This window comes from Paenibacillus sp. CMAA1364, assembly GCF_054373195.1.
On sequence record NZ_JBITNB010000001.1, the window covers coordinates 230,687 to 288,357 of the forward strand.

Genomic DNA, 57,671 nt, shown 5'->3' on the forward strand with positions numbered 1-57,671 from the left:
TAATCGTCATCTTTATTCGTTTCTATCATTAAAGTATCCCTCCCCATTTAATTCAAATAGACAAGAAAAAGCCGTGAACATACGTCACGACCTTCCTTTACATCACATACAAATGTTCTATGGATTTTGGAGAAATCTTATTTAATTCCGTCTTTAAGCGCCTTTCCTGGTTTGAATGCAGGAATTTTGCTTGCAGCGATTTCGATTTCTTCACCTGTTTGTGGGTTACGACCCTTACGTGCAGAACGCTCACGCACTTCAAAGTTACCGAATCCTACTAGTTGCACTTTATCGCCACTTTGTAGAGCTACGGAAATCGCCTCAAATACAGCATCTACTGCCTTTGTAGCATCCTTCTTAGTCAATTCTGAAATTTCAGCTACTTGGGAAATCAATTCTGATTTATTCATTTCTATTCACCTCCCCAGCAAGAAATGAGATCGAGTATTACTCTTTGTTTCCGTTTTGTCGCAAAATATACTTTACAATAGATATATAGAGGTACATTATTGCTCTAGTTAATCACACACGATGAACACGGAACAAATTTATACTAATACAGCGAACCCATAATATCAAGCGTTTAGAAAGATTTCGAAGTAATAATATGCATGATAACGACGTAAATTGTCACCTTTACATACACTTGAGAAGACATTCATATACAAGTTATATATATTTATTGATAATAATGGACATTCACCATCCTGTATTATTATCCATTTACTTTTTACAGGAAAATACCCATCCCATCTCACTTTATCTTAAATCTGTCCTTTATACTACGCACTAATTAGCTTGTAATTATATAACCGCATCATTAATCATTATGTAGTTTACTAACACCTTACTGAATATATATACATTCAGCTAAATGATAAGAAAGACAGAAAGGGCCATATGCAGAGTTTCATTCCTGCACATAGCCCCTCTATTTTCATACCTTTATTTATGGTTATAAAATAATAGCAATTAGTCCACCTGAACCCTCATTTATAATTCTTCCTAATGTTTCTTGAAGTTTATAACGGGCATTATCTGGCATCATTGCGATCTTCCCTTGTATCCCTTCGCGAACAATGGAATGCAAAGATCTACCGAAGATGTCTGAATCCCATATCTTAATCGGATCATTCTCGAAGTCTTGGATGAGGTAGCGAACAAGTTCTTCACTTTGCTTCTCTGTTCCAATAATTGGCGAGAATTCAGATTCCACATCCACACGAATCATATGAATAGATGGTGCAGTCGCTTTTAAACGAACACCAAATCGTGATCCTTGTCTAATTAATTCAGGCTCATCTAACGACATTTCCGCTAATGAAGGTGCAGCAATTCCATACCCTGTCGTCTTCACCATTTCTAAAGCTTCTGCAAAACGATCATATTCACGTTTGGCATGAGAGAATTCCTGCATCAGTTGTAGTAAATGATCTTTCCCTCGTATTTCGACTCCAACCACTTCCATGAGGATCTGATCATACATTTCATCTGGTGCATATAAATCAATCTCTGCAACGCCTTGCCCCATATTCATCCCACTTAGAGCTGCTCTATCAATAAATTCATAGTCCATGAATTGAGATACGACACGATCTACATCGCGTAAGCGACGAATATCTTTCACAGTATCTCGCACGGAATTCTCGTAATTATTACGTAACCAATGCTTATCATTTAACACCATAACCCAGCTCGGAAGATTCACATTCACTTCATGAACAGGGAATTCATACAGCACCTCACGAAGTACACCCGTTACATCATCCTCTGTCATTGTTGCTGCACTTAAAGCTATAACAGGAATATCATACTTCTCGGCTAGTTCACTTCGTAATTGAAGTGCCTCTTCACCACGAGGTTTAGTAGAGTTAATCACAAGAACGAAGGGCTTCCCAACCTCTTTTAATTCCGCGATCACTCGTTCTTCTGCTTCCACGTACGAACTTCTTTCGATCTCAGCAATTGAACCGTCCGTTGTAACAACTACACCTAATGTAGAGTGCTCCTGAATCACTTTTCTAGTTCCGATCTCAGCAGCTTCCTGGAATGGGATTGGCTCTTCGAACCAAGGCGTTGAGATCATGCGTGGACCGTTCTCATCTTCATACCCTTTAGCACCTTCAACTGCATATCCCACACAATCTACAAGTCTTACATTAACATCCAAACCCTCTGTTACATTAATTCGCACAGCATTGTTTGGGACAAATTTTGGTTCAGTTGTCATAATTGTTTTACCCGCTGCACTTTGCGGAAGTTCGTCTATAGCCCGAACTCGCTCGGCTTCGCTGGACATGTTCGGAAGCACAATGATTTCCATAAATCTTTTGATGAATGTTGATTTACCTGTGCGAACCGCACCGACAACCCCCAGGTATATATCACCACCTGTTCGCTCGGCAATGTCCTTAAAAATATCTACCTTTTCCAAGAGAGATCCCCTCCTCATATTACTCCGAAGGAAAAATGCTCTATGAGCATCCACTTCGTGTTCCATCTTCAGGACTCTACTTATGTAACAGAAGAGCCGCCATGTTCATGTCGTTCATAGTTCGCCACTAACTGTAACCCCATATAGATCATCAACCATGCGGCGTTACTCATTCGGGCATTTGGACTAGTATCATATTATGTACCTTAACAAAACAATATGACCTATATTTCATAAATAAGGACAACTCTCTTCACACTAATTTCTCTATCCCACTCAGATATATGCTTTGCTTAAACACTTTATGACGTTTACTTACGATGTATGTTCATAAAAAAAAGACTCGTCATGTAGACGAATCTTCTGTAGCTATTCCATACTTGCTTGTGGAGAACCATCCACCCAAGAATACTTAAGTGATTTAACAGGAACAAAGTAGGAGCTGCTCACAAGGTATTCTCTTAGATCCTCATTCCCTTGGGGTTTATGTTCACTCATATCAATAGCTTGCATAATATCAAATGTATAATCGACGTATACCTGACCCTCTTTATCGATTACAAATCCCATTTCCTTATTGGAATACACACTGTTGATTTTGGTACTTGCAATGCCAACTTTCATTAGGTCTACGTTGTGTATTTCTGGAGCAATCTCTTCTGCTAACGGAAGCTCATTCGCATGAATTCTAGCATACTGATCTACGGCTCTCTGCACATCGTTTACTTTCTGAACAGTCATTAAATCCATTACTTTCACAGTCGGATCCGTCTCTTCATTAATAATAAGGAAATAAGCATTTCCCCCTTTTTCAAATGCAGTGTTAGGGATTTCATCCATATAACCAGAATCCTTCAACTTCACTAAATCCACTCTAAACTTCTCATATTTAGGTGTACCTTGATCCGCATTAATAATGGGTAATATTTCAAATTCCTTCTGGTAATCATCCACAGCAGACTGTATTCTTTTCACACTCTCATGATAGGATGGTTGACTTGAAGTCTCCTGTGTTGGCGATAGACAGCCTGTAGTCACCCATACGAGCATCATAAGTACACATGTTATTTTGAATACTGAGATTGGTTGATATCTAATCCTATTCATCTTCTTTCTTCCCCCCTAGCTTCTTCCATAGAACTTCGAATTTACCATAATGTATCGGAATCATTCTGCTTTGCAGCTTCAAGTTGTTTGCGAATTGCGGCTTTCAGCCGATCTTCTGGTACTTGTACGACAACAGGTAGTTGAATCAATGCCTGACAAGATAGACGCATCCCTTGATTGCTTAATGACCCTAATTTACGGAGTTCTACATCTCCTATGGGTGAGAGAGAATAGGCATCTTCAACAGACACAATTATTTTGCACATCAAACAACCTGCCTTGCCACCACATCGAGTTGGAATATGAATTCCTGCCTTCCGAGCAGCATTTAACACACTCATACCCTGTCTTACTTTAATGGATTTCCCCATCGGTTCAAACCTGATTTCAGGATCCACAGCGATCACCTTTCTATTCTTTTGTATCCTTCTGTAGACATATAAGATAGCACTGTTGGAGCTCCCAATAATGTAGCTATCAATTCAATCTGAGCATCAGATAAATTATTCTTACTTATTAATTGCTCTAGTAGCGGAATATGATTCCTTAATTCGTCTCTCATGGTTGTAGCAATAGCTTCATATCGATCTGCACGTTGTCTAAGCACATTAAAGATCAGTTCATGACTGAGTGGTGTTAAGCTAAGCCTTACACCTTCTAATTCAATCTCAGGTGCACCTCTTCGTAGCATATCTTCCACTTCAACCTTATATTGAAAGCTATTCGATGCGATCATGAAGTTACCAACAAGTTCAATCTGCGCTTTATTTATGGAATAATGACTAAGCGTGGATGTATATAACCCACTGGTATTCAATATTTGTTCATCTACACCCCATTGAGATAGCGCTTCGTGTAGAATTACCACCGAATCAGCATCTGCAAATAAATCGATATCTCTAGGAGAACAGGGGATTACTACACCTTGCAAGGTCAAACTACAACTCCCACCTAATAGCCATGGTTTGTTTTTTGAATGCAAGCATTTCGCTGTCTTTTTTAAGGCGATTTTCAAGTCCAATGTGAGATGATTCAATGCTGTCACTTCCTTTTTATAAGAAACTTGCGATATAGCACTTTTAGAAATAAGTCTTATTACGTGCAGATATTAGCCCCTCATTCTTTACAATAGCTTGGCAAGCTAATCGATAGCCCTCATCGAATTCTTCAGGATCAAGACGCTGATGCTCCGCCTTCGTAGGTTCCTCCAAATATTCTGAACCTTCCTCAATGAAACAACGACATCGCGCGCAAGTTCCCCGTGTACATATATGTTGCCAGTCGACACCATTGGTAATCGCATGCTTAAGAAGTGTCTCTCCGACATGTAACTCCACGTTCTTTACTACAGTTCTTCCCGCAAGCTTCAAAGACAAAGCCATATATAGTTCACCCATTCTGATAAATGATAACTACTTATTATTTCTAGCTTAACGATACCAACCCACCCAGAAATCCAACAATCATTAATACAAACGCAATCACAGATAATAACATTCTGATGAACCCTTTTGTCTTACTGCGAGCATATGTAATTAAAAATACGGAACAGCCCATAATTAAAATTGCAATAAGGGATATCCACATTTTTGTCATTGCATCCATATTGTAATATCTCCAATCCATTATCCATTTTATTTACGCTATTATATCATGAATTTTGTCTTATTTCGTATAATCATAAGAAAAACACTGCGAAGTCAATGACCACACAGTGTTTGATTCCTAAAGTAACACAATATACATCAATCGTAAAGAGACTATTTCTTGATCATCATTTTCATCAAGGATTCCATACTTTGAGTACTCATACCACTTTTCTTCACAGCACTGATAATGTCCTTAATTGTACTTTCGCTTACAGGTACATTGGCCATGGCAGAGACTTGTTTGATTAACTGTCGTAATTGCACTTCATTCTGCATCGTTGACGGCTTAACAGTGCTAGCAAGTTTCTTTACTTCATTCTCACTAATATGTTTGCCCGTCTTTTTATTAATCGCATTTAACGCATCTTTGGGTATATTGTTACTCAAATGTGATCCCTCCTAGTTCCATTTTCACAGTATTATATGAAAATAGATCTTCAAAGGTGATTATCACTTAGGTATGCCATTGCTCCCAAGTTTCCTGACGCATGCGCTCCATTTCCGTTTTTGGGTCACGACCCATCAACGTCTCTACTGCAACTCTAGCATCCAATCCTTCGAATAGGACTTGATAAATCTGATCGGTTATAGGCATCTGAACACCATGCTTAATGGATAGTTTGTGAGCAGCCTGTGTTGTACGAATCCCCTCGACAACCATCCCCATCGAGGCTAATACTTCATCCAGATTATTGCCTTTACCAATTAGTGATCCAGCTCTCCAATTCCGACTATGCTGACTAGTGGCCGTAACGACAAGATCACCAATACCAGCAAGGCCAGAGAAGGTCAGTGGATTGGCACCCAGTTCTACCCCAATCCGAGCAATTTCAGCAAGACCCCGGGTCAACAGAGCTGCTTTTGCATTATCTCCAAATCCTAGTCCATCTGACATACCCGCGCCTAAGGCAATAATATTCTTAAGTGCCCCAGACAGTTCAACGCCAATGACATCTCGATTCGTATATACTCGGAAATAGGAATTCATGAACAAATCCTGTGCTGCTTCAGCTTTAGCTTTGTTCATTGAAGCGACAACCACTGTCGTTGGACATTGATTAATCACTTCTTCTGCATGACTTGGGCCTGACAATACAACAATATCAGCTTCATCACATGCAAGCTCCTCAGCAATCACGCATGACATGCGTTTGAGGGTCTCTGATTCGAAACCTTTGGTCGCATGAATAACTAGCATGTCCTTCTTCCAATACTTCTTCAGTTCTGATGATACTTCTCTCATCGCTGAGGATGGTGCAACGATTACGATAGCTGTGGAATTCTCCACAGCATCCTTCATACTCGTTGTAGCCGTAATATTAGGGGCTAATATAATATCCGGTAAATACTTATGATTCGTGTGTAACTCATTCAATTCATGAACTTGTGATACGTTATGGCTCCATAGAACAACATCTAAGTCATTTGCAGCAAGTACGCTTGCAAGCGAAGTTCCCCAACTTCCTGCAACAAGAACAGTCACCTTATTAGACAACACGCCCTCCTCCTTTACTTGTTGATCCTGACCCTAGCTTATTCTCACGATGCTGAACAATTTTCACAATATTACTTCGATGACGAAAGAACACAAATATGGTAATAACGATACTACACCAGAATGTCGGTAAAGGATATCCACCTATAATGATCAGACATATAGGCGTAAGAGCTACAAATAGTAATGATCCAAGGGAAACGTATCTTGTGATCACAATCGAGAGGATAGCAATGCTTCCTGCAATCAGAGCTGGTAAGAAACTTAATGTCGCCATAACACCAATCGTTGTCGCGACACCTTTGCCCCCACGAAAATTGAAATAAACAGGCCAGTTATGTCCAATGATAGCAAGGATACCACATAGAGCAGGAATCCATGCTTCACCAGCACCTAACCATCTACCCATCCAAACAGCGGCAATTCCTTTCATTACATCCAGCAATAGAACCAGTATAGCTGGTCCTTTTCCCAGAATACGCAGCGTATTCGTAGCCCCGGCATTCCCACTTCCATATTGACGAATATCAATTCCTTTAAGTATCTTAGCCAGGAGCATGCTAAAGCTGACAGACCCCAATAGATAGCTTAACAGGAGTGCAATTATTGGCATTAACACTATCTGGTCACCTAACTTTCATCAGACTTACGCCGAGTAAATATCCGGATCGGCGTCCCTTCAAAATTAAATGCTCCACGAATTTTGTTTTCTAAATATCGTTCATAAGAGAAATGCATTAAATCAGGATCATTTGCAAAGATAACAAACGTTGGTGGCTTCGTAGCAACCTGTGTAGCATAGTTGATACGTAATCTACGACCTTTGTCTGTTGGTGGTGCATTGGAAGCTACTGCATCTGATACAACATCATTTAAGATATGTGTCTGTACACGTAGGGAATGCTGTTGTGCAACATGTTGAACAACAGGTAATAACTTCTGAAGACGTTGCTTGGTCTTCGCGGATAAGAATACAACTGGAGCATAGGTCATAAATAAGAAATGATCTCTGATCTTCGTCTCAAATGTCTTCATCGTTTTATCGTCTTTTTCAACAGCATCATATTTATTTACGACAAATACCGAAGCTTTACCCGCCTCATAAGCATAACCTGCAATATGTTTGTCTTGTTCGATGATGCCTTCTTCAATATTGATAACGACTAGAACCACATCTGCTCTTTCAATCGCTTTCATAGCTCTCATCACACTATATTTCTCAGTATTCTCATATACCTTTCCACGCTTGCGCATGCCCGCGGTATCGATAATCACATATCGCTGTCCATCGCGCTCAAACGGTGTATCAATGGCATCTCTAGTCGTACCAGGAACATCACTTACAATAACGCGCTCCTCACCTAGAATCGCATTTACTAACGAGGATTTCCCTACGTTCGGGCGACCAATCAAGGCTACTTTGATCACATCATCATCATATTCTTCTTCCACAAGTTCTGGCAGATTATTTACGATAGCATCTAACAGATCTCCCATACCCGTACCATGACTTCCTGAGATACCAATAGGATCACCGAATCCAAGACTATAGAACTCATAGGTGTCTTCTATTTTTTTAAGATTATCAACTTTATTAATCGCTAATACAATAGGTTTGCCAGATCTGAATAGGATCTGAGCAACTTCTTCATCCGCAAGGGTGATCCCCGTCTTCGCATCACACATAAATACGATAACATCTGCTTCTTCAATCGCAAGCTCAGCTTGCATACGGATCGATTTCAGCATCATATCATCACCATCTAAGTCGATACCTCCAGTGTCAATTACACTGAACCCTTTACCATTCCAATCTGAAACACCATATATTCTATCACGTGTAATCCCTGGCTTATCTTCTACAATAGCCATACGATCTCCTATTAGTCTGTTAAATATCGTTGATTTACCTACGTTAGGTCTGCCTACGATTGCAACTACAGGTCTTGCCATTATTAACTCCTCCTATCACTCATTACGATTATTATCATAGCAAAAAACACTAAACTTGGCGAACGTCCATATAAAATGAATACCTTTTAATTGCATATGACGGATTGTCAAGACCTTATACGCTGGGTTTGACAATCCGTCATATGTAATCATATAAAAAATATCGGCGAACCCGCGGGGGTTCGCCGATTACAGAAAGGATAAGATCTAAATCACTTGAATTTATCGAGCTTATCTCCGAACAAATCTCCAAGTGTAAAGCTAAGACCTTCGTTTGATAGAGATACGTTAGGGTTATTAAATTCAACCTTTGGCTCTCTTGAAGTTCTTGGAGATCTTGGTCTTTCAGTTCTCGCTTCTTGAGCGGGAGCTTCTTCTGTTTCTTTAATACTCAAGCTAACACGCTTCTCAGATGGATTCAATTCAAGAATTTTCACTTGAACTTGTTGTCCTTCTTCTAAGACTTCTTGAGGTGTTCCGATATGGTTATGAGAAATTTGGGAAATATGCACCAAACCTTCCACACCTGGAGTCAATTCAACAAATGCCCCGAATGCAACTAGACGTTTAACTTCACCCGTTACAATATCGCCAGCATTGAATTGGCTTGCAGCATTCTCCCAAGGTCCTGGTTGAGCAGCCTTAATACTTAGGCTAATCTTCCCTTTCTCGGAATCAACTTTAAGAACTTTAACTGTAACTTTCTCACCTTCAGAAATAACATCAGAAGGCTTCTCAACGCGGCTCCATGCAATTTCGGATACGTGAACAAGACCATCAACGCCACCGATATCAACAAATGCACCAAATTGAGTAAGACGTTGTACAGTACCTTCGATCAATTGGCCTTCTTTAAGATCAGCCATGATCTTAAGCTTGTTACCTTCAAATTCAGCATCAAGCACATCTTTTTGTGAAAGAATCACTTTGTTGTTTTCACGATCAAGTTCTTTAACTTTCACACGTAGTGTACGGCCTTTGTAATCGCTGAAGTCTTCAACGAAATGGCGTTCTACCATAGAAGCAGGAATGAATCCACGTGCTCCTACATCAACTACAAGACCACCTTTTACAACATCAGACACCACTACTTCAATAACTTCTTGACTTGCGAAATGCTTTTCTAATTCTTCCCATCCATTTTCTGTATCAATTGCACGCTTGGAAAGAAGCATCATTTCTTTGTTGTCATCAATGCTGACAACTTTACATTCAACTTCTTGACCAATAGCTACGGCATCAGAAGCATTATCCAATTGTACAGATGATAATTCACGAACAGGAATTACGCCGTCATATTTATATCCAATGCTAACATACGCTTGGTTATCTTCTAGTTTGACGATCGTACCTTTTACAGTGTCTCCTTTTTTCACGGATACTCCTGTGTCTAATTCCTCTTGGTTTGATACTTCTACTACTTCGTTCTTAGTTTCCTCCGACATATCAATGCCCTCCTCAGTTCAAAATCCCATTTATTTAAACCTGCTAAGCAGTGTTCAAAACAATTATATTGTAGTATCTTTCCATAAAACTTCATTGTTCATGCATTATAACTAACTTATTGTAGGTAAGCCTGTCTTTTGCATTTCATAAATGCGTGACATAATAGCTTCCGTTGCAGCCTCTAGTTGATCCCCTGAAGAAGTCTCTCCCATGAAACTAGATAAATCTACAGGTGCACCGTATACAACTTTCATTTTACGGAAAAGCTTGTATTTGCCAAAGATTGCGACAGGAATGACGGTTGCGCCGCTACGAAAAGCGAAACTTGCAGCACCCTTCTTTGCAATGCCCGTTGTTGAGTTCCGAGTGCCTTCAGGGAAGATTCCCATCATTTCACCCTGCTTCAATATGTTGATGGACATACGAATGGCTTCTTTACTAACACCACCACGTTTAACGGGGAAAGCACCTAGTTGATGTAACAAGGATCCAAACACAGGTACATCGAATAATTCTGCTTTGGCCATATATTTAACTTGTCGTCTCAGCTTAATTCCGACCGTTATAGGATCCAGCATACTGATATGATTAGAACACAGTAGTACTCCACCATGGACAGGAACATTTTCCTTACCCACTGCTTCTAGTCGATATAGAAATGCGAATATGATTCGCAATAATCCCCTACACAAGACGTAAATCATGTTCATCTCTCTCCATCCTTGTGACTTCTGCATAAAGAAACGATTCTTTTCACAACTTGATCAATATTCATCTCTGATGAATCTAGAAGTATCGCATCCTCTGCACGACGCAAAGGAGAGATTTCTCTTTGTTCATCCAATGTATCACGGTTAGAGATATCTATTTCAAGTTGTTCCAATGAAGTTCGATCTGCATCGTTCATTTCATTAAATCGACGAAGAGCTCGTTGTGTAACGCTAGCCGTTAAGAACACTTTAACTTCAGCATTAGGTAGCACGGTAGTACCGATATCACGACCATCCATGACGACGCCCTTATTCAAAGCCATCTCCCTTTGAAGATGTACTAAATGCGAACGTACCCCTTCAAGTTGAGCATATTGCGATACAAGTGCATTGACTTGGGATGAACGAATGTAATTCGTCACATCTTCTCCATTGACCCATACCTTTTGCCCGTCCATATCCGGCTTCAGTTCAATTTCCATTTGATTCACATATTCAAGCACTTTATTTGGCGAATCATGTCCTATGGAGAACTTAGTCATGTACCATGTTACAGCTCTGTACATCGCACCCGTGTCTACATAAATGTAGGACAGGTGATTAGCCACCAGACGTGCAACTGTACTCTTACCTGCACCTGCAGGCCCATCAATGGCAATGTTAATTCTGTCTATCACTTCGGAATTCTGACTACCCAAAGGAGTATTCCCTCCCATACCTTCAACTCATAAACTCAATAAAAAAGCAGGCATTGCCTGCAACGAATAAATTATATCACATATAGCTCTTCGTTGCAAAATAGAACTTCAATTAATCATTGTACCACTTTTTCACATTTATTTCTGATAACGGTAAGCCGTCCAACCGATACACCGAAGAGACGTGTGTTCGAAGTGAAGGAATATGCACAACTATTTGATAGCCGATCATGAAACTAACTAGAAGCAAGAACATATATTTGACCATTTTACTGCATGATTTGAAAAACACATTAAATAATTTCACATAGTCCGAAGTGTCATCATGTTCATCTGTCATCGTAGGATCTCCAATATCGTTTTACGTTATTGTTCCAAAAAAATGACAAAACATCCATGTCACTATCGATCTCTGAAATCCATCTGTCTTTCGAAACAATAACGAATAAGTTTTTGACGTTCCGAATTAAAGATCTCCGTAAATTTAAGCATAATGATACACCGATTAAATTCATTGTTCTTGATACGAACAATTTCAGCTTTGAATGGAATATGTTCAATAGACCCATTCTTAAAGTGCGTCAGTACCCAGCAGGATAACATTTCTCCTTCATTTAGGTTCAACTTTGATTCAACACAGAATGACAAGCCCCCACCACTAACATCTTCCGTTTTGGCGATAAATCTTGTTCCATCTTCTTTTTGAATAGCGATCTCAAGATTTCCACTAACACGGAAATACGTACGTCGTTGAACCTTTGAGATTTCATCTGATTTAGGTTTCTGCAATCTTACCATTCGAATAATATCTTCTTTAAAACCAAGCACGTATGTATTGAAATAATGCTTAATTCCACCGTCAGTCATATAATATGCAGATAATTCATCTCCAAGAAATAACCTTTTTAATTTCCCATTGTCTTCCTCCATCGGAATCTCAATCAGAAATGATTCTTCTTCGATATCTGTTATTCTCGACTTATAACCTACTCCGACCATTTTGTCATCTGACGAACTAACATTCATATATATAAGTTCATTTACCTTTAAAGACAACTTAGCTCACCACCATCATTTAATCTGTATATAACCTTTATTATAACACGGATATTTGCATAGAAAAATGACATTCGATCAATGTTTCACATTCGAATGTCATTTTCTTCTTTATAAACGCTATTTAATTGGTGTTTTAACCGTCACAACACTCTCTTCTGTTCCGTTCTCAGCATTAATATACACACGATAAGTCGCCCCATTCACTTCTCCACCGAATTCATAACACAATACTTCAACAGAACCTTCTCCCACAATCAAAGATTTCCGACTATAATTATCTTTGAATTCAGGATTCAACATTTTCTTTGCCTCATCTAATGTTAACTTAGGCTTAGGGATGATTCGACCATCATGATGTTCAACGACGAACTCACTGGCTTGAAGCCCGATCACATCGCCATGATCAAGCCCTATTCGAATCGTTATTTTCTCAGGATATATTAGAACATCATCCTGTTTGTGTACATAAGTGAAAGTCCCCATATTCCCATACTCATCTGCCATAATAGGCACCATATCTGGATATCCCTTTTTAGAGAGGAAACTATTCGCTTTCTCAACGGTCTGTTTCATGTCTACTTTTTTATCTCCTACTTTACGACTGTCAACATAGGATATAAGCAAACCGCCCTTACGTGTGAAATCCATGGAGATTGCGCTCGACTTTTTAGTCTTACCTTTCACCTTTGCTGTAAAGGAAGCCCATTCTGTACCCTTTCCATTCTCTATTACTTCAATATCTGATTCATTAGATACACCAGCGAACTTGGCTGCTTTACGACGAATATCCGCCTCTGTCACCGGAATACCATCAAGTTTCTTTATCGTACGTTTGTCATTTAAAGCTGTAACTGTAGGACCCCAATCGAGTTCCGGATATTCCCCTACCGTTTTGTCCACCGTTCTGAACCCATCGATTATACTGTTATCTTCAGCCTTATCTTCATTCGCTATAGCTGTTTCAACATCCATCCAACGTAACCGATTACCGATTACTTTCTCTTGAACTTCTAGTAAATCCTTTGAGATTTGTCCTGAGTCCTTATATAACACCTTTAATGTGTTAAATTCTTTCTCACTCAATGGCTCCTTATTCAAATCGCGCAAAGATGTCTCATAAGCGAATCTTGAAATTTTGGATAGGAACTCTTCTGTTTTATTGAATGGAAGTAAGGTCAGTGGTAACTGATTAATCTCACTCTGAGCTTGACTCGTCATTCGCCACACATTAATTAATCCTTTACGGTGCATGGACATGGACGTTGAATTGACCGCTAGAGTGCTTCCCAACTCTCCATGAAGTCGATCCATATGAAAACTCAAATCATGAAAAGCTCTTTGATATTGATTCTCCGCCTTGATTAATATCATATTTTTTTCTTGATTCTCTTGATAACCCCATACCATAGCTCCAATCAACAGTATCGTCATGACAGGAAATAACACGCCACTTAATCGCTTATACATAATGTTCTCCAGTCTCCTTTCTTATAACTCTTGTTGTATAGTGTGACAAGAAGATTGAAGTCTTATGCATGATTAATTCGTCTTTCATGACAGAATATTAGATTGCGGCTTAGATACGACTACTCCATTGAATTGTCTAGAGTTATCTTATTGAATCGAGATCTAATCACATCCATGATATTAAGCCATCTGTTCTTCCATATCGAAATGGTGTTGATTATCACACAGACATCTTTTAAAACCCGTTTCAATTTGGCCCTGTACTTTACGTCCACTCAGAATATAGTATTCTCCACACTCTTGGCATACAATCTTTACCTTTACGCGCAAAAAAAAGACACCTCCTCTTCTAAAAGATTACGACGTATCCTAAACAACATTAGTGAACTAAACTATTGTTATTTGGTCTTGGTCGTACTCATTTCATCAGATCAAGTGTGTCCAATTTATTCATGTATTAACCTCTTCTTCTCTCTTACGAAAACGAAAAGGAGAACTATTGTTAGCTCGAATGACTTTGTCCATACCTCCATACCATAATATCGCCATTAGTGGAACGATAAACCAAATCCAATAATCGGTTATGGTAGTTAAAATAAGATCATAGGCACCATGAAAGACCCATGGTATGAAGAGAGAATAAGCTAAATATCTACGTTTGTGGTGTTTTGCCCGAAATCGAGCTAATCCGAAATAATAACCCATGATCACTCCAAATAATGCATGACCAGATACTGGCAGTAACGCTCTAACAAACATAGTTCCGATAGATGCTTGACTATACCAGGCATACATGATGTTCTCAACCGTGGCGAAGCCTAGTGAAATGGTTACTGCATAGACAATGCCATCGTAGGGTTCATCAAATTCAACATGGTTATAAATGATAAAATAAAGAACAAGCCATTTCAACAATTCTTCAACACCTGAAGATATGAAAAAAGATTGGATAACAGGATGATTCCCTAAGCCTATGGTCAATCCTCTTTGTATAATCATGACTGGAATAACAATAAATAATCCCAGTATGAATATACGTATAATCAAATGAATCGGTTCAGCATCATATTTGTCTTTGAGATAGAAGAACGTCAGCAAAGCTAAACCTGGCGCCACTGCAGACGCAATAACTGAAAACAATAGCACCGTTTCTCCTCCATCTTAAGCTACCTATGATTTGATGTTATGTTTGGCGAGTAAAATGGTAACAAATCACTTCTATAGCTTTCTCAGCAATAATTAGCTTGCCGTACTCGTCTAAGACAGCTTCCGTAGTCGAAACGGATTCACCAAATTCCGCTAATACGGCAATCAATGATGGAATCTTATCTTCGTCTAAATCACTAGGATCTAAATATAACACCCATTTATCATTATAGTTATACAGCTTACCCGCCTCTGTAATATTCGTACGAAGAACGTGAGCTGCTTCAATTAATACTTCGATATCATTAAAAGAGTACACGATAGTGTCACTTTCTTCGAGTGTCACTTCCATCTCATATACATCATCTGCCATATCATCTTCTGTGCGATTCATATATTGATGATGATCGTATTTCCCGCGAGTGACGATAACTACCATACCTTGAGCAGGTAAAGCGAACACTTCAACAGCCAAAGGCCCTGTAGCATCAAAACCTACCTCGTTATATGCCTGATCCATCATATCCGTGAATAGTTCATGCACCTTTGGTATTTCTTGCCACATGTCTTCCTTTTGAATGCCACGCTCACTGAGATCATCAAACGTTAGGAAAATCCGTATCTTATCTGGACTTAAACGTTCTATTTTCATGATAGGACCCTCCTTTACAAGCAATGAGATACTACAAAATATGATCTCACGTTCTAATTGTGCTGAAAAATAGTACTTATGTAAGTATCGTATCATTTTCTTTTCATAAATGCACGTAATAAAATATATACGAAATGGTAACCATACATCATCATATATTTATACACTTATCGCAAAAAAAAGAATCATTTAATAAAGACAATTTCTGCCTATTAAATGATTCGAAATTCAGGCCATCTTTTTTTATATACCTGGTATAATGGTATTCGTCTCTTTCAGAATCATATCCACTTCATTCTTTACATCTGGGTTTTCTTTTATGAAGTCTTTAATCATCTTCATATTGGATTCCTTCGAATAGGTCTGTGCCTGGACACCTGACGTATCAGCGGTTTGGTACGCTGTAGTATGATTGGAGCTCGCCGTGGGACGTTCACTATCACGGTCGCCACCCATATTCATACCCATCATTGTGAAATCCATCATTTTCTCTTTTGCCATATCAGCCATTTGACCCATGGAACCATTCGGAGAATTCTTGGTTAACATATTCGTTGCTGCTGCACCGATAACAATGCCCGTTAAAAGTGAAGAGATTTTCACCCGCATTACCTCCTTATGTGATAGAATCAACGCTAGTATTAGCAAAAAACCAACGACTCATACGGTAAAAAAAAGGAAAGAGAGATGCTACCATGAAAAAACAAATGATGACGCTTTTTCTTATCAGCACATTTTTACTTAGTGCATGTTCGAATGCAAATGATGAAGTAACCCAGACACAACCTAATCAAGATCTGCCTTCTAACGCTGAACAAAATCAACAAGACCCACAAATCTCAGACGTAAAAGAGGAAGAAGTCCCTTCAGTAGTCGAAAAGGAACCTGAAGTACAAGAAGAGCCAACAATTGAACTGACCTATCATATGAATAAAAATTATGATATTGTTCCAAATAATGATGAAACACCAAAAAAAGTCGTATTGCTTACCTTTGATGACGGTCCAAAAGATGAAAAGATGATCAATAGCCTTATTGATACACTGGACAAGCATAATGCCAAAGCTATATTCTTCGTGAATGGCTATCGTGTCAAAGAAAACCCGGATTTGCTCAAATTAATACACGACCGCAAACAATTGATTGGAAATCATAGTTGGGATCATATCGCATTAAATAAAGAACCTGAAGCAGAAGTGAAAAGACAAATTGAGGATGTTCAAAACGCAGTTAAGGATATCACTGGAGAAGCACCCTCCTTCTTCCGACCACCCTTTGGGGCTGGTGGCGATGTTGGCAAGAAAGTTGCAAGTGACAACGGCTTATTGTATATGACTTGGTCTAATGGATCATTAGATTGGGAAATGAAGTCAACCGATAAGAATCATACAGCTACGATCATTAAGAATATTACCGACCAACTACATGCGGGCAGTAACATTCTAATGCATGAATTACCTTGGACTGTAGAGGCATTGGAATCTTTATTAACTGAACTTGAATCAAGAGGTTATTCATACGTTGATCCACGCAGTATTGAGTTACAAATGCGTTAATCAATCTTCATTTCGTGCAACAAATAGGGTGTCCCATAAGCCATCACATTGGCTAGGGACACCCTATTTAATTACATCGCAATTTCATCAAATTCATCTCAGCAGGACATCGTAGCCGCAATGGAACATGCCGGTATCCAAATCCTCGACTAATAAAAACTTGTGCATTCTTCACTTGGGAATGAGGCTGATCACGTTGATATAATCCACTAGAGAAACCACGATAGCCTTTATCTAAATGTATAGAACCGATGAAAGGGACAACGATCTGTCCACCATGAGTATGTCCTGCCAGGGTAAGATCGACAGGTTGAATAGCGTACCGATTATACCATGCTGGGTCATGCACTAGCACAATGCGACATTGATTCACTTCATTGCGAGCAAGCTTCGGTAACGCTGGGTATGTTCTCTTTAGATTTTGAGGGTAATCTAGGCCTGTTAACCAGATATATGATCCACCCTTTTCCAATTTAACATTACTATTTAGTAGTAATATAACTCCCAGCTTCTTCAAAATACTATCAAGGCCACGGACGTCTGCTTTATAATCATGGTTACCATGCACGGCATACACAGGAGCTATCTGACTTAATATCCTAATGTTATTCTCAACACGAGATAGAGGAACATCCTTCTCCATCATATCTCCGCCTAGTAAAACCCAATCTACTTGTCCTTTTAAATCCAACAATACATCTTCAGGTAGTTCCCTGCGATGAATATCCGTAATGAATAATATGACACTTTCATGTAATGCTTGTGGAAGTCTTTTAAGTTCGATATCTATGATGTTAATCTGATTGCTAAATGCTTCTTTATACATGCGGTACAGTAGCAATAACCCCATCACAAGGATACAACTTGATATCGAAATAAAAGCTGTCATTTCCACATCTCCTTCATAGGTGGTGCACCTTCTAAACCCCACAATACTAATGCAACAGTTAATACGACAAACAGAAATATGAGCGTATTCTGAAAAATTCTACTAATCTTCACATTACTCGAATGATACGTATCTAATCGTGAAGGAACGATATCACTCTCAGATACGATTGGCTCTTCCAGTTGGGTCTCACTCATAACATCACTATTGAATTTGTTTGTTGTAGTACCTAAATAATGCCATAATTGTTTCCAATGCTTCTTCTCTGACTTTTCCTCGTTGCGACGTTTCCTTTGTGTTTCTACCCTACTTAATCTTGTGCTCATTGTTCCCTCCGAAAGCGTATGAATAATCCTGATATAAGATCAATTAGAAAATGACAAAGTATAGGTGCCCATAACGTGCCAGTTTGGATATAAATAAACCCTAAACCATAACTACTAAGAAAGACCCATCCCGTAGGCATCCAATGTTTTAAATAACGAATATGGATCAGCGCAAAAATAATACTTGTCCAATAGGGCCCAATCGCATGCTGTATTGCCCCACGAAATAACAACTCTTCACAAATAGCAACAATAGCAGAAATACAGACAATATGCCAAATAGGACGGCTACCAAATAACATCTCATTAATACCGCCATCATCCATTGTTGAATCAGGCATTATTTTGGACAGAAAAAAGTCAATTATAAGCATACTTCCAGCCAATCCAAATCCCCATGCCATAATATTGACAATATCTTGGTGTGAAAAAAGATCAAATAGATTTCTCTTCTGAAAAAATAGCCACAAGATGCCGATAACTAAAGTAAGGACTTGAGTAAAATAAAGATTGATTAGCAATAAACGATCTGTTAATTGATCTGGGGATATCCTTTTGATTTTTATATTTGATATTTTGAATTTTATTTTCTTCATTTGTGTCCTACCTGTCTCATATGATGTCTTATTTATTATAAAAAGGAGAGTTTGATGATGAAAAAACGTTCTTCTCATGTCGAATTATATTTCAGTCTAACATTTATTTTGGTGCTTATCTTAATATCCGCAGCTTTTCTATCTGGTGTGAAATTGGGAGCTAGTAAAATAGAATCTCAGTATGAACAACAGAAACTTGCGCCTTCTTCCCCCGAATTCACTGATTCCTATCAACAACAAGATCTAGTTACATTCTATCATACCGTATTTTTACCTTATAGAGAATTTAAAAGCGCATGGGTTCTCAACACCGACAAAATTAGTCTTACAGAAGACAAAGCAACGATCAACAAAATACTAAAACAACTTCGAACACTTGCAGATGAAAAATACAGTGCTATTACAAAAACAACCATGTATTCTTCTTCACCTTTGCTTCAAGAAGCACAAACTGATTTCTTGAAAAGTGTGCGATTGTTGGGAAATGCAGTAGACAGTGCGTCCCTATCTCCTAGTATACATAATGGTGAAATGTTGGTAACACAATTAAAAAAAGATGTTCTTTATAAGAATGGTGTAAATTTTGGACTGCTCGGGCAGAAAAAGTATTATAATTCCATGATCAAATGGAGTATAAAGGTAGATCCTACACTTGCCAGAGAATATGATTTCACAGTAAATCCATCTTTTGTTCTATGGGAGAGTTACCCATTGCTCGTAAAGAATGCGGCGGTATCTTCTATTTTATTAAATAAATCCATGTATGTAGCATACGATCCACAAGATATGACGGCAAGAATAGACCATATGATACAGTCAGGAACTGCAGATTCCATGAAGCTTACTTCTATTCAAGCGATCATTCATTTACTTAATAATACGGATGCTGTTAAAGAGTATGACTTCAAAAAGTGGAAGTTAAAATATTATAGCAAAGAATTACTACCACAGTTATCCTTCTTTTATGATTAATGCAATCGTGATCGCCCATGATCATGACATCACATACTATTGACAATGATTATGATGTCATGATACATTATGACAAATTAAGTTCAAGAATTCGATGATGGAAAATAGTCAAGATCAACGTCCACAGAGAGTCGGTGCTTGGTGCAAACCGATGACGATACCTTTGTCTAAGCATTCCTGAGAAATTGCATTGAAATTTACGTAGGTGCAATCGGATTAACTCCGTTATAAGTTACGGTCATATCCATGACCATTGAGGCTGTTCATTAAGTTGGCAGCGAAATAGGGTGGTACCACGAATAACTTTCGTCCCTTACTACGCAAGTAGTATGCGGATCGAGAGTTTTTTTGTATTTTTCTTCCTTTAATGAAGCACCGCGTTGCTTCATCAACTACAGGTATTGCGGTTATGTGTCCATACTACACATATACCTAATCATATATGTTTTATAAATATTAAGGAGGAAAGAAACCATGTTTAAAGTACTCGTATCAGATCCAATTAGCGACCTAGGAATTCAACAATTGATGGATTCCAGTGATGTTACCGTTGATAAGAAAGTCGGTTTAAGTGAAGATGAATTAGTGGCTATTATCGGAGAATATGATGCATTATTAGTTCGTAGTCAGACAACCGTTACAGAGCGCATCCTTACGGCAGGCACTCAATTAAAAGCGGTGGGCCGTGCTGGTGTTGGTGTAGATAATATTGATCTAGATGCTGCAACAAAACGCGGGATCGTTGTCATTAATGCACCTGACGGTAACACCATCACAACTTGCGAGCACACTTTTGCAATGATGATGGCTTTAGCTCGTCACATACCTCAGGCTTACGCAAAGACCATCTCTGGAACATGGGATCGTAAATCCTTCCTCGGTGTAGAACTTCGTGGTAAAACGTTAGGTGTACTTGGTATGGGTCGTATTGGTAGTGAAGTAGCCAAACGTGCAAAAGCATTCGGTATGGAGATTCTTGCATTTGATCCATTCTTAACCACAGATCGTGCAGACAAAGTTGGAGTCACTTTAGCTTCAGTTAATGATATTATTTTAAATGCAGATTTCATGACTTTCCATACACCGTTAACACCAGAAACACGCAATATGATTTCAGAACCACAATTTAAAGTAATGAAAAAAGGTATGCGCATCATCAACTGTGCTCGTGGTGGCGTTATTGATGAAATAGCATTAGTAGAAGCTATTGATAAGGGGATCGTTGCAGGTGCAGCATTTGACGTGTTTGAACATGAGCCACCTCAAAGTGATCATCCTTTCCTAAACCATCCTAAAATTATAGTAACACCACACTTGGGTGCATCTACGATTGAAGCTCAAGAGAATGTCGCTATTGATGTCTCTGAGGAGATACTTCATATCCTTCGTAATGAGCCGTTTAAGAATGCGGTTAATATGCCACCCGTTGCATCTAGTGTCATGAAGAAGCTACAACCATACTTCTCACTTGGTGAGAAATTAGGTAGCTTCGCAGCACAGATTGCTAACGAGGCGATTAGTGAAGTTCATATCGACTATGCAGGTGATCTGTCAGATGTGGATACATTACCTTTGACTCGTTATATCGTCAAAGGCGTTCTGTCACACCACTTGGGTAATGATGTGAACATCGTTAACTGTACACACCTTGCCAAATCACGTGATGTTAATATTGTCGTATCCAAAGCACCTAAGACAAAAGGATTTACTAACCTCATCTCCGTTACGCTGAAGACACAAAATAAACAAGACCGTCTGGTAGCTGGTACACTTCTACAAGGCTATGGCGAGCGTATTGTGATGCTTGATCAATATCCAGTTGATATCGCTCCTGAGGGTAATCAAATCTTAATCTCCCACAATGACAAACCTGGAATCATCGGGCTTGTGGGTACGCTACTTGGTGAGAACAATGTCAATATCGCTTCCATGCAAGTTGGACGTACACTCGTTGGTGGTGCTGCATTAATGATCTTAACTGTAGATAAAGAAGTAGAGAAGGATGTACTTATCCAACTCGCTGCAATCCAAGAAATTAACACGGCATTGGAAATCGTACTAGCGTAGTTCATATTTCTAGATTGGTATTTGTTCCACGTAGAACAAGATTTATCTTTCTTCTTCAACAAAAAGCACCTCGCATGCGAGGTGCTTTTTGTTATTTATGTGTTTATTTCAAATATTCGACAGGAATCTTTATAGTAAAGTTGGTGCCCTGCCCTAATTCACTTGTTACTTTAATACTTCCATGATGTGCTTCGACAATACTCATTACAATAGAGAGTCCGAGCCCTGTACCAGCAGATTCACCTCGTACGCGAGCTTTGTCAGCCTTATAGAATCGTTCAAAGATAAAGGGTACATCTTCCTTGGGAATTCCAACACCTTCATCTCTAACCTGAATTTGAACATACGTAGAATATTCACCTATAATCTGTTCTGCAATGATGTGAACACTCTTTCCAGTTGGCGTATGTCGGAATGCATTATCAAGTAAATTCGTCATCACTTGTTCCAACTTATCTTCATCGCCTGATTGGATCGTCAGATCATCTGATAACTTATCATAATGGAGCTTTACATGGTAATCCTTAGAACCAACCGAGAACTTATGATACATACGTTCTAGTAATTCATCGACATTAACAACACCCATTGCCGTATCTGCATGCCCTGCTTCCATTCGTGCTAGAACGAGAAGATCCTTAACAATCCTACCCATCCGGAGAGATTCGTCATGGATCACTTGGATCAATTCTCTGCTCTCTTCAGGTGAAGTCGCCATGCCATCTAACAACGCCTCACTATAACCTTGCATCATCGATAAAGGCGTCCTAATCTCATGTGACACGTTCGCAACAAAGTCTGTACGCATCTTCTCTAATCGAACTTCCTCGGTCACGTCACGTATGACAGCCACAGCTCCACGTATATCATTATCCGAATACAATGGTGTCATAATGACAGACCAGACATCCTTATTGACATGCACAGATGTACTGCCATCTCCCCCACCATTAAGCGTCTTATTAAACAATTCATATAATGGTTGTGGAACTTCTAGCGACTGCTCATTATGCTGTACCTCTGTTTCATAATCCCAGTCTATACTTTTCCATAATTGTTCAAGTCTATGACCAGGAGGGTTCGTTAGAATGACTTGGCCAGAATTATTAAAGGTAATGACAGCATCGCTCATACTTCTTAGAACACTCGCTAAGTGTTCCTTCTCTTGATTAAGATTACGAATATTATCTTCAAGCTCCGCAGCCATATGATTGAAAGTATTCGCAAGTTTTCCAATTTCATCTCTTGCCTCGACAGATACTCTAGTCCCATATTCACCTTTACGGATAGCATCCGCAGCCCTTATTAGTTTCTGCATGGGTTGAGTAATTCTAGTAATAAGGAACAAGCCGAAAAATGTCGTCATGGAAAAACCAACAAGAGATGTGTATGTAAATAATCGTTTGATATCACCTGAATTGGCGAAGTTTGTATCAATATAAGGTAATAAGAATAATCCCAGCGTCATAAGTACACAAGCAACTAAGCATATAATGGTAATCCACAGTTTGCCGACAAGAGATCTCCATAAATTCAATTTATTTCGCGACCTCTAACTTATAACCTACACCCCACACGGTTGTAATCATGGTAGCAGATTCTGGAGATACTTTATTCAGCTTTTCTCTTAGTCGTTTGACATGGGTATCCACTGTTCTCAAATCACCAAAAAATTCGTAATTCCAGACGTCTTTTAACAATTCTTCTCGAGAGAATACCTTATCTGGAGATGTCGATAAATAATGTAGCAGTTCATATTCTTTTGGTGTTAAGCTAACCTCTTCGCCACCTGCAGTAACACGATGTGCATCATGTTCTATAATCAAATGTGGGAATACAATATCATTATTAGACATTCCATCCTTTGTTAAATACGCCGTTGTAGAAGAGCGTCGCAAAATAGCCTTAACGCGATAGATCACTTCTCGTGGACTGAATGGCTTAACGACATAATCATCTGCTCCAACTTCAAATCCCTGTACACGATTAATCTCCTCGCCTTTGGCTGTCAGCATTAACACAGGTGTTGATTTAACTTGTCTTAATCGCGTACATACCTCAACACCATCTATTCCAGGAAGCATCAGATCTAGCACAATCAGATCATAATCCGCTGACATCGCTTTTTGCAAAGCGATTTCGCCGTCTTCAGCTTCTTCGATTTCATACCCTTCTTTTTCCAAGTACATTTTAAGCAATCGCCGAATTCTTTCTTCATCATCGACAACCAATATCCGAATTAATTCATCTGACATCATCAACAACCCCTTAATTTTCCTGCTAAGTTACTCCATAGCGAAATAATCATAAACGGATACATAAATTATATTAAACATGATTCTATCTCAAAAGACAATTATAACGAAAATCCGCTTCAACATTCAACATCAAATGAGAGACGGATTTCAGTATAACCATTTAATATATATCAGAATTACTTATTCTGTACCTGCATAGGAATGTAGTCCCGCAATAATAAGATTTACACCTACTAGTGTAAACATAACAATCATAAATCCTACAACCGCAAGCCACGCCGATTTCTTCCCTTGCCATCCACGCGATAGCCTTAGATGTAAATATACACTATAGAACATCCATGTGATTAAAGCCCATACTTCTTTAGGATCCCAAGCCCAGAACCGTCCCCAAGCAATTTGCGCCCACATCATCGCAAAGATTAATGCCCCTAGCGTAAATATTGGGAATCCCAAGGCAATACTTCGATACGTAATCTCATCAAGATCCTCTGCATCTAGTCCTTTGAGTAAAGGTTGAATAGCTTTACCAACGGGTCTTCGTAAAAGCAGTCGAATGAGCCCATATATCATAATACCCGTTAGAATTGCCCAAATGACTGTATTTAGCTTCCTACCTGCATTAATTCCATTCATCCAAGATGGTGCTTGAAATAAAGGCCCATCTATCCCTATAAATGATTGGAATTTCTCTACCTTACTCTCATATGGTGAAACGATAGGTGGTAAGCTATACGTCACACTAACCATTTTAATCGTAGGATCCTTACTACTTACAGCTTGTTCTTGTGTAAATACGGATTCATAGCCACCCATTCGGAAAGCGAAAGTAGCAATAATGAAGCCGATGAGCATAAATATGGTTAGTAAGGTAAACTCAACACCCCACTTCTGAGCTCGTTCTTTTAACTTTGTACTATTGAAGTCTACCGTACGTAGCAAATACATAAATCCAGCAGCAAATCCTATAGCAAAGAAAGATTCACCTAGAGCAGCCATCGTCACATGCACTTGCAACCACCAATGTTGAAGCGATGGAATTAGCGGTTGAACTGCTTTTGGGAACACTGCTGCATAAGCCATAATAAGAATGGCGACAGGAACAGAGAAGAGTCCTAGAACTGTCTTTCTGTATATGAGATAAATAATCGTAAATGCAATCATAACCATCATTGCTAGACTAGACATGAACTCAAACATATTACTTACAGGAATATGTCCTCCTCCAGCCCAACGTGTGAAGAAATAGATCAAGTGCGTCACTAGACCTAGACATGATACGATAAAGGAAATCTTCCCCCATTTTCTAGTATGCACAATTGGGTCACGGTTTCTCCATTGACTTCCCATAATAGCTATTCCGTATAGAATGAATGCGACACCATATACTAAAAATGCAATTGTAAAGAAAATACTGCTAATATCTAAAAGTTTCATACGTGATTTCCTCCATTATCAAGGGACTTTTCTTCTACTTGTATATTCATGATAAGTAAGATCGCTGCTACTTCTCTACGAACGCCGAACCAATTCTTATTCGTATGCGCAGCTAACGTTAGATTCTTATCGTCAATCCGGATCCAGATTCGACGATGTTGCCAGTAGAATCCGAGAATTAGACCGAGCATAATGATTGCAGCTCCTACCCAGACAAATGGCATTACTTTATCTACACGAATGTTCAAGTAAGTTGTAGACATGGAGAGATCAACATTTTCCATTCCTTGGACGTCCAATTCAAGCAGTTGATATTCCCCAGCAAGCTTTTGATTGATGACATCTTGTTGAAATCGTTGCTTATCAATCTGTTTAGGGAAGTATAAGTAATTAATTCCTTCGTCTGGCAATTCAGGCCCTTTGATGACAAATAGAAAGGATGGTGCATTGGGTATAGGAGATATGGAGATTGGTTCACCTTGCTCGTTCATTCCAAAATCCATATATCTTTCTACTAATTTAAGATTGTATTGCCCTACTTGATAATTACGTTGCGGGTCACGTATTTCTAACTTGAACTCACCCAATACCTTGCCTGTCTTCTTATCGATCAAGGATGGTGTGACCGATCTAAGAATGGGTGACATATCGAAATCAAATTGATATGCCTTCAGTCCATTGTAATTCAATGGATCATTCACTTGAATACGATGACGATCTATTTCAGACAATAGTGGTTCTTTGGATGGATCATTACAATCTGCTGTACATTCATATAAGATTGCCTGTGTTTCGAACAGTTTAGGAAGTACTTTACCTTTCCCTTTGAACTCTTCAGGCATATCTTCCTCGGTATAATACTCTACCGTGAACTTATCATTCTTGAGATAATAAGATGTTTCTGGAATCGGTTTGATTTCCCCTTCTGGGAAGGCTAAATGCTGATCCATATGCATACCTGGTAATCCACGTGCTAGAACCGCCAGTAAGAAAATAATCAATCCGATGTGAATAACATAGGGTCCCCAACGACTAAAGCGCTGTTTCTCTGCGAGTAGTGCACTTCCGTCCGTATGTACACGATAACCCTTTTTCTTTAGGGGCATTGTAATCCTATCTATCCATTCCTTATCGTTCACTTCCTCAAGTTCAGTCTGAAACACCACTTTTTGCCGAGTCATGAATTGCATATGTTTACGAATCCTGCGCTTGGTAAGCGCCTTATATAATGGCAACACACGATCAAGACTACAAATAATTAGAGATGCACCAATCATCACAAGTAATAAAATGAACCACCATGATTCATACGTATGTGATAAGCCCAGCTTATAGTAGATGAGTCCTGCTGTTCCATAGGTGTCAGGATAGTACTTGGACGGATCCAAATTCAAAAACGTACTTTCCTGCGGGAAGATCGTGCCAAGCATTGAACCCAGCAAAGTAAGGATGATCATATATACAGCTATCTTTACCGAACTGAAAAAGTTCCAAATTCGATCAATATAGTTAGGTTTACTACGCTGAGAACGACGAGCCATTCCATCATATCTCATCTCTAACAATTCAGTGGATTCCTGTTCTTCTTTTCTCAAAGGTTTTCCACAAGCTTCACATAACACGGTTTCAACCGGATTCTGATGGCCACATTCGCATTTGGTATTCTGAAAAGATAATAAATCTTTGATCATCGCTTTTTCACCAACTGTTCAATTTCATAATCTAGCATGCCAAGATCAAGTTCACCCTGAATAATATTCCTTATAATCCCATCCGAAGAAACAAATAAAGTCGTAGGTAATGGAGAGATACCATAGCTCTTCGCAGCATTCCTATCCGGATCTAATAAAATAGGGAAATGAAGCTTTGCCTGATTTACGAAATTCTCAACTGACATCTTATCTTCACCAGCATTAATACCAATGACAACAACATTCTGATCTGCCCATTTCTCAGATTGTGCTTGAAGTGCGGGCATTTCCTTCACACACGGTTTACACCATGTTCCCCAGAAATTAATGACCATCGTTTTTCCTTTATATGCATCAAGGGTATGAACCTTGCCATCCAATCCAAGTAGATTAAAAGAAGGGGTAGCATCTCCAACCTCAGGCTTTCCTCCTGAACCATAGATATTTGTAACGATGGCGTATCCTCCGAGGATAAAGATCAGAAGCAAAATGATAATCTGGACTTTCTTTCTCGATTTACCCAATTTCAAAGCCTCCTCCTATGACATAGGTCATAATGATTTCACTTCATGTGAACATCCTATGAATAATTATAACGAACTTTGTCATAATTGTGGCGGTAGTATTTGAAATTTATGTGACCTTTATCATTATTTTCTCGGCAATTTAGGCGAATTTGCCAATTTGATTAAATCTTCTATTTCCTTTTTTGTTAAATGACGGAATAAACCTCTTTTTAGATTCTGTAATAATAATTCACCAAAGGCTATTCTCTTCAATTTAATAACAGGATGACCAATAGACTCAAACATTCTTCGAACTTGACGATTACGACCTTCATATATCGTAATGGAGATCGTTGCTTCTTTCTTCGCAGTATCGATATCCTTATATTCAACTTCAGCTGGTGCTGTCATTCCATCTTCAAGCATTATACCCGCTTTAAGCTTGTCTAGGTCAGAACCATGAGGAACCCCTTTGACTGTTGCCATATAAGTCTTAGGCACATGATGCTTGGGATGTGTTAGTAGATTCGCGAACTCCCCATCATTCGTGAGTAGTATCAGACCTTCTGTGTCATAATCCAATCTTCCTACAGGGTACACTCTTTCCTTCACATCTCTTAAATAATCAGATACAATCTTCCGACCTTCCGGATCGGAAGCGCTAGTGATAACCCCTTTTGGCTTATTCATGACAATATAAACCTTCTTCTCATTTCGAATAGGCTTGCCACTAACCGTAATGATATCTTGATCGGGATCTGCTTTTGTTCCAAGAGCAGTAACGACCTCTCCGTTCACTTCAACCTTACCTGCTACGATTAAATCTTCACACTTACGTCTTGATGCAATTCCTGCTTGCGCTAATATTTTCTGTAATCTTTCCATTTTCGATAATTCACCTCATGCTAATGATACATATCAGCAGGGAAAATCACAAGTTGATTCCATGGGAAATTTGAACCTGGGCAGACTTGGGTATGTGGATGAATGTTTAAAGAGGAAATACGATATACCGTGGAGAGTCGTATAATGAGTTTACTGGCTTCAAAAAGTTGATGTTTGGCATCTGCAGACATCAACTCATAGGCCATATTAAAATTACCATCTAAACAAATATGAATGTATTTCGTATCTGTCGTATCGGGAACTGCAAAGACCGTAGCGTCTTTTCTAATCCAAAAGTCATATCCTTTACCATTGATCGAAGAACATAATGAATGATGAATCACGAACCCTTCGTATGCCACAATCTCACCTCATTCTATTAGAACGTATGAATTGTTATAGAATATGAAGTTTGATCCTATTTGGATTGGGCTAACTACCCAAAGAAAACAAGACATACCGCTATTGCAGCAATGAAACCCACAGCATCAGAGAATAATCCTACTTTCAAAGCATAACGACCATTTCGAACACCAACGGCACCCATATATACAGTAAGTACATATAACGTTGTATCCGTACTCCCTTGTATGGTAGAAGCCATTCTTCCAATCATCGAATCTGGTCCGTGAACGCGTATTAAATCCGTTGCAAATGCTAATGAACCCGTACCTGTTAACGGGCGAAGAATACCTAAAGGTAGAATCTCTTCGGGTACACCAAGGACTTGAAGGAATGAGCCTGTCCAACCCACAAAGAAGTCCAACGCACCCGATGCCCTGAACACACTTATGGCGACCATCATCCCAACGAGATGAGGAATAATTTGGATTGCTGTATTAAAGCCATCCTTTGCTCCATCGATGAAAGATTCATAGACAGGCACTTTTCTTGTAAAAGCAAATAAGGGAATGAATGCAATGATTAATGGGATAGCCCACGATGAAATTAGATTAATGAATGAGAGCATGAAACTTCACCCTTTCACACTTGGCTTTGAAAGTGAATGAATACCATTGATAGGAGGTTGACGATGCTTACGTAGATTCCAATTTCTGCACCAACGATCAGCAAGGACTGCCGCTAACGTTGCGATCATGGTGGCGACCAACGTTGTTCCAACAATATCTGTAGGACTCGCTGAATTGTAGTTCATCCTAATGGCAATAAGTGTTGTGGGGATTAGTGTGATACTTGCCGTATTTAATGCTAATAGTGTGCACATCGCTGGACTTGCTACTTCCTTGTCCGGATTAAGTGTTTGTAGTTCCTGCATCGCTTTAATACCCATGGGCGTAGCGGCATTTCCTAGTCCAAGCAGATTGGCACTCATATTGGATAGGATATAACCTAACGCAGGATGATTGCGTGGCACATCTGGGAATAAGAATGAAACGACTGGACTAAGCACTTTTGCAATGCCATTTAATAATCCTGAATCTTCTGCAATCTTCATCATTCCCATCCAGAATACAAGAACACTAATAAGCCCGAAACAGACACTAACTCCTGTCTTTGCACCGTCAAAGGCAGCGGTTGTGACAACCTCAATATTGCCACTCATCGCTGCAAAGCCAAATCCAACTAGGATAAGTGCAAGCCATATGATATTAATCATCGCTCTGACCTCCATCTTTACATCATGGTTATGACACGAATAGTAACTTTTGAATGACCCTCTCAAAAGAATACAACCAAGCGTTCAAACGGCTAGACATCTTATGTTCCAATCCTATAACATCCTTGATACGGGGCATTTCTTCGGGAAGTTGACTGCCAAGTGAATACACTGGCACTTTGCCAACAAGAATACCATCCTTCAGAATTTCAACTCTACCTCTTAATCCAAAGCTAAGATCCACTTGATTCTTTCTTGTCTCATGTAAGACAAGTCTTGTGGATATCATATTCTGTTCAGTTGATGCAACTGGATAACTAAAAGATTGACTTACGACAAGTTCATGTCCTTCAATCTTCTGCCCACGACTGAATATCTCTTCTAATGGATAGTTTGTGAAGCCATAATCAAGCATACGACGATGATCGTTCCAATCATCTCCATCATTAATAGTTACAGCGACTAATTGTTGACCATTTCTTGTGGCAGAACTTACAAGGCAACGAAGTGCCTTTTTCGTATAACCCGTTTTCACACCATCTGCGCCCTCATAGAAACGAAGCATTTTATTTTTGTTGTCCCATTTATAATCCCAAGGTTCATTGGGATTGGGCACCTTTTTCGTAGGCGTCTTTACAATCTCCTTAAACATTGGATTATGCATGGCATATGCCGTTAATACGGCAAGATCATTGGCGGAAGAGTAATGACCTTCGGCATCTAATCCATGAGGATTCATAAATTGAGTATGTTCAAGTCCTAATTCATTGGCTTTTGCATTCATAAGAAATACAAATCCTTCCTCAGAACCACCCACATGTTCAGCGATAGCTGTGGCGGCATCATTGCCAGATCGAAGCATTAATCCATATAACATATTTTCGAGCGTCATTTCCTCACCAAGCTTCAAGAATAGGGATGATCCTTCTTTCGCATATGAGTACCTACTAACCTGAACAGGCTTCTTAAATTCTCCTTTTTCAATCGCTACAATAGCAGTCATGATCTTGGTTAGACTAGCAATACGTAATTCTTCATCACCACGTTTAGAATAGAGAATTCTTCCAGATGTGACATCCATTAATGCTGCGGCCTGGGCTTGTGTTGATACAGTACTCTGCTCTGGGGATGCACTGACATGTTCATAACATATGCCAACCGCCAGAAACACTGTCCACGTTGCAATCAACCATTTACTCATCCATTTCATCTTTTGCATTCCTCCGGCTCAGTTCTAGGGAATCTTGTACAAGTATATGCTTTTCATTAATTAGGTATGTCCATCACTGATGAAAACATCGTATAAATAACCCCCTCCCATGTTATAGGAAGGGGGTTATTGTAGTTTAAATAACGATTGAATCTGACGATTTGCTAGTAGACATGCTCATGGACGAACCCGCATTATTAGTAGAACTACTCTTCTGACTCATAGCCTGAACTTTCTCCATAACATATGGAACCATATCGATCATCTTCTCATAAATATGGGTCTGACAATCAAGCGGAAGAATATTCACACCATCTTTGCCTACTACAAGAAAGGCAATCGGTCTTATGGATACTCCTCCTCCAGTCCCTCCACCAAATGGGAACTTACTAGATGCTTGTTGTCCATCAGACGCATGACCTGAACTCTTCGTACCACCATCGACTTGAAAATCACTACCCCCTGCAGCAAACCCAAACCCCACTCTGCTTATAGGTAGAATGACACTTCCGTCTGGTGTTTGAACGGGATCACCAACAATTGTATTGACATCCACCATACTCTTTAAGTTTTCCATTGCTGTCTGCATTAAGCCTTTGATAGGATGGTCCTCCATCGTTTAACTCCTCCTTTCACTTTCAGCACGCGTACCATAAGTACCAAGCCTGCATATATAGCGTACCCGCATGAGATTTGTACTATACACGATATCTCGCTGGAAAGATGAACTCGATCATCATAAGCAGGTACGACAAACAAACGCGGTGTTATCTTCATGCGTACATGAGAAGATAACCAACCCATAAGGAATGTCTTGGTACTCCATACGATACCTGAAGCAACCGCTGTATAAGCAGCATCACCAACACTAAATTGCGTTGCCCACTCCAACTTAGTAATGTTTAGATGTGCAAATGTTCTTCGAAGCCATACTTTAAGGAATAACGTCGCTTCAAGGATTTCATGAAATCGTGATATCCATTCATCTACTTTCTTTTTATCCACCTCAGTCTTATCATGTTGTTCTTCGGTCTGACTTGGTTTTGTTTTTTTATTTACTTCCAAAGAGACTCCCTCTTCTAAATTATTCATTCTCACCACAGGTATTTCATAGTGTAGCTTAATTACACCATACAATAACTTCATATGGATCATGACCTCATCATCTTTCCCATTCTTCCTTACCCAAATATCAACTTTGATCTTAGATAATAGGATCACTATGAAGACCATCAAGATAACAATGCTGATTATAATTACGAACCACATCTATTAACCTCCATATATTAATAATTTAAGTATTTATCCTTAGTATGACAATTATGGATAGTAATCATTCCACAAAAAATGAATTACAACACAAATACCGCCATTCCTTATGAATGGCGGCTTGCTAATCTAATATTCTCATTTATGTGTCTTTTACATCATCAAAAGTCAATTGACGTCCATCCAAGCGATCGAACAACATCTGTGTCTCTTCTTCAAGATTATCTTTATTCTCAAATAGGGATGGCTCAGGCAAATCCGAAATACTTGCCAATCCAAAGTAATCCAGAAATGATCTTGTTGTTCCGTACAGAATTGGACGACCAATTGCCTCAGCCCGTCCTTTCTCTTCAATCAAATCCTTGTGGACAAGCGTTTGAATGGCACGTTCAGAGCGAACTCCTCGAATCTCTTCAATCTCCACACGCGTTATGGGTTGCCTATAAGCTACGATAGCCAACGTCTCCAAAGCAGCTTGTGAAAGTGTTGCACGAGATGGCGAATATGCTAATCTTTCGAAATATACAGCATGTTCTTGATGTGTCGCTAGTTGGTAGTTCCCAGCGATCTGCATAATCTGTAATCCACGTTGTTGCCGAACGAAGTCTTCTTTCATTTCTTCGATGACATCTTTCACTAACTCTGTTCGTTGTTCTACAATCTCAGCCATTTGCTTCACACTAAGACCTTCATCTCCTGAGAGGAAAAGAAGTCCCTCAATAATCGATTTCAACTTCTGAAATTCCATTCAATTCTTCTTCCCCTCTCCACTCCATGACAATGTCATCGAACAGTCTTTCCTGATAACATAAGATTTGCTTCATTTTCATTAATTCTAGTATAGCTAGAAACGTCACAACGATTTCATGTCGCATCATGTCCTCATGCAATAGCTTCGAGAATAGAAGCTGACTCCCTTTCCCACCCCGCTGTAACGTATCAACGACATACCGAATACGATCCTTGACTGTGATCTCATCTCTGTGAATACGAGAATAAGAGTTTCGTTTAACTACCTTACGCAAGGCTTTTTGAAAAGCTGCAACTAAATCTGAAGTATGTAACCCTTGAACAGGATTAGTAGTCACTTTTGGCATCCAAACGGCTAAATCCTCAGGTTCTTTCGAAAAAATAAGACTTCTATCGAACTCCCGTTCATGAAGATGTTGTGCAATTCCTTTATATTTGCGGTACTCGATTAGCTTCTGAATCAACTCTGCGCGAGGATCATGATCTTCATCTTCATAGAAATCAAAATCATCAAACTCGATAACAGGTGGCTTAGGAAGCAATAACTTACTCTTAATCGATAATAGCGTAGCAGCCATAACAAGAAATTCACTCGTAACTCCAAGTTCAAGCTCCTGCATATTCATCAAATAACTCATATATTGCTCTGTAATCTCAGTGATAGGGATATCCTGGATATCAATTTCCGCTTTATCAATCAGATGCAACAGTAAATCAAGCGGACCTTCAAAGGTCTCCAGCTTATACAATACAGACTCCATATGTCCCTCCGGCCACGTTTAATCAAAAATATAGTACCCTTATTAGTTAGGGTACTATATTAAATAAGCACTATTTAAACTGTTTCGTCAAGTTTGCCATTTCAATTGCAGAGATAGCACAGTCATAACCTTTATTACCAGCCTTCGTTCCAGCACGCTCAATCGCCTGCTCGATATTCTCCGTAGTAACTACGCCGAAGATGGTTGGAATACCACTCTTAAGATTAATGCTTGCTACGCCTTTGGCTACTTCATTACACACGATGTCGTAGTGTGAAGTTGCTCCTCGAATGACTGTACCCAATGTAATGATAGCATCGTATTTTCCACTCTCAGCCATTTTCTGTGCAATCAGTGGAATTTCGAATACGCCTGGAACCCAAGCCACATCTATTTCAGTATCTTGTACACCATGTCTTTTCAGTGCATCAACTGCTGCGTTTAGTAACTTACTTGTAATGAACTCATTGAAACGACTAACTACGATTCCATATCTTAAACCCTCGGATATTAAATTTCCTTCAAAATAATGTGTCATAATAACTCATCTTCCCCTCAATTTGTATTATAATTTCGAATTCTCATCTTGCTCTATATCATCAAATTTCATCAGATGACCAAGTTTGGATTGCTTCGTGTGTAAATATTTAGTGTTATCTTCATTCTCATCCATCTGAATAGCAACACGCTCAACCACTTCGAGACCATAACCTTCCAATCCCTTTATTTTGCGCGGATTATTGGTAAGGAGTCTAATCTGTCTTACACCCAGATCCTTTAGAATCTGTGCGCCAATTCCATAATCTCTTATATCTGCTGGGAAACCTAACTTGAGGTTAGCATCTACAGTATCTAAACCTTCTTCCTGCAATTTATAAGCTCTTAATTTATTCAGAAGCCCAATTCCGCGGCCTTCTTGACGCATGTAGAGTAGAATGCCATTGCCTTCTGCTTCAATTTGACGTAATGCAGAAGCGAATTGTGGTCCACAGTCACAACGATGCGAATGGAACACATCTCCTGTTAGACATTCAGAATGAACTCGTACGAGAATCGGCTTCGTCGGATCGATCTCGCCTTTAACCAATGCAAGATGTTCTTTATCATCTACTTCATTGGTGTAAGCAATCGCTTGGAATTCACCAAAGTCTGTCGGCATGCGAACAGATACTTCTCGGTTCACTAATCTCTCTTTGTCATTACGGTAATGAATCAATTCTTTAATATTAATCAACTTCAAATCTTGTTCTTTAGCGATTGTAATCAGATCAGGCAGACGAGCCATCGAGCCATCTTCCTTAATGATTTCGCATATAACCGCTGCAGGATATGATCCGCACATACGTGCCAAATCTACTGCTGCCTCCGTATGGCCTGCACGGCGTAGAATGCCACCCTTTTTTGCGATCAAAGGAAACATATGACCTGGTCTACGGAAGTCATCTTTATGAGCTTTTGGATCTAGTAATGCCTTTATTGTTAATGAACGCTCATAAGCCGAAATTCCCGTTGTCGTGTCTTTATGGTCAATTGATACCGTAAAGGCAGTACCATGATTATCTGTATTCCTAGCAACCATTGGTGTTAAGTCCAATTCATCAGCACGCTCTTGCGTGATTGGAACGCATACTAATCCACGACCTTGAGTGATCATAAAGTTAATGACTTCAGGCGTCGCTTTATCAGCTAAGGCAATGAAATCACCTTCATTCTCACGGTCTTCATCATCTACAACGATAATTACTTTTCCGCGCATCAAATCATATATGGCTTCCTCAATTGGAGAAAATATATTCTCTTGTTCCATTGTTATAACCCCCTAAAAGTTTTGGAGCATCACTTCTTAGATTCACTTCGTCAAAACTCACTTCGAAAGCATAACTAAAAGTTTTGGAGCATCGCTTCTTAGATTCACTTCGTCAAAACTCACTTCGAAAGCAATCTTACACAAAACCATTTCGCGCCAAGGATTCCATGTTTATCACCGATGGTTTCTCATCATTGGGCTGGTCTGACGACTTATAATGGAGCAAATGATCAACATATTTACCTAACACGTCACATTCAACGTTCACAGTAGCACCTGCGCGCTTATCATGAAGAACGGTCTGGGCTAAGGTATGCGGAATGATGGAGACCTGAAATGTAGTACTTGTTGTATTGACAACGGTTAGACTAATACCATCAAGTGTTATCGAGCCTTTTGGAATAATATATTTAAAAATATCTGAACTTTCTGGTCTAATCTCATAGACTACGGCATTCTGATTCTTCATAACATGATGTATTGTTCCAATCCCATCCACATGTCCTTGAACCACATGACCACCGAACCGTCCATTGGCTATCATCGCACGCTCTAGATTCACTTTACTTCCCATCTGAAGTTCCTTCAGATTACTACGACGATATGTTTCAGGCATAACATCTACGGCAAAAGATTGCTTATCGATGGATGTTGCCGTTAGACATACCCCATTTACAGCAACACTATCTCCAATCTTCAAATCATCCATTACTATAGAAGCATTGATATGCAATACCATAGCTTCCCCATTACGTGTCAATCCTCGAAGTGTTCCAATCTCTTCAACTAAACCGGTAAACATGATGAAAACCCCCTTCAAGTGGGTTGGGCATAAACAGGAATACCACTGATACATAAATTATCTCCCAGTTGTTCCACTTCTAATGATTCTAAATAAACAGCATCCTTCATCAACTCTTTCCCTTCAAAAGAGAAACTACTTGGAGCATTTATTCCTCCAATAATCTTAGGTGCTAAATAGAGGATGATTCGATCGATTAATTGGGCATGCAGCATTGCACCATTCAATGTCCCTCCACCTTCTAGAAGAATTGAACTAATCTGAATATCGCCAAGTTCGGTCATCGCTAATCTCAAATCCACACGAGGACCTTCACCGCATTGAAGTATGATAACGCCTTTTTGCTTAAGCTGTTCCGCCCTGGCCATGTTCATGTGCGATGTAGTAAGAATAATCGTTTGGGCCATTCCATCAGTTACAACATGTGACTCTAATGGCGTACGTAATTGCGAATCCACAATAATACGTATTGGATTTATACCACCTGTTGCTAAACGTGTAGTAAGATGCGGATTATCCAATATCACCGTCTCTACACCCACCATAATGCCTTGATGACGATGACGAAGTGTATGTACCTGTTCGCGTGCCGCTTCATTGGAGATCCACTTACTATCACCTGTCTTGGAAGCAATTCTACCATCTAACGTACTTGCGGTCTTCAGAGTAACGTATGGCATTCTTGAAGTAATATATTTAAAAAATTTCTCATTTAATTTCAATGCACGATCTTGAAGCAATCCAACCTCTACCTGTATTCCGTGATCTTCCAGCATAGCAATCCCTTTACCAGATACCTGAGAGTTAGGATCTTTACAGGCCACCACAACGCGTTGAACACGCTCATGAATTAACCGTTCGCTACAAGGTGGTGTTGTTCCGTAATGGCTACAAGGTTCCAATGTAACATACACTGTGCTTCCAACCGCCTTGTCTCCTGCCATATTTAATGCGTGGACTTCAGCGTGTGGTGTACCAAGCTCCAAATGTGTTCCAATACCAACCAATACCCCATCTTTCACGATCACACAACCGACTACAGGATTTATCTGGGTCTGACCTTGAGCTCTCTCAGCCATGTCCAGTGCTAAAGTCATATAGAACTCATCATTCATAATTTCCATTGTTTATTTCACCTCAACCTTCTATACACCATTCATATACCGTTCAGTACGATATGGATACAAAAATACCCTGCAACAGATGATATTCATTCATCCGATACAGGGGTGGTTGTGAGAATCTTAAGAGTACATACTAAACACAAGCAAAATAATGATTACACAAAGGACCTAAATATACGTCTAAAAGGTATATTGTGAAATCAGTCACATATAACTGTGCCTTATTTACTGTGTTAAGTTACGCAATCACTACAGTGAGTTGCGCATGCTGCTCTCCTTCTCTCATCCAGACTATACTGTCGGTCCCAGATTTGCACTAGGTCAGCCATACACTACAATCATCAGTGAATGGGTCACGGACTTAGCCATAATCTCATGCGCTGGGCATGAACTATCTATATGGCAACACCGTCGGTAGGGAATTTCACCCTGCCCCGAAGGATAAAACATATTCATATTTACTTGTATTTAAGAATTTTACCACCAAAAAATTAATAAAACAAGAGTGTGACTATATTAAATATAGCAAGTTACAAAAATGAAGTCTAATTCGATTTGTTTCTTTGATTGCTTCTGAACTGCCATATTGCTATCACCAATATGCCTAACAAACCGATACCCATAATGATCATCCAATTCAGTTGAGATGTTGTTTCGATTGGAATCTCTTTTCCTTTTAAAAATTCAAGATCTTGCGTTGCATCAGTCATATTCGTTGTTGGCGAACACAGTGGATTCTCCCAATCTTTTTCTTGCCCTGTTAAATAATAAAGATATTCCACACCAATCTCACTAGGACCTGACAACGAACCCCAAGTAATATCCTCTTTAACGACAATATGTTGTTTATCCACACCTTTAAAACTCTTCATTACATTTAATCTAATTTGATTATGATCTCTCTTGCGAATAACATCTTCTACATAACCAATGATAACAGCATCATATTTCTCATAACCCTGCTCCACTGTAGGCTTTTCTACACAAGATAGAGCAGAAGTAGTGGTTGGAATGACCATCAAGATAAGTAAAAGCGATACCATCAGGATTACTATTCTTTGTTTCATAACAATTCCCCCCTTTATCATCTTAGACGGATAAAACGAGTAAATGTTACAAGTTATGGAACTATTCATAAAGAAAAGGGCTTTAATCAGCGATATGCCAATTAAAGCCCTTTTTCACATGATGAAACGAACAACTAAATTACGCTTCGTCCCACACTTTTACTTCTTTCATTTTATCATTAGCGCTGATGTTATCCACATGATCCAAACCGCTCGTTACTACACCAAATACGGTATGTACACCATCTAAATGTGGTTGTGGTGCATATACGATAAAGAATTGGCTACCACCTGTATCTTTACCAGCGTGAGCCATAGACAATACGCCTCTAGCATGCTTCGTCGTATTGTTGGATGCTTCACACTTAATTGTATACCCTGGTCCACCAGTACCATTACCTGTCGGACAACCACCTTGTGCAACAAAGTTAGGAATTACACGGTGAAAACTTAGTCCGTTATAGAAACCGCTATTTGCCAATTTCTCGAAGTTAGCTACTGTGTTTGGTGCTTCTTCATTTAGAAAATCAATCTCGATTACTCCGCCTTTTTCTAGTTCAATTGTTCCTTTTTTCATATGATACCAGCTCCTTCACATATTGTGCGAATAAAATGTAATGATTTCACTCATTACACTTCGCTTATAAGCTTATTATAGACATCCTATAGTTTACTATGAAAGGATACATGAAAGCAAAAGTTACATGAAGAAAAAGAAATCAATTGCCTTCTAATCCAAATTCTAATTCAATATCGATTGCTTACTTATTCTCTCTGGTACAAGGTCATTTCCTATAATATCCTGCAGACTTTCTCTTTTAACAACGAGATCACTGTGACCATCTTTTACAAAAATAACGCTAGGACGGCGAATACGATTATAGTTACTTGCCATCGAGTAATTGTATGCACCTGTACAGGATACAGCCAATAAATCTCCACTTTTCACTTCAGGAAGTTGAACATCCCATATTAACATATCCCCGCTCTCGCAACATTTACCAGCAATCGAGACCAATTCATTCTCTTCCTCATTGGCACGATTAGCAAGAAGAGCTTCATATTGAGATTGATACAATGCTGGGCGTGGGTTATCTGTCATTCCACCATCTACAGCAACATATTTACGCACACCGGGAATGTCCTTTTGGGTACCTACAGTATACAGAGTTGTTCCTGCATCACCAACAATACTACGTCCTGGCTCTACCCATATCTCGGGTAATTGACTTGAAATATTTGCGAAATGTTCCTTCACGGCATCAGTAATAGCCTTCACATATTCTGACACTTGGAGCGGCGTATCTCCTTCAACATAACGGATACCGAATCCACCACCAAGATTAACGACTTTGAAACTAACTTGAAGCTGCTGATACACTTCTTTAGCGAAATCAGCTACCTTCTGAATAGCCAGTTGGAATCCTTCTACCTCAAATATTTGGGATCCAATATGGGAATGTACACCTAGCAACTCAATTCTAGTTAGGTCTGTGGCCATCTTCACACCATCGAATGCAGATCCGTTGCCAATGTCGAATCCAAATTTGGAATCGATCTGTCCTGTGGATATATATTCATGCGTATGCGCCTCAACACCTGGAGTTACCCGAAGTAGAACATTTACCGTTCTATTCATCTCATTTGCAATAGCTTGCAATAGTTGCAATTCAATGACATTATCGACAACAAAACAGCCAATCCCCGCTTCAATAGCCATTTCAATCTCAACTGGTGTTTTGTTGTTCCCATGAAAATGAATACGTTCGGCAGGGAACCCAGCCTGCAATGCCGTGTATAATTCACCTTCAGATACAACATCTAAAGACATACCCTCTTGTGCTACAATTGCGCACATAGCCATAACACAAAAGGCTTTACTAGCATAGGCCACTTGATACTTCAGTCCCGATGCCTTAAACGAATCAACATACGCTTTACAACGATCGCGGATTAACTGCTCATCCATAATGTACAGCGGTGTACCATATTGCGATTTAAGATCAACAACATCACAACCACCAATCTCTAAGTGCCCATTACCATTTATTGTACTTGTACCATGTAAAAACATCTCTACAGTCCTCCACTTATGATGGCCTTGATATTCCATCTGAATTTATATCAGTATATCAGAATCCTGAAATAAGAGTAAATGGATTTATGTGAAGAACATTTGTATTTTATGATGAACGTTCTTATATCAAGGCATCCGTGTATTATCTCGTGGTTTGTTAAAGGATGGACGTTTCTTATTAGACAAGACCGGCATACGAAACAAAATCTCAGCCATTGCTCTTGCATTAAAGGGGATAAATGGCCATAGATATGATGAGTTATAAGATCTATGAAGCGTTAGCAATAGCACTAATAACGTCACACCAACCACGAAGCCTGGTACGTGGAAGATAGATACGGCAACTAATAGTACCAGCCGAACAATTCGATTGGCCAATCCCAATTCATAACTTGGTGTCGCAAACATCCCTATGGCAGCGATAGCCATATATAATACAACTTCGTTGACGAACAGACCTGTCTTCACTGCAATGTCTCCTACAAGAATGGCGGCAATCAAACCCATCGCCGAGGAGATGGATGTTGGTGTGTGAACAGCAGCTAATCGTAGTAAATCTACACCGAATTCGACCATTAGGAATTGGGAGATCAGGGGTATCTTTCCCGTCTCTTGTGGACCTATAAATGCTAATGCTTCTGGTTTCAGCTCTGGATTGAGAACGAGTAACATCCATAGTGGGAGTAAGAACATGGAGAAAAAGATTCCCATGAATCGAATCCATCGTAAATATGTCCCTATAAAAGGTGTCTGGCGATTCTCTTCTGCATGTTGACACAGATCAAAAAAAGTCGTAGGCATGATCATAACACTTGGTGAGGTATCCACGAACAGAATGACTCGTCCTTCAAGTAAATGGGAAGCTACTACATCAGGACGCTCTGAATATCTAACTAAGGGGTACGGAAGCCACCCTTTGTTAATAATAGCTTCTTCCAGTTGCTTATCTCCTAATGGTAGACCGTCTATGTTGACATCTTTGATCTTCTGTCGGATCGTATCGACCTGCACCTTATCTACAATGTCATCGATATAGGCTATACATACATCCGTTCTCGTTCTTCGTCCAACTTGGACAACTTCATACATTAATCCAGGATCTCTTATTCTGCGTCTTACCAACGACACATTCGTTAGCATCGTTTCTGTGAACCCATCTCTTGATCCTCGTACTACCCGTTCTATGGACGATTCGTCCGGATTTCGGGAAGGATATGTACGTGAATCGACAAGTAGCATCGTACGATCACCCTCAATGAAGAACGCGCTCATCCCTGTAAGCATCTTATTGATTGCCTGACTTAATTTTTCTACTTTCTCCACTTGGATATGAGGGATATATTGATTGAACATTGCCTTCATCATATCGGAGTGAACCCCCTCATGCTGCAGATAAGTCAATCTAGTGAGAATCTCTGTCATAATATCACTGTCCGTGAATCCATTGATAAATAGAATGCCAGTCTCAACGCCACCAAACACCATCTCTCTAAACACTACATCAAATGATTTCCCCAGACCGACGACCTCGTTGAGCACCTTTTCAACTTGTTTGAGATCTCCTGAGAAATAATCGTCATCTTGCCAGTATATGATGGATTCTTCCAGCGTATTTGAGACTTCCCGATCTCTTTTCTCCTGAAGCTTATGTTCTTGCTCTTCATTCTTCTCATTATCGTTAGGTGATTGTTGTGGCATGGTCTTCACTCCCTTATATCTATCTAATTCCGAAATATAAACCAATCAAAAAACGATCCCAGAATCTTCCCTGCAACCATCGCCATCAGTAATCCTACAATGTAGTTCTTCATATGTAGGCGTTTGGCTAGGATGGGCAGTACATTTAACACTTCTGTTAGAGCCGCTGCAAGCAAGCCTACAAACACACCGAAAAATAAGCCGATGATGATAGAGACAATTGGATTGAACGATGCTGTCCAATGCCAGAAGTCACTAATCGTTCCGATGAGAGACCCCAAAATTAAGGCCGCTTCATACCAATGTACTTTATGATAAGTGAACGTTAATTGAGCGAGACGCGGAATAATATCCAGGACAAGGATAAAGGCGATAACACCACTACCTACAGCAATACCCCCAGCAATGCCCAAGATAATCTCCACAACACCGGCCATCATTCCCATAGCACTTATCATGAGTTCCTATCTCGTTTGTGAAGATTAGAACCAACCTTTTTGTATTCTTCGGCTACAACGAATTGATCAATATTCTCTTGATATAGATACATTTCAACTTCAAGTGGTGTCGGTTCTTCATTCCATTTCTTCTTAAATAAATGATTGAAGAACACAACCATACCGAACCCAATCCCCAATGAATACGCACTTTGAAAAAGATACGGATGTTCATTTCGTTTACCCGTAATCATCTCAACTACTCTAATGTGCACCTCCATCATATTCACGTCTGCATGGAAATTCATAATGGTTAGGGCAGAGCCAAAGAACAGCAATAACCATACGAGTATAAACAAGGGAATCGATGCCTGCTTAGGATTCTCAACAATCTCTACGATCACTTGCTGCATACCTATAGATTCAATATGCACATTACGAATCACATCCTGTACAAGCGGAATAATCTTCATAAGGTCCACAACAAGTAAATTACCATCCACTTGTTGTGGCACAACTAATTCAAGATTGAACAGTTCCTCTTCCCATTCTGGTTCAGTTAGAATAAGAGCTACTGCTCCAAGCGTAACGGTATTTCCTCGAGGAAGTTGAACACGTTTTTTCAGTTGCAGATATACCGTGGGAGTGGAAGAGGACTCCATTACACATCACTCCTTTACAGTTAAATTAAAGGTAGTATGTGAAACTTTAGTATTATTTACTCACAAAAAAGCCTACTTCTATAAGAATGTGAATTCTTATAGAAGTAGGCTAATAAATAATGCTCCTATGCAATTGACGTTCATACATTCTTCCTATTATTGAGCAATCTGCTCACGTATAAGCTGAAGAATCTTCTTTTCTAATCGAGATACCTGTACTTGAGAAATACCGAGCCTGCTTGCCACTTCCGATTGGGTCTGATCACGATAATACCTTAGATAGACAATAAGTCGTTCACGTTCAGATAATCCTTCAATCGCTTCGTTCAGAGCAAGCTTCTCAAACCATTTATCTTGGGATTCATCGGCGATCTGATCCATTAGCGTAATCGGGTCCCCATCATTCTCGTAGACAGTCTCATGTATAGATGTTGGCGGCTTATTCGCTTCCTGCGCAAAGACCACATCCTCTGGCGTAACACCAAGATGTTCTGCTACTTCCTTGATGGTTGGCAATCGATTTAATAACTTCGAAAGTTCATCTTTTTTCTTACGAACTTTATTAGCCATTTCTTTCAGCGAACGACTGACTTTAATTGTCCCATCATCTCTTAAGAATCGTTGGATTTCTCCTATGATCATGGGAACCGCATACGTTGAGAACTTAACATCATAGCTCAGATCAAATTTATCAACTGATTTCAACAATCCAATACAACCGATTTGAAATAAATCCTCTGGATCATATCCTCTGTTCATAAATCTTTGCACGACGGACCAGACAAGACGAATGTTACAGTTTACTAATGTATCTCGGGCAACGGTATCTCCTGATTGACTAAGTGCAATAAGACGTTTGACTTCCGAATCTTCCAAGTAGGTTTGTGAGACTTTTTTCACTTCAGCATCCATTACTCCAACCCCTAATTATATAAAGCTTTCTTGGATTCAATCTTCTTCTTCATCCTAATGGACGTGCCAGACCCCAATTCGCTAGATACTTCAAATTCATCCATGAAATTCTCCATAATGGTAAATCCCATGCCTGATCTTTCTAATTCTGGTTTGGATGTAAACAAAGGTTGCTTCGCCAAATCTACATCTTCAATCCCCTGACCATGATCTTCTACAGTCATTGTGACCGTTTCTCCAGAGATCTCTGCCGTGATCGTTACCACTCCTGTAGCATCCGAATTGTATCCATGAATAATACTGTTCGTGACTGCCTCGGATATAACCGTCTTAAGGTCACTTAATTCATTCATCGTCGGATCTAGCTGTGATACGAAGGCAGCGACAGTCACTCTAGCAAAAGATTCATTCTCTGATTTGGCAGCGAACTGCAACTTCATGAAATTATGTGTTAGGGCTTGTTCTTCACTCATGACACTACCTCCAGACTTGAAAGTGCATCGTTTTCACTCTCATACACATTCATGATCTTGAGCATCCCAGACATCTGAAGCAGTCGATAAACGGCGGGATTGACATCGCATACAGCCATTCTTCCACTTTTGCTCTTAATCAGCTTATACCTCCCAAGAATAACACCTATCCCTGAACTATCCATGAATTGTAAATCCTTCAGACTAAGCACAATATGTTCCGTCTGCCTAGTGTGGATAGCTTCATCGAGCTTCGTACGAACATGATTTGCCGTATGATGATCAAGCTCTCCCGAGAAACGTACAATCAGCACTTGACGATGATGCTCCATTTCCATTTTAAGATTCATATTCTTCTCACTCTCCTCCCTATCATGATCAAAGAGTTCTAGATATGAAAATGATATTCCTGCATCCTGACAAAAGTAGAAGAAAACTGCTATCAATCTACAAAAAATAACTTAGCCGTTGTCCGCTTAAACATCATCCACCAACCCGCCTTGTCTATTGCAGATGGTGACTTCAATTCGAATCTCTTGATAACCTGGTCGCCTTGGTATACTACTAGATGACCAAGAACCTGTCCTTCTGCTATCGGCGCCTTTAATTCGGGTTCCATTTGTAATTCATGTCTGATCTCTTTATCTTTGCCACTCTTTTTCATAAGCACGCTATAAGGTTGTCCCGCCATCAGTTGTATTTGCTTATCTTTCCCTTTATTAATGTTAAATGTACCGATTAAATCGCCCTGTTTATATAACGTATGATTCGTATATTGCGCGAACATATAGTTGAACATCGTAGAAACTTCACTATTACGAGTCTTCGTATTGGGCTCTCCCATAACAACAGAAATAGCCCTTAAACCATCTCGAACTGCTGTTGCGGATAAGCAGAATTTAGCTTCAGAGGTATACCCTGTCTTCAATCCATCTGCGCCATCATAGAAACGAACCAGCTTGTTGGTATTGACTAGCCAGAATGGTTTCTCTGAATCTTTACGTAGATGATCTTGATATACTCCTGTGTATTTCGTGATCTGTGAATGTTTCAATAACGCTTTGCTAATCACTGCAATATCATGTGCTGATGAATAGTGGTTGGGTGCTGGAAGCCCATTACAATTGACAAAATGAGTGTCTTTCAGTCCAAGCTCACTTGCTCGTTCATTCATCATTTGCACAAAGGATTCTTCTGTACCTGCAATTTTCTCAGCCATCGCTACAGATGCATCGTTTCCCGATGCCATCGATATTCCTTTTAACAAATCATCTACCGTCATTTCCTCACCTGGCTCAAGGAATATTTGTGAACCACCCATCGATGCAGCATATTCACTTGTGATGACTCTATCAGTAAGCTTAAGCTTACCTTCATCAATCGATTCCATAATTAATAACAACGTCATCACTTTCGTTATGCTCGCTGGTGGAAGTTTAGCATGACTATTCTTCTCATAAATAATCGTGCCAGTATCTGCATCCATCAATATAGCTGAGACTGCTTGAGGGGCAAGCTCTTGCTTAGCCGCTTTCTCCTCCATGGCATATCCCTTTATTGGACTACTTAGAGCCATGAGGCATAACAACGTTACAGCAATTCGAAACATCCTTTTCAATATGAGTCCCTCCTGATCTGTAATGGGTGAATCGCATTTTGTTACAATGGGTTATTGTGACAATACGCCTTTTTGTCTAGTGTTGTCAGGTTGGCTGAAATATATTCCAATTAACGCATAATTTAATAATCTAATTCCCCATAAAATATACATGTTGCTATTATTGTTACGTTCTTAAACAAAACAAAGGGATTATCCCACGCCATGATCATTGGCTTCGTAGGATAATCCCTTCTTTTCGTACATATTAGATTAGAATCTCTGGATGCCATCACGCGTCACGATAGCATATATTAGCGGAGGAACCTCCACTTTTTCCTTATCGATCTGGTATGATTCCAATACTTTATTCTCTATTTCTTGTAATTTATCAGAATCATCCATATTCACATGTAACACAGCAAGCGTGTCACCTTGTTGCACAGCATCACCAATTTTCTTGCATAATGTGATACCCACAGCTAAATCTATCACGGATTCCTTTGTCTCACGTCCTGCTCCAAGCAACATGGCTGCAATCCCAATAGCTTCTGCCTGAATCGAAGAAATATATCCCGCTTGCAATGATTTCACTTCAATCGTTCGTTTGGCTGTTGGAAGTGTGTCTGGATCATCTACTTGTCCTACATCACCATTCTGGGCTTTTACAATCTGTCTTAATTTCTCAAGTGCCGATCCATCGTTCAGATGACTTATAAGTATCTTGCGCGCTTCCTCTTCATCTTTTGCTTTACCACCAAGCATTAACATATGGGATCCAAGAATCAGACATACCTCATGAAGATCCTTGGGACCTTTCCCATTCAGTATTTCGATGGATTCTTTGATTTCAAGTGCATTTCCTATGCCAAAACCAAGCGGTTGATCCATATCGCTAATAATAGCGACGGTCTGTCTTCCCACATGACTTCCGATATCAACCATGGCTTTCGCTAACGCAATAGAATCATCGAGCGTCTTCATAAAGGCACCATTACCTGTCTTTACATCAAGTACAATGGCATCTGCACCTGCAGCAATCTTCTTGCTCATTACAGAACTTGCAATCAGAGGAATCGAATCCACGGTTGCTGTTACATCACGAAGCGCATATAGTTTTTTGTCCGCTGGCGTGATGTTGCCACTCTGACCTATCACAGCAGCGCCTACTGTATTAACTTGTTCTAGAAAAGAATTGCGATCCATTTCTATAGAGAACCCTGTTATCGATTCCAGCTTATCAATAGTACCACCCGTATGACCTAGTCCACGTCCTGACATTTTGGCTACAGGCACTCCCGCAGCAGCAACCAATGGAGCGAGTACAATCGTTGTCTTGTCACCTACACCCCCTGTAGAGTGTTTGTCCACTTTTACGCCCGCAATTGGACTAAGATCCACCTGATCACCGGATCGTGCCATCTCCATTGTTAAATCGCCTGTCTCCCGTGGTGTCATTCCTTTGAAGTAGATCGCCATAGCCCAAGCAGACATCTGATAATCTGGGACTTCTCCCGTGACGTACCCTTTGATTAAAAATGCTATTTCCTCCGTACTCAGTTCATGTCCGTCTCGTTTTCTTTGAATAATGTCTACTGCTCTCATCTTGTGTAACCCCTTCCATATTGTGTTCAATACATCTTATAACGAAGACCATTATATGATAGACCGTGGATGATGATCATCGTATACTTCCTTCATGTTCTTACGTAACATAGAACTATACAATTGAGTTGTAGAAATATCTGCATGCCCAAGCATTTCCTGAACAGATCTTATATCTGCTCCACGATCTAATAAATGCGTTGCGAAGGAATGCCGTAATGTATGCGGCGTAATATCCATTTGTATTCCAGCTTCTTTTGCATATTTTTTAAGAATTTTCCAGAAACCTTGACGTGTCAATCGACCACCCAATGTATTTAGGAACAGTGCTTGAATATCCTTATTATCTTTTATCCACTTGTCACGGCCATCCTTTATATATATGTCCAAATAATGCGCAGTTACGCTATTGAAAGGTAATATTCTCTCTTTACCAGAAGCACCTATACAGTGTAAATATCGAAGATCTGTGTGTACATTCTGTATGTCTACGGATACAATTTCAGAAACTTTCATGCCCGTCGCATACATTAGTTCTAACATAGCTTTGTCTCTTTTACCTTGAATACCTATCTCTGCAGGCATAGATAGTAATAAATCTATCTCCTCTACCGTAAGCACTTGAGGTGATTTCTTCACAAGTTTGGGAGTCTCCAGCTGCAGTGTTGGATCTTGATTAACAATCATTTCTTTCAGTGAATAATGAAAGAATGCACGAATCGAAACAATCTTACGTGTTATAGTTGCTGGAGCACGACCTTTTTGCTTCATGTCTGTTACATACATCATAATATGACTTCTATTAATTTGTTGAAGAGAATCAATCCCTCGTTCATCTATGTAATTCAGGAATTGGGTCATATCTCGCTCATAACTTTCCAGTGTATTTCGAGTGAGCCCTTTCTCTTCATCCATATATTGAATAAAGGATGCCAGATGTTGGTTCATGTGTCAGTGCGCTCCTTTGTCAACTCATTATTCTTGTTCACGAAATACGATTAGAATCCTAATTTTCTTAAATAATTTATTCGACAGTGTTCACTTCTTTCCTGCATCATACACATTATTCACCATACCAATAAAAGATACGCAGACGTTCTGCCATAGTAAAATGAACCTCATTTTCTAAATCATCTAGCTGAAATACCTTCACGGCATAACCTTGGGGCACTCTATACTGATCTACCGGATTAAATTGATAACCGAACATACTAAATAATCTAAATAACAAATAACTAAAGGCTAAGAACACAAGTACAAATCGAATATAATTAAGTCCTTTTCGTAATGATATTACCATGAGAACCCTCCTTCATTTCTATGAACATATGATTCGTTGTCCATGAATATGATGAAGAATTCAATTAAGTATATAGCAAAAAGGCCCCCCGAACAAACGAATGTTGGGAGTCCTGCATATTTAAACGTATATAATTCAGTTAGTTGTTATGATGGCTATTCTTCTCATTACAACGGCTACAGATTCCATGGAAATCAAGTCGATGATCAGATACAGTAAAGTTATATTCACGATCCAAGCGCTCTTCTAGTGCTCCGAGCCAGTCCTCTCGAATCTCATCCATACGTCCACATTGAACACATATGAGATGATGGTGATGATGCTTGGCTGTGTCTGTTCTTAAGTCATACCTAGAAACGCCGTCACCGAAATTAATCTTCTCAACAACATGTAATTCACTAAGAAGTTCAAGTGTACGGTACACAGTAGCCAGTCCAATTTCTGGAGCAATTTCCTTCACTAACATAAATACATCTTCTGCACTAAGGTGATCTTCTTCATTCTCTAGCAATATTCTGACGGTCGCTTCCCGCTGGGGTGTCAGCTTATAGCCCTGGGATTGTAATTGTTGTTTGATTTTATCGATACGAGCCTGCATACTCTCCCCCCTAGGAAATACTGCTAATTTAATCGCTTCTTTCATTATAGGGGGAATTTATAAATAAAGTCAAACGCATTTCTAATATACAAAAAGACGATCATCGTGTATGTACATGACCACTTCATAACTAAAACAACTGATCACCCGATTACTTCTTTATGAACACCTTTTATTCAAATCAAGAAAGGGGTTACCCATCGCATCATTGCCGGTGTAACCCAAGTCTCAAACGCAGCAATACCTATCATCAATAGACCCATAACCAATGTGAGCGAGACATAGGTGACGAATGGACGTGTGAAATTACCCTGTCGATACATCAACATCCTATTTTTAATAATATGTAACGAGAATGTTATTGCAGCAACGCTACATAACATCAAGACAGGAATAACGAATAAATTATGGGGAGCAACGGATACCATAGCAAATAGGAAGCCCTTCCATGAAAACTGTCCCACAAGATAACCTACGGTAAACCCAATGAGAACTCCTTTGAGAAAATCCAATATTAGAATACCCGGTAGTCCGATTACAGACAAACCACATATCCAGATCAATCCTACCCACTTCAGATTTAATATCACGATGCTCCAGAAAGTAGCTTGTTCAACCCCATTACTCCCTTGTTCAAGGGTGACGAAGTAATTGCCTAAATAAGCAGCCAGATCTTGCTGTTGTTCTAATGATAGTGCATTCACCATGAGTGCACCAAAGACCACACCAACGAGAAATAACACCGCTACGAAAATAAAAAGCGTTGTTTGCTCTCTTAGTGTATTCCGAATATATTGCATAGTATAAGAGTCTCCCTTCATCTCACATACATCTAAGTTATGAGAGACTCCTTGAAACTATGACTTGTCCGATTGATGTGATATGACTTTACCGTATACTCCACCACCACCTGATGATAGGTTCAGCGTTCCATTTCGTGCTTGTATGATCCATTGCGCCATATCAGAACCTACAACCGTTGCGATCTGATTTTCCTGGGCTTGATGAAGAATGTTCATCTCCGTCCCAAACGCTTCTAGCAAGTGATTCATCTTTGCTTTGCCTAGACCAGGGATGAACTCCAGCGGAACTTGGTAATGATATGATGGGCGATGTTTAGGGATGTAAGGTTCATTCCGATCAGAGATGCTATGAATTCGATCCCAGACACCCTGAACCACCTTGCTACTTCCACAATGGATACATAATGGTTCCGTTATCGCTTCTAATTGATCTTCAACAAGATGATTACAACTATTGCAGTAGGTTCGATGATACTTCCCTAGACGGGGATTCAACCCATAATTACCAATGATTTGACGTCCGTCTTCCCGATTCAATGCTTTGCGGAATTCAGTGAAAGACGGATGAGCCATACGTATGACATTGTATTCACGGGCTATTTTGCCAAGCGAATGTGCATCCGAATTACTTAAGAAAGTGATGTCATCCAGTTCACTTAATAACCCTGCCATTGCGGAATCTGCACTTAACCCAAGTTCAATACCACTGATTAAGTTAACGTCCAATATATCTGCCATCGAGTCCGTAATATTGCCGTATATTCCCTTATGTGGTGTAAATACATGTGCTGGAATAAATATGCCCCCACGTGAAATAACTTCCTGTTGTAATTCTCGGACAGAAACATAAATCCGTTGTGTGCTTAGATTAATGTTGGTCATATGAGTACTCAACCAAGCAGTAAATTGCTGCATTGCATCCACATCTGGAAAATATGTCAAGACATGTGCTGCGCCTTTTCCTGGTTCATTGAATTCTATCTCACAACCGAGCAGGATGGTCGTGCCACGATAATGAATCCCGCCGCCTTCCACTTCGCACATCTCTCCGGAATGTAAACAAGAGAGAATATCCTTCTGAACGCAAGGTGAGTGCGAATCAATAATACCAACTAGTTCTATCCCTTTACGTTCCGCCGCTTCCTTAGCAATATTAGCAAAGGTTAAGTTGCGACTTCCTGTAATTTTGACTGCTTGTCCATCTGTGGCTCTGCCAATATGAATATGCAGATCAGCATAATATTCATGCAGCTCGTCTTCTGATGGATTCAACAGATTCATCGTTATTCACCGAACTTTCCTGTCAATGTATATAAATGCCAAGCGTACACTGCCATCATCGTCTTCGCATCACTAATTCGCCCTTCTCGCATGAATTGATATGCTTCTTCAAGTGTAATCTGAGAAAGTTCTAGAAACTCATCCTCATCCAATGACATTTCACCAGGTGTTAAATCTTCGGTCACATACAAATGAATGATCTCATCGGCAAATCCAGGTGAAGTATAGAATGATTGCAATAGGTTGATTTCACCACATCTATAACCTGTTTCTTCTTGTAATTCCCTTACTGCGGCTTCTTGCGGATCTTCCCCACGCTCAAGCTTACCTGCTGGAATCTCAACTTCACAACGTCCCATCGCTTGTCGGAATTGATCAACAACTAACATCTTGCCATTATATATTGCTAGTACTGCAACTGCCCCAGGATGCCTTACTACTTCACGGGTGGCCGTATTTCCGTCAGGTAAACGTACCGTATCTACCTGTAAGGTAATGATTTTGCCTTCAAATATAGGTTGTGTAGATATCGTAATTTCATCCAAAGAAGATGATCGGTTCATTATATTTTTGTCCATAAGTATTTCCTCCTCAAGTAAAATTATAATTTATGCATGAATGAATGAGTATCCACATATGTTGTTGGTATAACCATATTCATATGAAAGAAGGAATCTCAATGAAGAGTTATCCATCAAACAACTCATTACATATCGTTGGACAAGCCTGGCAAATTAGAATCATGTTACAACAACTACAAAAGCAATGGGGCCCACACATCACAATCAAGGAATTGTTGCACAGCTTACCAACATCTCATTGTGTTTTGTAGGACCCCTTATTATTACTAATTATTGTTTGATTTTTTCAGTCTATTTAATTGCTTTTTCTTTACCTGTTTCTTTGCCTGTTTCTTGAATAATGGCAATCACCATCTCAGATGCTTTCGCCATGTCACAAGCCTTAATTCGTTCTTTTGTCGTATGAATATTCTCATACCCAAGCGCAAGATTCACTGTAGGAATTCCAAATCCATTAAATATATTGGCGTCACTACCCCCACCTGAATGGAATACATGAGTTGGTAAGCCCATATTTACAATAGCACGCTGGGCTAATTGCACAACAGCGTCATCCTCTGTAAAATGAAATGCAGGGTATACAATTTCACTTCGAAATTCACAATTCGCATTAAATTCTCGGGCGGTCACCTCAAGCGCTTCCCTCATTTGCTCTATTTGTACATCTACTTTTTCTTGAATAATACTTCTAGCTTCAGCATCAAGTTGGACATAGTCACATACAATATTCGTTGGTCCGCCACCGAAGAACTTACCGATATTCGCTGTCGTCTCATGATCAATACGTCCTAACTTCATGCGTGAAATCGCCTTAGAAGCCACCTGAATGGCACTGATACCATCTTCTGGATTCACACCCGCATGTGCTGATTTGCCGGTAATCGTCATGGTAATCTTAGCCTGAGTAGGTGCTGCAACAGCAATAGCACCTATCTCGCCATTTGAGTCTAAAGCATAACCGAACTCGGCATCCATGAGCTTAGGATCGAATGATCGGGCACCAAGTAATCCGGATTCTTCACCAACTGTAATGATGAATTGGATGGTTCCATGAGGAATCTTATTCTCCTGAATGACACGAATGGCCTCTAGAAGTGCAGCAATGCCAGCTTTATCATCCGCTCCAAGAATAGTCGTTCCATCACTCGTAATCCACCCATCTTCATGAAGAATAGGTTGAATTCCTACACCTGGTGTCACCGTATCCATATGACAGGTAAAAAATATAGTTGGAGCATCAATAAGTTGATCTGCTTCCCACGTAATAATTAGATTTCCGGCACCATGACCTGTATGTGTCTTGCTATCATCTTCTACTACTTGTAACCCAAGCTCACTGAACTTCTTCTTGAGTACAATCGATATTTCCTCTTCATGAGATGTTTCACTGTCAATCTGCACCAATTCCATAAATTCTTGGACTAAACGTTCTTCTAATACCACAGGACTTCCCTCTCTCTCTCATATACGTTACAATAGGCGAGTAACCTTCACTTTATATACATCAAAATAAATTCTAAAGGAGCTCTTTTCCTATGCAACGCAAAAAAATATTTCGCATTTTTATTTATCTGATGCTAATTGCCATGCTTGGCTCTACCCTTCTGATGCTGGTAGAACCTTTCATAGCCCGCTAAATTTAGCGGGCTTCTTTCATATTATCCAATCGTATACCTTCATAATTAAACAATCGGGTGAACAAAGGAATAATCTCCTCTGCCACTTGCTCCATGTTGAATGTTCTCTTCGTACAATCCTCTAGCGTTGTAATACCGAATTCCTGAATACCACAAGGAACAATCCCTTGAAATCCATCATTCTGAATACCCGCTTTAATGTTGAAGGCAAATCCGTGACTTGTCACAAACCCTCGACTATAGCGACATCTATTGAACTTTACGCCAATCGCACAGATCTTATGTTCCCCAACCCATACACCTGTATACGCTGGTTTACGAGTCCCCTGCACATCATATTGTGCTAAGAAGTCAATCACAACTTGTTCAAGATCGCGTAAATAACCATGCAAATTCAGACCTTCACGACCATTAAGTAATAACAATGGATAGCCTACAAGTTGACCAGGACCATGATAAGTAATATCTCCGCCACGATCGATTTCAAAGACAGAAATGCCACGTTCTTGTAATTCATCTTTACTAAGAAGAAGATTCTCAGGGTGGTTCTGTACGCCAACTGTATAGGTAGCAGGGTGCTGTAAGAGTAACAGACTTTCGTTGTTCTCCCCAGCATCAATCTGACGAATTAGTCTTTTCTGTAGATCCCATGCTTCACCATAATCCATTAACGGTGTATATGAAATATCAAGTAATTTACGCAAGGTCAATCCCACCTTCATTACTGTTGCGTTTCTTAATACAATTTCGTATCCAAAGTGTAACCTTCTAAGTTCTCTTTCACTCGCTGAAGGAATCTTCCACAAATGACGCCATCTAGAATCCGATGATCTAGGGATAAGCATAAGTTCGCCATAGAGCGTACGGCAATCATATCATTAATCACAACAGGTCTCTTAACGATAGATTCAAATGTCAAGATCGCGGCTTGTGGATAATTAATAATAGGATAGGACAATACAGAGCCAAATGAACCCGTGTTATTTACGGTAAATGTACCACCTTGCATATCATCAAGCTTCAATTTGCCTTGTCTTGTCTTGGTTGCAAGCTCTTCAATTTCCTTCGCAAGACCCGCAATATTCTTCTGATCTGCTCTCTGAATAACAGGTGTCATGACCGTATCCTCAGTTCCTACTGCCAACGAAATATTAATATCACGTTTGACGATAATACTGTCGACACCCCACACCGAGTTCATGATTGGGTAATCTTTAATCGCGTTCACAACAGCTTTAAGTAGAAATGCTAGATATGTTAAGTTATAGCCTTCATTGCGCTTAAATTCATCCTTCAACTTATTGCGTAATAGGACGAGATTCGTAACATCCACTTCAATCATTGTCCAAGCATGAGGTATCTCCGAGACACTCTGTCTCATACGTGTAGCAATCGTATTTCTGACTGGCGTAATTTCAATAAGCGAGTCTTTTCTTCTACTTTCGTCCTGTATATTGGGATTCGAAATCTGAGATGCTCCATTAAAATGAAGCCCTGTATTTCGAGCCGTAGCTTTAGCATCCTCCACATATTGTGAAGGATTAATAGCCGGATCCGTGTAAGGTAGTCCTTTAAAAGGAGAAGACACTTCGGAACGCTCGATCGTTGTGGATGAAGCTGTCACACTATTTCGTGTCGTTGGTCCTTTTTCAACATGTGCTAAGACATCTTTACGAGTGATTCTTCCACCCATCCCCGTCCCGACAATATCATTTAAGTCCAACTTATGCTCTGCTGCAAGCGTCTGAACCGCAGGCGAGTATCTACCACTCATCGATAGATCCTTTGATTCAATACTTGTGGATGAGGAAGATACCGCGTTCGAATCACCATTAGCATGTTCAACAACGGTGTTGTCCATCGACTCCACAGCTATTCTACAGATCACTTGACCCACTTTAACTGTTTCCCCTTCTTCCGCAATAAGCTCGCCCATAATTCCATCTACGGTAGCCGGAATCTCTGCGTTCACCTTATCTGTAATAACTTCACAAATGGGTTCATACTGTTCTATTGGATCTCCCGGTTGTTTAAGCCACTTACCGATCGTTGCAGACACAAGTGATTCGGCAAGCTGTGGCATTAACACATCGCTTAATTGTTTGTTATCTGACATATTCTCACTCCTACACTTCCTAGTAATTCGCCAGATGTAGCATGGCTTCTTTCACTTTATCCTTGCTCAACATGTAGAACTTCTCCATCGGTGGACTAATCGGCATCGCAGGTACATCTGGACTACATAATCTCATGATTGGCGCGTCAAGCTCATATAGACATTCTTCTGAGATAATAGCTGACACTTCTGCACCGATGCCACCTGTTTTATTATCCTCATGGACAATAAGTACTTTCCCTGTCTTACGAGCCGCCGCTATAATGGCATCTCGATCTAACGGTTGTAATGTACGCAGATCAAGAATATGTGCTGTGATACCTTCTTCCTTCTCCAATTCTTCCGCAGCTTGCATACAGAAATGAAGAGGCATGCTATATCCGATAATTGTAATATCCTCACCTTCGCGGAGTAGATTAGCCACACCTAGAGGCACGACATAATCATCCAATGGAACATCTTCTTTGATGAGTTTATAACACTTCTT

At 39.7% G+C, this 57,671-nt stretch carries 68 protein-coding genes, 1 riboswitch and 1 other annotated feature (2 of these 70 running past the window's edge); of the genes, 4 read left to right on the top strand and 64 right to left on the bottom strand.

Features of this window, described 5'->3' with window-relative positions:
- The 22 genes from mtrB to ACH8E3_RS01225 form a co-directional block, all read right to left on the bottom strand.
- Positions 1–29, bottom strand: the beginning of a protein-coding gene (mtrB, locus tag ACH8E3_RS01120; RefSeq protein ID WP_458630736.1) for a trp RNA-binding attenuation protein MtrB. The gene continues 199 nt to the left of window position 1, outside the view; 29 of the gene's 228 nt are visible here — the first part of the coding sequence; the start codon lies at positions 27–29; the stop codon falls past the left edge of the window.
- Between the two features lie 108 nt (positions 30–137).
- Positions 138–410, bottom strand: a complete 273-nt coding sequence (locus ACH8E3_RS01125) for an HU family DNA-binding protein (protein WP_458630737.1) — start codon at positions 408–410, stop codon at positions 138–140.
- A 545-nt stretch (positions 411–955) separates the two neighbouring features.
- Positions 956–2,434 (bottom strand): stage IV sporulation protein A, encoded by a 1,479-nt coding sequence (gene spoIVA / locus ACH8E3_RS01130; protein WP_458630738.1) that lies wholly within the window; start codon positions 2,432–2,434, stop codon positions 956–958.
- A gap of 369 nt (positions 2,435–2,803) precedes the next feature.
- Positions 2,804–3,541, bottom strand: coding sequence for a hypothetical protein (locus ACH8E3_RS01135; RefSeq protein WP_458630739.1), 738 nt, complete (start codon positions 3,539–3,541; stop codon positions 2,804–2,806).
- 41 nt (positions 3,542–3,582) lie between these two features.
- Positions 3,583–3,939: a 2Fe-2S iron-sulfur cluster-binding protein gene (locus ACH8E3_RS01140; RefSeq protein ID WP_458630740.1), complete on the bottom strand. Its 357-nt coding sequence runs from the start codon at positions 3,937–3,939 to the stop codon at positions 3,583–3,585.
- Between the two features lie 5 nt (positions 3,940–3,944).
- Positions 3,945–4,472 carry a hypothetical protein gene (locus ACH8E3_RS01145; RefSeq protein ID WP_458630741.1) on the bottom strand — a complete coding sequence of 176 codons (528 nt, stop codon included), beginning with the start codon at positions 4,470–4,472 and terminating at the stop codon, positions 3,945–3,947.
- A gap of 148 nt (positions 4,473–4,620) precedes the next feature.
- Positions 4,621–4,923: a 2Fe-2S iron-sulfur cluster-binding protein gene (locus tag ACH8E3_RS01150; RefSeq protein ID WP_458630742.1), complete on the bottom strand. Its 303-nt coding sequence runs from the start codon at positions 4,921–4,923 to the stop codon at positions 4,621–4,623.
- A 43-nt stretch (positions 4,924–4,966) separates the two neighbouring features.
- Positions 4,967–5,146 (bottom strand): DUF2768 family protein, encoded by a 180-nt coding sequence (locus tag ACH8E3_RS01155; protein WP_458630743.1) that lies wholly within the window; start codon positions 5,144–5,146, stop codon positions 4,967–4,969.
- 155 nt (positions 5,147–5,301) lie between these two features.
- Positions 5,302–5,577 carry a stage VI sporulation protein F gene (locus ACH8E3_RS01160; RefSeq protein WP_458630744.1) on the bottom strand — a complete coding sequence of 92 codons (276 nt, stop codon included), beginning with the start codon at positions 5,575–5,577 and terminating at the stop codon, positions 5,302–5,304.
- Between the two features lie 67 nt (positions 5,578–5,644).
- The gene (locus ACH8E3_RS01165; protein ID WP_458630745.1) at positions 5,645–6,685 is read right to left on the bottom strand and encodes an NAD(P)H-dependent glycerol-3-phosphate dehydrogenase; all 1,041 of its coding nucleotides are present in this window, start codon (positions 6,683–6,685) and stop codon (positions 5,645–5,647) included.
- Positions 6,678–7,304 carry a glycerol-3-phosphate 1-O-acyltransferase PlsY gene (gene plsY, locus ACH8E3_RS01170; RefSeq protein WP_458630746.1) on the bottom strand — a complete coding sequence of 209 codons (627 nt, stop codon included), beginning with the start codon at positions 7,302–7,304 and terminating at the stop codon, positions 6,678–6,680. Before plsY ends, ACH8E3_RS01165 begins: the two co-directional genes overlap by 8 nt.
- A gap of 11 nt (positions 7,305–7,315) precedes the next feature.
- The gene (gene der, locus ACH8E3_RS01175) at positions 7,316–8,638 is read right to left on the bottom strand and encodes a ribosome biogenesis GTPase Der (protein WP_458630747.1); all 1,323 of its coding nucleotides are present in this window, start codon (positions 8,636–8,638) and stop codon (positions 7,316–7,318) included.
- 212 nt (positions 8,639–8,850) lie between these two features.
- Positions 8,851–10,083 (bottom strand): 30S ribosomal protein S1, encoded by a 1,233-nt coding sequence (gene rpsA / locus ACH8E3_RS01180; RefSeq protein ID WP_458630748.1) that lies wholly within the window; start codon positions 10,081–10,083, stop codon positions 8,851–8,853.
- A gap of 111 nt (positions 10,084–10,194) precedes the next feature.
- On the bottom strand, positions 10,195–10,788 hold the full coding sequence (locus ACH8E3_RS01185; RefSeq protein ID WP_458630899.1) for a lysophospholipid acyltransferase family protein: 594 nt from the start codon (positions 10,786–10,788) through the stop codon (positions 10,195–10,197).
- A gap of 2 nt (positions 10,789–10,790) precedes the next feature.
- Positions 10,791–11,492 carry a (d)CMP kinase gene (gene cmk, locus ACH8E3_RS01190; RefSeq protein WP_458630749.1) on the bottom strand — a complete coding sequence of 234 codons (702 nt, stop codon included), beginning with the start codon at positions 11,490–11,492 and terminating at the stop codon, positions 10,791–10,793.
- Positions 11,493–11,604: 112 nt separating this feature from the next.
- Positions 11,605–11,832 (bottom strand): hypothetical protein, encoded by a 228-nt coding sequence (locus ACH8E3_RS01195; protein WP_458630750.1) that lies wholly within the window; start codon positions 11,830–11,832, stop codon positions 11,605–11,607.
- Between the two features lie 62 nt (positions 11,833–11,894).
- Positions 11,895–12,548, bottom strand: coding sequence for a flagellar brake protein (locus ACH8E3_RS01200; RefSeq protein WP_458630751.1), 654 nt, complete (start codon positions 12,546–12,548; stop codon positions 11,895–11,897).
- A 120-nt stretch (positions 12,549–12,668) separates the two neighbouring features.
- Positions 12,669–14,018 (bottom strand): germination protein YpeB, encoded by a 1,350-nt coding sequence (gene ypeB / locus ACH8E3_RS01205; RefSeq protein WP_458630752.1) that lies wholly within the window; start codon positions 14,016–14,018, stop codon positions 12,669–12,671.
- A 180-nt stretch (positions 14,019–14,198) separates the two neighbouring features.
- Positions 14,199–14,348, bottom strand: coding sequence for a hypothetical protein (locus tag ACH8E3_RS01210; RefSeq protein ID WP_458630753.1), 150 nt, complete (start codon positions 14,346–14,348; stop codon positions 14,199–14,201).
- 120 nt (positions 14,349–14,468) lie between these two features.
- Positions 14,469–15,164, bottom strand: a complete 696-nt coding sequence (prsW, locus tag ACH8E3_RS01215) for a glutamic-type intramembrane protease PrsW (protein ID WP_458630754.1) — start codon at positions 15,162–15,164, stop codon at positions 14,469–14,471.
- Positions 15,165–15,201: 37 nt separating this feature from the next.
- On the bottom strand, positions 15,202–15,816 hold the full coding sequence (locus ACH8E3_RS01220; protein WP_458630755.1) for a genetic competence negative regulator: 615 nt from the start codon (positions 15,814–15,816) through the stop codon (positions 15,202–15,204).
- Between the two features lie 243 nt (positions 15,817–16,059).
- Positions 16,060–16,419: a hypothetical protein gene (locus tag ACH8E3_RS01225; protein ID WP_458630756.1), complete on the bottom strand. Its 360-nt coding sequence runs from the start codon at positions 16,417–16,419 to the stop codon at positions 16,060–16,062.
- 92 nt (positions 16,420–16,511) lie between these two features.
- On the opposite strand from ACH8E3_RS01225, the gene ACH8E3_RS01230 reads away from it, so the two are divergent.
- Positions 16,512–17,372: a polysaccharide deacetylase family protein gene (locus ACH8E3_RS01230; protein WP_458630757.1), complete on the top strand. Its 861-nt coding sequence runs from the start codon at positions 16,512–16,514 to the stop codon at positions 17,370–17,372.
- Positions 17,373–17,439: 67 nt separating this feature from the next.
- Here ACH8E3_RS01230 and ACH8E3_RS01235 read toward each other — a convergent pair whose 3' ends face one another.
- The 3 genes from ACH8E3_RS01235 to ACH8E3_RS01245 are packed head-to-tail and all read right to left on the bottom strand — an operon-like array spanning position 17,440 to position 19,183.
- Positions 17,440–18,261, bottom strand: a complete 822-nt coding sequence (locus ACH8E3_RS01235; RefSeq protein ID WP_458630758.1) for a metallophosphoesterase — start codon at positions 18,259–18,261, stop codon at positions 17,440–17,442.
- The gene (locus ACH8E3_RS01240; protein WP_458630759.1) at positions 18,258–18,587 is read right to left on the bottom strand and encodes a hypothetical protein; all 330 of its coding nucleotides are present in this window, start codon (positions 18,585–18,587) and stop codon (positions 18,258–18,260) included. The genes ACH8E3_RS01235 and ACH8E3_RS01240 overlap by 4 nt, the downstream gene beginning before the upstream one ends.
- The gene (locus ACH8E3_RS01245) at positions 18,584–19,183 is read right to left on the bottom strand and encodes a lysostaphin resistance A-like protein (RefSeq protein WP_458630760.1); all 600 of its coding nucleotides are present in this window, start codon (positions 19,181–19,183) and stop codon (positions 18,584–18,586) included. Before ACH8E3_RS01245 ends, ACH8E3_RS01240 begins: the two co-directional genes overlap by 4 nt.
- A 54-nt stretch (positions 19,184–19,237) precedes the next feature.
- Here ACH8E3_RS01245 and ACH8E3_RS01250 point away from each other — a divergent pair, with 54 nt between their 5' ends.
- Positions 19,238–20,155: a hypothetical protein gene (locus ACH8E3_RS01250; RefSeq protein WP_458630761.1), complete on the top strand. Its 918-nt coding sequence runs from the start codon at positions 19,238–19,240 to the stop codon at positions 20,153–20,155.
- A gap of 85 nt (positions 20,156–20,240) precedes the next feature.
- Positions 20,241–20,472, top strand: a binding site (T-box leader).
- A gap of 157 nt (positions 20,473–20,629) precedes the next feature.
- On the top strand, positions 20,630–22,222 hold the full coding sequence (serA, locus tag ACH8E3_RS01255) for a phosphoglycerate dehydrogenase (protein WP_458630762.1): 1,593 nt from the start codon (positions 20,630–20,632) through the stop codon (positions 22,220–22,222).
- Between the two features lie 103 nt (positions 22,223–22,325).
- Here the strand turns inward: serA and ACH8E3_RS01260 are convergent, their stop codons facing one another.
- The 36 genes from ACH8E3_RS01260 to ACH8E3_RS01435 form a co-directional block, all read right to left on the bottom strand.
- Positions 22,326–23,759, bottom strand: coding sequence for an ATP-binding protein (locus tag ACH8E3_RS01260; protein ID WP_458630763.1), 1,434 nt, complete (start codon positions 23,757–23,759; stop codon positions 22,326–22,328).
- 1 nt (position 23,760) lies between these two features.
- Entirely contained in the window at positions 23,761–24,477 is a 717-nt protein-coding gene (locus ACH8E3_RS01265; protein WP_458630900.1) for a response regulator transcription factor, read from the bottom strand.
- A gap of 183 nt (positions 24,478–24,660) precedes the next feature.
- Complete coding sequence (gene ccsA, locus ACH8E3_RS01270) at positions 24,661–25,917, bottom strand: cytochrome c biogenesis protein CcsA (protein WP_458630764.1); 1,257 nt, start codon at positions 25,915–25,917, stop codon at positions 24,661–24,663.
- Positions 25,914–27,608, bottom strand: coding sequence for a cytochrome c biogenesis protein ResB (gene resB, locus ACH8E3_RS01275; RefSeq protein WP_458630765.1), 1,695 nt, complete (start codon positions 27,606–27,608; stop codon positions 25,914–25,916). Before resB ends, ccsA begins: the two co-directional genes overlap by 4 nt.
- Positions 27,605–28,132 carry a redoxin domain-containing protein gene (locus ACH8E3_RS01280; protein ID WP_458630766.1) on the bottom strand — a complete coding sequence of 176 codons (528 nt, stop codon included), beginning with the start codon at positions 28,130–28,132 and terminating at the stop codon, positions 27,605–27,607. Before ACH8E3_RS01280 ends, resB begins: the two co-directional genes overlap by 4 nt.
- Positions 28,133–28,258: 126 nt before the next feature.
- On the bottom strand, positions 28,259–28,999 hold the full coding sequence (locus ACH8E3_RS01285; RefSeq protein ID WP_458630767.1) for a pseudouridine synthase: 741 nt from the start codon (positions 28,997–28,999) through the stop codon (positions 28,259–28,261).
- Between the two features lie 20 nt (positions 29,000–29,019).
- Positions 29,020–29,361 (bottom strand): N-acetylmuramoyl-L-alanine amidase, encoded by a 342-nt coding sequence (locus ACH8E3_RS01290; protein ID WP_458630768.1) that lies wholly within the window; start codon positions 29,359–29,361, stop codon positions 29,020–29,022.
- Positions 29,362–29,435: 74 nt separating this feature from the next.
- Entirely contained in the window at positions 29,436–29,969 is a 534-nt protein-coding gene (locus ACH8E3_RS01295; RefSeq protein ID WP_458630769.1) for a spore maturation protein, read from the bottom strand.
- Between the two features lie 6 nt (positions 29,970–29,975).
- Complete coding sequence (locus tag ACH8E3_RS01300) at positions 29,976–30,617, bottom strand: nucleoside recognition domain-containing protein (protein WP_458630770.1); 642 nt, start codon at positions 30,615–30,617, stop codon at positions 29,976–29,978.
- A gap of 28 nt (positions 30,618–30,645) precedes the next feature.
- The gene (locus tag ACH8E3_RS01305; protein WP_458630771.1) at positions 30,646–31,836 is read right to left on the bottom strand and encodes a D-alanyl-D-alanine carboxypeptidase family protein; all 1,191 of its coding nucleotides are present in this window, start codon (positions 31,834–31,836) and stop codon (positions 30,646–30,648) included.
- A gap of 127 nt (positions 31,837–31,963) precedes the next feature.
- Complete coding sequence (gene ytfJ, locus ACH8E3_RS01310; RefSeq protein WP_458630772.1) at positions 31,964–32,443, bottom strand: GerW family sporulation protein; 480 nt, start codon at positions 32,441–32,443, stop codon at positions 31,964–31,966.
- Complete coding sequence (locus ACH8E3_RS01315; RefSeq protein ID WP_458630773.1) at positions 32,416–33,096, bottom strand: DUF2953 domain-containing protein; 681 nt, start codon at positions 33,094–33,096, stop codon at positions 32,416–32,418. Before ACH8E3_RS01315 ends, ytfJ begins: the two co-directional genes overlap by 28 nt.
- Before the next feature lie 142 nt (positions 33,097–33,238).
- Positions 33,239–33,844, bottom strand: a complete 606-nt coding sequence (gene scpB, locus ACH8E3_RS01320) for an SMC-Scp complex subunit ScpB (RefSeq protein ID WP_458630774.1) — start codon at positions 33,842–33,844, stop codon at positions 33,239–33,241.
- Entirely contained in the window at positions 33,813–34,607 is a 795-nt protein-coding gene (locus tag ACH8E3_RS01325) for a segregation and condensation protein A (RefSeq protein ID WP_458630775.1), read from the bottom strand. The genes scpB and ACH8E3_RS01325 overlap by 32 nt, the downstream gene beginning before the upstream one ends.
- 70 nt (positions 34,608–34,677) lie before the next feature.
- Entirely contained in the window at positions 34,678–35,145 is a 468-nt protein-coding gene (ribH, locus tag ACH8E3_RS01330) for a 6,7-dimethyl-8-ribityllumazine synthase (protein ID WP_458630776.1), read from the bottom strand.
- Positions 35,146–35,172: 27 nt separating this feature from the next.
- Complete coding sequence (locus ACH8E3_RS01335; protein WP_458630777.1) at positions 35,173–36,414, bottom strand: bifunctional 3,4-dihydroxy-2-butanone-4-phosphate synthase/GTP cyclohydrolase II; 1,242 nt, start codon at positions 36,412–36,414, stop codon at positions 35,173–35,175.
- A gap of 136 nt (positions 36,415–36,550) precedes the next feature.
- On the bottom strand, positions 36,551–37,216 hold the full coding sequence (gene ribE / locus ACH8E3_RS01340; protein ID WP_458630778.1) for a riboflavin synthase: 666 nt from the start codon (positions 37,214–37,216) through the stop codon (positions 36,551–36,553).
- Between the two features lie 14 nt (positions 37,217–37,230).
- A complete protein-coding gene (ribD, locus tag ACH8E3_RS01345) occupies positions 37,231–38,340 on the bottom strand; it encodes a bifunctional diaminohydroxyphosphoribosylaminopyrimidine deaminase/5-amino-6-(5-phosphoribosylamino)uracil reductase RibD (RefSeq protein WP_458630779.1) in 1,110 nt (369 codons plus the stop codon).
- Positions 38,341–38,610: 270 nt separating this feature from the next.
- Positions 38,611–38,786, bottom strand: a riboswitch (FMN riboswitch).
- Positions 38,787–38,885: 99 nt separating this feature from the next.
- On the bottom strand, positions 38,886–39,407 hold the full coding sequence (locus tag ACH8E3_RS01350; RefSeq protein ID WP_458630780.1) for a hypothetical protein: 522 nt from the start codon (positions 39,405–39,407) through the stop codon (positions 38,886–38,888).
- A gap of 139 nt (positions 39,408–39,546) precedes the next feature.
- Positions 39,547–39,984 carry a peptidylprolyl isomerase gene (locus ACH8E3_RS01355; RefSeq protein ID WP_458630781.1) on the bottom strand — a complete coding sequence of 146 codons (438 nt, stop codon included), beginning with the start codon at positions 39,982–39,984 and terminating at the stop codon, positions 39,547–39,549.
- 165 nt (positions 39,985–40,149) lie between these two features.
- Positions 40,150–41,481: a diaminopimelate decarboxylase gene (gene lysA / locus ACH8E3_RS01360; RefSeq protein ID WP_458630782.1), complete on the bottom strand. Its 1,332-nt coding sequence runs from the start codon at positions 41,479–41,481 to the stop codon at positions 40,150–40,152.
- Between the two features lie 129 nt (positions 41,482–41,610).
- The gene (locus ACH8E3_RS01365) at positions 41,611–43,182 is read right to left on the bottom strand and encodes a spore germination protein (RefSeq protein WP_458630783.1); all 1,572 of its coding nucleotides are present in this window, start codon (positions 43,180–43,182) and stop codon (positions 41,611–41,613) included.
- A gap of 23 nt (positions 43,183–43,205) precedes the next feature.
- Positions 43,206–43,640, bottom strand: coding sequence for a stage V sporulation protein AB (locus ACH8E3_RS01370; protein WP_458630784.1), 435 nt, complete (start codon positions 43,638–43,640; stop codon positions 43,206–43,208).
- Positions 43,637–44,281: a stage V sporulation protein AA gene (locus tag ACH8E3_RS01375; RefSeq protein ID WP_458630785.1), complete on the bottom strand. Its 645-nt coding sequence runs from the start codon at positions 44,279–44,281 to the stop codon at positions 43,637–43,639. Before ACH8E3_RS01375 ends, ACH8E3_RS01370 begins: the two co-directional genes overlap by 4 nt.
- Positions 44,282–44,437: 156 nt before the next feature.
- Positions 44,438–45,193 (bottom strand): RNA polymerase sporulation sigma factor SigF, encoded by a 756-nt coding sequence (gene sigF / locus ACH8E3_RS01380; RefSeq protein ID WP_458630786.1) that lies wholly within the window; start codon positions 45,191–45,193, stop codon positions 44,438–44,440.
- An 11-nt stretch (positions 45,194–45,204) separates the two neighbouring features.
- The gene (gene spoIIAB / locus ACH8E3_RS01385; protein ID WP_458630787.1) at positions 45,205–45,666 is read right to left on the bottom strand and encodes an anti-sigma F factor; all 462 of its coding nucleotides are present in this window, start codon (positions 45,664–45,666) and stop codon (positions 45,205–45,207) included.
- Entirely contained in the window at positions 45,663–46,016 is a 354-nt protein-coding gene (spoIIAA, locus tag ACH8E3_RS01390; RefSeq protein ID WP_458630788.1) for an anti-sigma F factor antagonist, read from the bottom strand. The genes spoIIAB and spoIIAA overlap by 4 nt, the downstream gene beginning before the upstream one ends.
- Positions 46,017–46,108: 92 nt before the next feature.
- A complete protein-coding gene (locus ACH8E3_RS01395) occupies positions 46,109–47,275 on the bottom strand; it encodes a D-alanyl-D-alanine carboxypeptidase family protein (RefSeq protein ID WP_458630901.1) in 1,167 nt (388 codons plus the stop codon).
- 261 nt (positions 47,276–47,536) lie between these two features.
- Complete coding sequence (locus tag ACH8E3_RS01400) at positions 47,537–48,868, bottom strand: pyrimidine-nucleoside phosphorylase (RefSeq protein WP_458630789.1); 1,332 nt, start codon at positions 48,866–48,868, stop codon at positions 47,537–47,539.
- Positions 48,869–48,919: 51 nt separating this feature from the next.
- Positions 48,920–49,816: a site-specific tyrosine recombinase XerD gene (gene xerD, locus ACH8E3_RS01405; RefSeq protein ID WP_458630790.1), complete on the bottom strand. Its 897-nt coding sequence runs from the start codon at positions 49,814–49,816 to the stop codon at positions 48,920–48,922.
- Between the two features lie 115 nt (positions 49,817–49,931).
- Positions 49,932–50,168 carry a DUF4227 family protein gene (locus ACH8E3_RS01410; protein WP_458630791.1) on the bottom strand — a complete coding sequence of 79 codons (237 nt, stop codon included), beginning with the start codon at positions 50,166–50,168 and terminating at the stop codon, positions 49,932–49,934.
- A 139-nt stretch (positions 50,169–50,307) separates the two neighbouring features.
- Positions 50,308–50,766, bottom strand: a complete 459-nt coding sequence (gene fur / locus ACH8E3_RS01415) for a ferric iron uptake transcriptional regulator (protein ID WP_458630792.1) — start codon at positions 50,764–50,766, stop codon at positions 50,308–50,310.
- Between the two features lie 176 nt (positions 50,767–50,942).
- Positions 50,943–51,566, bottom strand: coding sequence for a stage II sporulation protein M (gene spoIIM, locus ACH8E3_RS01420; RefSeq protein WP_458630793.1), 624 nt, complete (start codon positions 51,564–51,566; stop codon positions 50,943–50,945).
- A gap of 57 nt (positions 51,567–51,623) precedes the next feature.
- Positions 51,624–52,850, bottom strand: a complete 1,227-nt coding sequence (locus ACH8E3_RS01425; RefSeq protein ID WP_458630794.1) for an endonuclease Q family protein — start codon at positions 52,848–52,850, stop codon at positions 51,624–51,626.
- A gap of 2 nt (positions 52,851–52,852) precedes the next feature.
- Complete coding sequence (locus ACH8E3_RS01430; protein ID WP_458630795.1) at positions 52,853–53,428, bottom strand: NUDIX hydrolase; 576 nt, start codon at positions 53,426–53,428, stop codon at positions 52,853–52,855.
- A gap of 294 nt (positions 53,429–53,722) precedes the next feature.
- Entirely contained in the window at positions 53,723–54,874 is a 1,152-nt protein-coding gene (locus tag ACH8E3_RS01435) for a tripeptidase T (RefSeq protein WP_458630796.1), read from the bottom strand.
- A gap of 92 nt (positions 54,875–54,966) precedes the next feature.
- Here ACH8E3_RS01435 and prli42 point away from each other — a divergent pair, with 92 nt between their 5' ends.
- On the top strand, positions 54,967–55,068 hold the full coding sequence (gene prli42 / locus ACH8E3_RS01440) for a stressosome-associated protein Prli42 (protein ID WP_458630797.1): 102 nt from the start codon (positions 54,967–54,969) through the stop codon (positions 55,066–55,068).
- 2 nt (positions 55,069–55,070) lie between these two features.
- Here prli42 and lipB read toward each other — a convergent pair whose 3' ends face one another.
- The 3 genes in view from lipB to ACH8E3_RS01455 are tightly spaced (at most 32 nt apart) and all read right to left on the bottom strand, a layout consistent with a single transcriptional unit that may run on beyond the window.
- A complete protein-coding gene (lipB, locus tag ACH8E3_RS01445) occupies positions 55,071–55,772 on the bottom strand; it encodes a lipoyl(octanoyl) transferase LipB (RefSeq protein WP_458630798.1) in 702 nt (233 codons plus the stop codon).
- A 32-nt stretch (positions 55,773–55,804) separates the two neighbouring features.
- Positions 55,805–57,184 carry a dihydrolipoamide acetyltransferase family protein gene (locus tag ACH8E3_RS01450; protein ID WP_458630799.1) on the bottom strand — a complete coding sequence of 460 codons (1,380 nt, stop codon included), beginning with the start codon at positions 57,182–57,184 and terminating at the stop codon, positions 55,805–55,807.
- Positions 57,185–57,203: 19 nt separating this feature from the next.
- Positions 57,204–57,671 carry the 3' portion of an alpha-ketoacid dehydrogenase subunit beta gene (locus ACH8E3_RS01455; protein ID WP_458630800.1) on the bottom strand. The gene runs 519 nt beyond the window's last position, so 468 of the gene's 987 nt are visible here — the last part of the coding sequence; its start codon lies off the right edge, out of view; it ends in the stop codon at positions 57,204–57,206.

Bases quoted from the DNA above. Each gene is read 5' to 3' on its own strand.
- ACH8E3_RS01125 (WP_458630737.1), bottom strand. From the start codon at position 410: ATGAATAAATCAGAATTGATTTCCCAAGTAGCTGAAATTTCAGAATTG.
- ACH8E3_RS01135 (WP_458630739.1), bottom strand. From the start codon at position 3,541: ATGAATAGGATTAGATATCAACCAATCTCAGTATTCAAAATAACATGT.
- ACH8E3_RS01150 (WP_458630742.1), bottom strand. From the start codon at position 4,923: ATGGCTTTGTCTTTGAAGCTTGCGGGAAGAACTGTAGTAAAGAACGTG.
- ACH8E3_RS01155 (WP_458630743.1), bottom strand. From the start codon at position 5,146: ATGGATGCAATGACAAAAATGTGGATATCCCTTATTGCAATTTTAATT.
- der (WP_458630747.1), bottom strand. From the start codon at position 8,638: ATGGCAAGACCTGTAGTTGCAATCGTAGGCAGACCTAACGTAGGTAAA.
- rpsA (WP_458630748.1), bottom strand. From the start codon at position 10,083: ATGTCGGAGGAAACTAAGAACGAAGTAGTAGAAGTATCAAACCAAGAG.
- ACH8E3_RS01185 (WP_458630899.1), bottom strand. From the start codon at position 10,788: ATGATTTACGTCTTGTGTAGGGGATTATTGCGAATCATATTCGCATTT.
- ACH8E3_RS01195 (WP_458630750.1), bottom strand. From the start codon at position 11,832: ATGACAGATGAACATGATGACACTTCGGACTATGTGAAATTATTTAAT.
- ypeB (WP_458630752.1), bottom strand. From the start codon at position 14,018: ATGTATAAGCGATTAAGTGGCGTGTTATTTCCTGTCATGACGATACTG.
- ACH8E3_RS01220 (WP_458630755.1), bottom strand. From the start codon at position 15,816: ATGAAAATAGAACGTTTAAGTCCAGATAAGATACGGATTTTCCTAACG.
- ACH8E3_RS01230 (WP_458630757.1), top strand. From the start codon at position 16,512: ATGAAAAAACAAATGATGACGCTTTTTCTTATCAGCACATTTTTACTT.
- ACH8E3_RS01235 (WP_458630758.1), bottom strand. From the start codon at position 18,261: ATGACAGCTTTTATTTCGATATCAAGTTGTATCCTTGTGATGGGGTTA.
- ACH8E3_RS01240 (WP_458630759.1), bottom strand. From the start codon at position 18,587: ATGAGCACAAGATTAAGTAGGGTAGAAACACAAAGGAAACGTCGCAAC.
- ACH8E3_RS01245 (WP_458630760.1), bottom strand. From the start codon at position 19,183: ATGAAGAAAATAAAATTCAAAATATCAAATATAAAAATCAAAAGGATA.
- ACH8E3_RS01250 (WP_458630761.1), top strand. From the start codon at position 19,238: ATGATGAAAAAACGTTCTTCTCATGTCGAATTATATTTCAGTCTAACA.
- serA (WP_458630762.1), top strand. From the start codon at position 20,630: ATGTTTAAAGTACTCGTATCAGATCCAATTAGCGACCTAGGAATTCAA.
- ACH8E3_RS01265 (WP_458630900.1), bottom strand. From the start codon at position 24,477: ATGTCAGATGAATTAATTCGGATATTGGTTGTCGATGATGAAGAAAGA.
- ccsA (WP_458630764.1), bottom strand. From the start codon at position 25,917: ATGAAACTTTTAGATATTAGCAGTATTTTCTTTACAATTGCATTTTTA.
- resB (WP_458630765.1), bottom strand. From the start codon at position 27,608: ATGATCAAAGATTTATTATCTTTTCAGAATACCAAATGCGAATGTGGC.
- ACH8E3_RS01285 (WP_458630767.1), bottom strand. From the start codon at position 28,999: ATGGAAAGATTACAGAAAATATTAGCGCAAGCAGGAATTGCATCAAGA.
- ACH8E3_RS01295 (WP_458630769.1), bottom strand. From the start codon at position 29,969: ATGCTCTCATTCATTAATCTAATTTCATCGTGGGCTATCCCATTAATC.
- ACH8E3_RS01300 (WP_458630770.1), bottom strand. From the start codon at position 30,617: ATGATTAATATCATATGGCTTGCACTTATCCTAGTTGGATTTGGCTTT.
- ACH8E3_RS01305 (WP_458630771.1), bottom strand. From the start codon at position 31,836: ATGCAAAAGATGAAATGGATGAGTAAATGGTTGATTGCAACGTGGACA.
- ytfJ (WP_458630772.1), bottom strand. From the start codon at position 32,443: ATGGAGGACCATCCTATCAAAGGCTTAATGCAGACAGCAATGGAAAAC.
- ACH8E3_RS01315 (WP_458630773.1), bottom strand. From the start codon at position 33,096: ATGTGGTTCGTAATTATAATCAGCATTGTTATCTTGATGGTCTTCATA.
- scpB (WP_458630774.1), bottom strand. From the start codon at position 33,844: ATGGAATTTCAGAAGTTGAAATCGATTATTGAGGGACTTCTTTTCCTC.
- ACH8E3_RS01325 (WP_458630775.1), bottom strand. From the start codon at position 34,607: ATGGAGTCTGTATTGTATAAGCTGGAGACCTTTGAAGGTCCGCTTGAT.
- ribH (WP_458630776.1), bottom strand. From the start codon at position 35,145: ATGACACATTATTTTGAAGGAAATTTAATATCCGAGGGTTTAAGATAT.
- ACH8E3_RS01335 (WP_458630777.1), bottom strand. From the start codon at position 36,414: ATGGAACAAGAGAATATATTTTCTCCAATTGAGGAAGCCATATATGAT.
- ribE (WP_458630778.1), bottom strand. From the start codon at position 37,216: ATGTTTACCGGTTTAGTTGAAGAGATTGGAACACTTCGAGGATTGACA.
- ribD (WP_458630779.1), bottom strand. From the start codon at position 38,340: ATGGAAATTATGAATGATGAGTTCTATATGACTTTAGCACTGGACATG.
- ACH8E3_RS01350 (WP_458630780.1), bottom strand. From the start codon at position 39,407: ATGAAACAAAGAATAGTAATCCTGATGGTATCGCTTTTACTTATCTTG.
- ACH8E3_RS01355 (WP_458630781.1), bottom strand. From the start codon at position 39,984: ATGAAAAAAGGAACAATTGAACTAGAAAAAGGCGGAGTAATCGAGATT.
- lysA (WP_458630782.1), bottom strand. From the start codon at position 41,481: ATGTTTTTACATGGTACAAGTACAATAAATGGTAATGGGCACTTAGAG.
- ACH8E3_RS01365 (WP_458630783.1), bottom strand. From the start codon at position 43,182: ATGCCACAACAATCACCTAACGATAATGAGAAGAATGAAGAGCAAGAA.
- ACH8E3_RS01370 (WP_458630784.1), bottom strand. From the start codon at position 43,640: ATGATAAGTGCTATGGGAATGATGGCCGGTGTTGTGGAGATTATCTTG.
- ACH8E3_RS01375 (WP_458630785.1), bottom strand. From the start codon at position 44,281: ATGGAGTCCTCTTCCACTCCCACGGTATATCTGCAACTGAAAAAACGT.
- sigF (WP_458630786.1), bottom strand. From the start codon at position 45,193: ATGGATGCTGAAGTGAAAAAAGTCTCACAAACCTACTTGGAAGATTCG.
- spoIIAB (WP_458630787.1), bottom strand. From the start codon at position 45,666: ATGAGTGAAGAACAAGCCCTAACACATAATTTCATGAAGTTGCAGTTC.
- spoIIAA (WP_458630788.1), bottom strand. From the start codon at position 46,016: ATGAATCTTAAAATGGAAATGGAGCATCATCGTCAAGTGCTGATTGTA.
- ACH8E3_RS01395 (WP_458630901.1), bottom strand. From the start codon at position 47,275: ATGTTTCGAATTGCTGTAACGTTGTTATGCCTCATGGCTCTAAGTAGT.
- ACH8E3_RS01400 (WP_458630789.1), bottom strand. From the start codon at position 48,868: ATGAGAGCAGTAGACATTATTCAAAGAAAACGAGACGGACATGAACTG.
- xerD (WP_458630790.1), bottom strand. From the start codon at position 49,816: ATGAACCAACATCTGGCATCCTTTATTCAATATATGGATGAAGAGAAA.
- ACH8E3_RS01410 (WP_458630791.1), bottom strand. From the start codon at position 50,168: ATGGTAATATCATTACGAAAAGGACTTAATTATATTCGATTTGTACTT.
- fur (WP_458630792.1), bottom strand. From the start codon at position 50,766: ATGCAGGCTCGTATCGATAAAATCAAACAACAATTACAATCCCAGGGC.
- spoIIM (WP_458630793.1), bottom strand. From the start codon at position 51,566: ATGCAATATATTCGGAATACACTAAGAGAGCAAACAACGCTTTTTATT.
- ACH8E3_RS01425 (WP_458630794.1), bottom strand. From the start codon at position 52,850: ATGAATCTGTTGAATCCATCAGAAGACGAGCTGCATGAATATTATGCT.
- ACH8E3_RS01430 (WP_458630795.1), bottom strand. From the start codon at position 53,428: ATGGACAAAAATATAATGAACCGATCATCTTCTTTGGATGAAATTACG.
- prli42 (WP_458630797.1), top strand. From the start codon at position 54,967: ATGCAACGCAAAAAAATATTTCGCATTTTTATTTATCTGATGCTAATT.
- ACH8E3_RS01450 (WP_458630799.1), bottom strand. From the start codon at position 57,184: ATGTCAGATAACAAACAATTAAGCGATGTGTTAATGCCACAGCTTGCC.